Source organism: Bacillus sp. FJAT-27245, from assembly GCF_001273955.1.
In the GTDB taxonomy this organism is placed as follows: Bacteria; Bacillota; Bacilli; order Bacillales; family Cytobacillaceae; genus Bacillus_D.
This window is the reverse complement of the sequence record NZ_LIGI01000001.1, coordinates 2,082,515-2,140,185: the sequence shown is the minus strand read 5'-3', so window position 1 is coordinate 2,140,185 and position 57,671 is coordinate 2,082,515. Positions and strand designations below refer to the sequence as shown.

General features: G+C 40.5%; 50 protein-coding genes, 1 pseudogene and 1 riboswitch (2 of these 52 running past the window's edge). Of the genes and pseudogenes, 15 read left to right on the top strand and 36 right to left on the bottom strand.

Annotation, left to right across the window (positions count from 1 at the left end; genetic code table 11):
- Positions 1-508 carry the 5' portion of a zinc dependent phospholipase C family protein gene (locus tag ADU24_RS10320; RefSeq protein ID WP_053366552.1) on the bottom strand. It extends 116 nt beyond the left edge of the window, so 508 of the gene's 624 nt are visible here — the first part of the coding sequence; it begins with the start codon at positions 506-508; its stop codon lies off the left edge, out of view.
- A gap of 234 nt (positions 509-742) precedes the next feature.
- Positions 743-4,834 carry a S8 family serine peptidase gene (locus tag ADU24_RS10315; protein ID WP_053366551.1) on the bottom strand — a complete coding sequence of 1,364 codons (4,092 nt, stop codon included), beginning with the start codon at positions 4,832-4,834 and terminating at the stop codon, positions 743-745.
- Between the two features lie 644 nt (positions 4,835-5,478).
- Here ADU24_RS10315 and ADU24_RS10310 point away from each other — a divergent pair.
- The 5 genes from ADU24_RS10310 to ADU24_RS10290 all read left to right on the top strand — a co-directional run bounded on the left by ADU24_RS10310 (position 5,479) and on the right by ADU24_RS10290 (position 8,380).
- Positions 5,479-6,078 (top strand): CBS domain-containing protein, encoded by a 600-nt coding sequence (locus tag ADU24_RS10310; protein WP_053366550.1) that lies wholly within the window; start codon positions 5,479-5,481, stop codon positions 6,076-6,078.
- Positions 6,079-6,433: 355 nt separating this feature from the next.
- The gene (locus ADU24_RS10305) at positions 6,434-6,928 is read left to right on the top strand and encodes a DUF3995 domain-containing protein (protein WP_082306876.1); all 495 of its coding nucleotides are present in this window, start codon (positions 6,434-6,436) and stop codon (positions 6,926-6,928) included.
- Between the two features lie 394 nt (positions 6,929-7,322).
- Positions 7,323-7,685: a DUF2089 domain-containing protein gene (locus tag ADU24_RS10300; protein WP_053366548.1), complete on the top strand. Its 363-nt coding sequence runs from the start codon at positions 7,323-7,325 to the stop codon at positions 7,683-7,685.
- Between the two features lie 13 nt (positions 7,686-7,698).
- Positions 7,699-8,088: an SHOCT-like domain-containing protein gene (locus ADU24_RS10295; protein WP_053366547.1), complete on the top strand. Its 390-nt coding sequence runs from the start codon at positions 7,699-7,701 to the stop codon at positions 8,086-8,088.
- Positions 8,089-8,098: 10 nt separating this feature from the next.
- Positions 8,099-8,380, top strand: a complete 282-nt coding sequence (locus ADU24_RS10290; protein ID WP_053366546.1) for a hypothetical protein — start codon at positions 8,099-8,101, stop codon at positions 8,378-8,380.
- A 164-nt stretch (positions 8,381-8,544) separates the two neighbouring features.
- Here the strand turns inward: ADU24_RS10290 and queE are convergent, their stop codons facing one another.
- The 3 genes from queE to queC are packed head-to-tail and all read right to left on the bottom strand — an operon-like array spanning position 8,545 to position 10,404.
- A complete protein-coding gene (queE, locus tag ADU24_RS10285) occupies positions 8,545-9,270 on the bottom strand; it encodes a 7-carboxy-7-deazaguanine synthase QueE (protein ID WP_053366545.1) in 726 nt (241 codons plus the stop codon).
- Complete coding sequence (gene queD / locus ADU24_RS10280) at positions 9,263-9,739, bottom strand: 6-carboxytetrahydropterin synthase QueD (RefSeq protein ID WP_082307048.1); 477 nt, start codon at positions 9,737-9,739, stop codon at positions 9,263-9,265. The genes queE and queD overlap by 8 nt, the downstream gene beginning before the upstream one ends.
- A 2-nt stretch (positions 9,740-9,741) precedes the next feature.
- The gene (queC, locus tag ADU24_RS10275) at positions 9,742-10,404 is read right to left on the bottom strand and encodes a 7-cyano-7-deazaguanine synthase QueC (protein ID WP_053366543.1); all 663 of its coding nucleotides are present in this window, start codon (positions 10,402-10,404) and stop codon (positions 9,742-9,744) included.
- A gap of 50 nt (positions 10,405-10,454) precedes the next feature.
- A riboswitch (PreQ1 riboswitch) is annotated at positions 10,455-10,497 on the bottom strand.
- A gap of 224 nt (positions 10,498-10,721) precedes the next feature.
- On the opposite strand from queC, the gene ADU24_RS10270 reads away from it, so the two are divergent.
- Positions 10,722-10,997, top strand: a complete 276-nt coding sequence (locus tag ADU24_RS10270) for a hypothetical protein (RefSeq protein WP_053366542.1) — start codon at positions 10,722-10,724, stop codon at positions 10,995-10,997.
- Between the two features lie 252 nt (positions 10,998-11,249).
- Positions 11,250-12,041, top strand: coding sequence for a hypothetical protein (locus tag ADU24_RS10265; RefSeq protein WP_053366541.1), 792 nt, complete (start codon positions 11,250-11,252; stop codon positions 12,039-12,041).
- A 129-nt stretch (positions 12,042-12,170) separates the two neighbouring features.
- Here ADU24_RS10265 and ADU24_RS10260 read toward each other — a convergent pair whose 3' ends face one another.
- Positions 12,171-14,090 (bottom strand): 3'-5' exonuclease, encoded by a 1,920-nt coding sequence (locus ADU24_RS10260; protein WP_053366540.1) that lies wholly within the window; start codon positions 14,088-14,090, stop codon positions 12,171-12,173.
- A 195-nt stretch (positions 14,091-14,285) separates the two neighbouring features.
- Here ADU24_RS10260 and ADU24_RS10255 point away from each other — a divergent pair, with 195 nt between their 5' ends.
- Complete coding sequence (locus ADU24_RS10255) at positions 14,286-14,669, top strand: hypothetical protein (protein ID WP_053366539.1); 384 nt, start codon at positions 14,286-14,288, stop codon at positions 14,667-14,669.
- 450 nt (positions 14,670-15,119) lie between these two features.
- Here ADU24_RS10255 and ADU24_RS10250 read toward each other — a convergent pair whose 3' ends face one another.
- The 4 genes from ADU24_RS10250 to ADU24_RS10235 form a co-directional block, all read right to left on the bottom strand.
- Positions 15,120-17,639 (bottom strand): DEAD/DEAH box helicase, encoded by a 2,520-nt coding sequence (locus tag ADU24_RS10250; protein WP_053366538.1) that lies wholly within the window; start codon positions 17,637-17,639, stop codon positions 15,120-15,122.
- 5 nt (positions 17,640-17,644) lie between these two features.
- On the bottom strand, positions 17,645-19,318 hold the full coding sequence (locus tag ADU24_RS10245; protein ID WP_053366537.1) for a site-specific DNA-methyltransferase: 1,674 nt from the start codon (positions 19,316-19,318) through the stop codon (positions 17,645-17,647).
- An 816-nt stretch (positions 19,319-20,134) separates the two neighbouring features.
- Positions 20,135-20,377, bottom strand: coding sequence for a hypothetical protein (locus tag ADU24_RS10240; protein ID WP_053366536.1), 243 nt, complete (start codon positions 20,375-20,377; stop codon positions 20,135-20,137).
- 26 nt (positions 20,378-20,403) lie between these two features.
- The gene (locus tag ADU24_RS10235) at positions 20,404-20,628 is read right to left on the bottom strand and encodes a helix-turn-helix domain-containing protein (protein WP_053366535.1); all 225 of its coding nucleotides are present in this window, start codon (positions 20,626-20,628) and stop codon (positions 20,404-20,406) included.
- Between the two features lie 230 nt (positions 20,629-20,858).
- Between ADU24_RS10235 and ADU24_RS10230 the strand changes: the two genes are divergently transcribed.
- Entirely contained in the window at positions 20,859-21,188 is a 330-nt protein-coding gene (locus tag ADU24_RS10230; protein ID WP_053366534.1) for a hypothetical protein, read from the top strand.
- A 453-nt stretch (positions 21,189-21,641) separates the two neighbouring features.
- Here the strand turns inward: ADU24_RS10230 and ADU24_RS10225 are convergent, their stop codons facing one another.
- The 4 genes from ADU24_RS10225 to ADU24_RS10210 all read right to left on the bottom strand — a co-directional run bounded on the left by ADU24_RS10225 (position 21,642) and on the right by ADU24_RS10210 (position 26,312).
- Positions 21,642-21,887, bottom strand: coding sequence for a DUF3006 domain-containing protein (locus ADU24_RS10225; protein ID WP_053366533.1), 246 nt, complete (start codon positions 21,885-21,887; stop codon positions 21,642-21,644).
- Positions 21,874-23,352 (bottom strand): MBL fold metallo-hydrolase, encoded by a 1,479-nt coding sequence (locus tag ADU24_RS10220; protein ID WP_053366532.1) that lies wholly within the window; start codon positions 23,350-23,352, stop codon positions 21,874-21,876. The genes ADU24_RS10225 and ADU24_RS10220 overlap by 14 nt, the downstream gene beginning before the upstream one ends.
- A gap of 223 nt (positions 23,353-23,575) precedes the next feature.
- Positions 23,576-25,993, bottom strand: coding sequence for a DEAD/DEAH box helicase family protein (locus ADU24_RS10215; RefSeq protein WP_053366531.1), 2,418 nt, complete (start codon positions 25,991-25,993; stop codon positions 23,576-23,578).
- Complete coding sequence (locus ADU24_RS10210; RefSeq protein ID WP_053366530.1) at positions 25,986-26,312, bottom strand: nucleoside triphosphate pyrophosphohydrolase; 327 nt, start codon at positions 26,310-26,312, stop codon at positions 25,986-25,988. The genes ADU24_RS10215 and ADU24_RS10210 overlap by 8 nt, the downstream gene beginning before the upstream one ends.
- Before the next feature lie 756 nt (positions 26,313-27,068).
- On the opposite strand from ADU24_RS10210, the gene ADU24_RS10205 reads away from it, so the two are divergent.
- A complete protein-coding gene (locus tag ADU24_RS10205; protein WP_053366529.1) occupies positions 27,069-28,571 on the top strand; it encodes a reverse transcriptase domain-containing protein in 1,503 nt (500 codons plus the stop codon).
- Positions 28,572-28,769: 198 nt separating this feature from the next.
- On the opposite strand, the gene ADU24_RS10200 is transcribed toward ADU24_RS10205, so the two are convergent.
- Complete coding sequence (locus tag ADU24_RS10200; protein WP_053366528.1) at positions 28,770-28,976, bottom strand: hypothetical protein; 207 nt, start codon at positions 28,974-28,976, stop codon at positions 28,770-28,772.
- A gap of 190 nt (positions 28,977-29,166) precedes the next feature.
- Here ADU24_RS10200 and ADU24_RS10195 point away from each other — a divergent pair, with 190 nt between their 5' ends.
- The gene (locus ADU24_RS10195; protein WP_053366527.1) at positions 29,167-29,796 is read left to right on the top strand and encodes a metal-dependent hydrolase; all 630 of its coding nucleotides are present in this window, start codon (positions 29,167-29,169) and stop codon (positions 29,794-29,796) included.
- 277 nt (positions 29,797-30,073) lie between these two features.
- Here ADU24_RS10195 and ADU24_RS10190 read toward each other — a convergent pair whose 3' ends face one another.
- The 12 genes from ADU24_RS10190 to ADU24_RS10135 form a co-directional block, all read right to left on the bottom strand.
- Entirely contained in the window at positions 30,074-31,072 is a 999-nt protein-coding gene (locus ADU24_RS10190) for a zinc-binding alcohol dehydrogenase family protein (RefSeq protein ID WP_053366526.1), read from the bottom strand.
- Between the two features lie 192 nt (positions 31,073-31,264).
- Positions 31,265-32,209, bottom strand: coding sequence for an LLM class oxidoreductase (locus ADU24_RS10185; protein ID WP_053366525.1), 945 nt, complete (start codon positions 32,207-32,209; stop codon positions 31,265-31,267).
- Between the two features lie 396 nt (positions 32,210-32,605).
- Positions 32,606-32,869: an ArsR/SmtB family transcription factor gene (locus ADU24_RS10180; RefSeq protein ID WP_053366524.1), complete on the bottom strand. Its 264-nt coding sequence runs from the start codon at positions 32,867-32,869 to the stop codon at positions 32,606-32,608.
- 216 nt (positions 32,870-33,085) lie between these two features.
- The gene (locus ADU24_RS10175; protein ID WP_053366523.1) at positions 33,086-34,573 is read right to left on the bottom strand and encodes a hypothetical protein; all 1,488 of its coding nucleotides are present in this window, start codon (positions 34,571-34,573) and stop codon (positions 33,086-33,088) included.
- On the bottom strand, positions 34,545-35,087 hold the full coding sequence (locus ADU24_RS10170) for an RNA polymerase sigma factor (protein ID WP_053366522.1): 543 nt from the start codon (positions 35,085-35,087) through the stop codon (positions 34,545-34,547). The genes ADU24_RS10175 and ADU24_RS10170 overlap by 29 nt, the downstream gene beginning before the upstream one ends.
- A gap of 277 nt (positions 35,088-35,364) precedes the next feature.
- Positions 35,365-36,402, bottom strand: a complete 1,038-nt coding sequence (locus tag ADU24_RS10165) for a hypothetical protein (RefSeq protein WP_053366521.1) — start codon at positions 36,400-36,402, stop codon at positions 35,365-35,367.
- A gap of 965 nt (positions 36,403-37,367) precedes the next feature.
- Entirely contained in the window at positions 37,368-38,318 is a 951-nt protein-coding gene (gene arcC / locus ADU24_RS10160) for a carbamate kinase (RefSeq protein ID WP_053366520.1), read from the bottom strand.
- Positions 38,319-38,354: 36 nt separating this feature from the next.
- Positions 38,355-39,518 carry a tetratricopeptide repeat protein gene (locus ADU24_RS10155; protein WP_053366519.1) on the bottom strand — a complete coding sequence of 388 codons (1,164 nt, stop codon included), beginning with the start codon at positions 39,516-39,518 and terminating at the stop codon, positions 38,355-38,357.
- A 99-nt stretch (positions 39,519-39,617) separates the two neighbouring features.
- The gene (locus tag ADU24_RS23540; protein WP_053366518.1) at positions 39,618-41,150 is read right to left on the bottom strand and encodes a hypothetical protein; all 1,533 of its coding nucleotides are present in this window, start codon (positions 41,148-41,150) and stop codon (positions 39,618-39,620) included.
- A gap of 92 nt (positions 41,151-41,242) precedes the next feature.
- A complete protein-coding gene (locus tag ADU24_RS10145) occupies positions 41,243-42,670 on the bottom strand; it encodes a DUF1116 domain-containing protein (RefSeq protein ID WP_053366517.1) in 1,428 nt (475 codons plus the stop codon).
- Positions 42,671-42,672: 2 nt separating this feature from the next.
- Positions 42,673-44,220 (bottom strand): acyl-CoA synthetase FdrA, encoded by a 1,548-nt coding sequence (gene fdrA / locus ADU24_RS10140; RefSeq protein ID WP_053366516.1) that lies wholly within the window; start codon positions 44,218-44,220, stop codon positions 42,673-42,675.
- Entirely contained in the window at positions 44,217-45,101 is an 885-nt protein-coding gene (locus tag ADU24_RS10135) for a DUF2877 domain-containing protein (protein ID WP_053368878.1), read from the bottom strand. The genes fdrA and ADU24_RS10135 overlap by 4 nt, the downstream gene beginning before the upstream one ends.
- Before the next feature lie 232 nt (positions 45,102-45,333).
- Between ADU24_RS10135 and ADU24_RS10130 the strand changes: the two genes are divergently transcribed.
- The 4 genes from ADU24_RS10130 (at position 45,334) to ADU24_RS23320 (ending at position 49,188) form a co-directional block, all read left to right on the top strand.
- Entirely contained in the window at positions 45,334-47,052 is a 1,719-nt protein-coding gene (locus tag ADU24_RS10130) for a PucR family transcriptional regulator (RefSeq protein ID WP_053366515.1), read from the top strand.
- Positions 47,053-47,732: 680 nt separating this feature from the next.
- Complete coding sequence (locus ADU24_RS10125) at positions 47,733-48,290, top strand: GNAT family N-acetyltransferase (protein ID WP_053366514.1); 558 nt, start codon at positions 47,733-47,735, stop codon at positions 48,288-48,290.
- A gap of 42 nt (positions 48,291-48,332) precedes the next feature.
- Positions 48,333-48,674: a hypothetical protein gene (locus ADU24_RS10120; RefSeq protein WP_053366513.1), complete on the top strand. Its 342-nt coding sequence runs from the start codon at positions 48,333-48,335 to the stop codon at positions 48,672-48,674.
- A gap of 367 nt (positions 48,675-49,041) precedes the next feature.
- Positions 49,042-49,188, top strand: coding sequence for a hypothetical protein (locus ADU24_RS23320; RefSeq protein WP_197277497.1), 147 nt, complete (start codon positions 49,042-49,044; stop codon positions 49,186-49,188).
- 615 nt (positions 49,189-49,803) lie between these two features.
- On the opposite strand, the gene ADU24_RS10115 is transcribed toward ADU24_RS23320, so the two are convergent.
- From ADU24_RS10115 to ADU24_RS23315, 9 genes and pseudogenes are all read right to left on the bottom strand, one after another.
- A complete protein-coding gene (locus tag ADU24_RS10115; protein ID WP_053366512.1) occupies positions 49,804-51,147 on the bottom strand; it encodes an RNA-guided endonuclease TnpB family protein in 1,344 nt (447 codons plus the stop codon).
- A gap of 92 nt (positions 51,148-51,239) precedes the next feature.
- Complete coding sequence (locus tag ADU24_RS23535; RefSeq protein WP_231689687.1) at positions 51,240-51,455, bottom strand: TRIC cation channel family protein; 216 nt, start codon at positions 51,453-51,455, stop codon at positions 51,240-51,242.
- Entirely contained in the window at positions 51,407-51,802 is a 396-nt protein-coding gene (locus tag ADU24_RS10110; RefSeq protein WP_053366511.1) for a trimeric intracellular cation channel family protein, read from the bottom strand. Before ADU24_RS10110 ends, ADU24_RS23535 begins: the two co-directional genes overlap by 49 nt.
- A 156-nt stretch (positions 51,803-51,958) precedes the next feature.
- Positions 51,959-52,216 (bottom strand): annotated as a pseudogene (locus tag ADU24_RS10105) (amidohydrolase); the annotation flags it as partial.
- Between the two features lie 72 nt (positions 52,217-52,288).
- Positions 52,289-53,437 carry a toxic anion resistance protein gene (locus tag ADU24_RS10100; RefSeq protein ID WP_053366509.1) on the bottom strand — a complete coding sequence of 383 codons (1,149 nt, stop codon included), beginning with the start codon at positions 53,435-53,437 and terminating at the stop codon, positions 52,289-52,291.
- A 57-nt stretch (positions 53,438-53,494) separates the two neighbouring features.
- Positions 53,495-55,183 (bottom strand): VWA domain-containing protein, encoded by a 1,689-nt coding sequence (locus ADU24_RS10095; RefSeq protein ID WP_082306873.1) that lies wholly within the window; start codon positions 55,181-55,183, stop codon positions 53,495-53,497.
- Between the two features lie 12 nt (positions 55,184-55,195).
- Positions 55,196-55,930: a hypothetical protein gene (locus tag ADU24_RS10090; protein WP_053366507.1), complete on the bottom strand. Its 735-nt coding sequence runs from the start codon at positions 55,928-55,930 to the stop codon at positions 55,196-55,198.
- A gap of 451 nt (positions 55,931-56,381) precedes the next feature.
- A complete protein-coding gene (locus ADU24_RS10085) occupies positions 56,382-57,491 on the bottom strand; it encodes a tubulin-like doman-containing protein (protein WP_053366506.1) in 1,110 nt (369 codons plus the stop codon).
- Between the two features lie 134 nt (positions 57,492-57,625).
- On the bottom strand, positions 57,626-57,671 hold the 3' end of the coding sequence (locus ADU24_RS23315; RefSeq protein ID WP_197277496.1) for a hypothetical protein. It continues 107 nt past the right edge of the window; the window shows 46 of its 153 coding nt (coding positions 108-153); its start codon lies off the right edge, out of view — the gene reads right to left on this strand; it ends in the stop codon at positions 57,626-57,628.

Genomic DNA, 57,671 nt, shown 5'->3' with positions numbered 1-57,671 from the left:
ACTCCATATCACCCAAAACATAGGGTACAAATTTTTCGACGTCCTGAGCCTTAACCTCTTCCAGGTCCAAAATTGCTGGAAAGTGATTGAACGTTCGTTTCAGCTCATCCTTACAACCATAGTGTTCCAGCAGTTTGCCATTCAGCATCCGGAAATCATTATGGTAGTACTCATAAAACCCTTCATCGGCATCCATTCGATTCTTCAACCAGGATTGGTAAAAGCCTCTTAACCATATGTCATCTGCAATTAAATGTGTATAATAGCCCAATATGTAATCATTATTGTCTTCTATATGCAAACGATATTTCTGTAAAAACCCCCCATAATTCACCCGTCTTGAAAAATCCTTAACATCACCCACAAAGAAATGCGATGCATTTTTCTCTTCAACCGAAAAAACAGCATCCGGTGCAATGCTGCCCAACAAAAATGAAGTTCTATCTTGGATTGATAAAATCTCCGCAATTTTATTCCCAATAATTGAATGCATGATTCTTGATCCCATCTTCTCCCGCCCCATCCATTCGTTCTTCTGTTACTTTTTTTTCACTCCTCTTGTTTTATTCCATATTTCGACAGAATCTCCTTCATTGGCTCTCAAATTTCTTTTTGGGTGCCCTTGTGAGCCACCGGAACCGTCCCCTTGGCTTCTCAAATTTCCTATCTTTTTTGCTGGCCCTAAAAAAAGGTGCCTGGCCCCTTATTGTTAACGGGAGCCAGGCACCTTGGTTAAATTACTTTATTTCTTACCGATTGTGAACGAAGCCTGCTTTTCGGCGACTTGGACGCCTTTGTCATTGACGCCGCTGAAGATGACTTTGTACGTTCCTTTTGCAGCGTTTGCGGCAGGAGTGTACGTCTCATTGTACGCTTTTCCTGTCTGTTCCTTCAGGTTGATTGCTGAGCCGCTCGGCTGGACGATCTTGACAGACCATTTGATGGACTCGCTAGCCTCAGCTTTGATGGAAACCGGTGTCTTGTGGCTGACATCCGTGTTCGGAGTGACGCTAAAAGACGTGATTTCCGGTGCTGGAACTGGTTCAGRCTTTGGTTCTTCCGCCTTCGCCTCACGTTTAATCGTTACGGTCTTTGTCGTCGTTTGGCCGGACAAGTCAACCGCGCGAATCGTGAAAGTATTGTTGCCTTCTCTCAGGCTTACCTCGTGGTTGATTGTTTTTTCGTAAGGAACCGCCACAGTATACGAGCTAGGGCCGGAGTTGAACAGCACTTCATCGTCGTTCACGTACATGCGGATCGAGTCGAAATTATCCTTCACGGTAATCTCAAGGTTCGCCTTATTGACACTCAAATCAACAGTTTCAGGTGCTTTGACCTCCACTGTAGCCGCAGTCGTATCGACGAATACCGGACGCCTTACGATTTGCATTTCATTGCCGGCTGTATCAACAGCCTTAATTGTAAATTCATGTACGCCATCGTTCTCAACCGTTACGTTAGTAGAGAAGCGATACTGATCCCCTACCTTTGTAATGGCAACTGCATTGCCATCCACAAAGACTTCTTTAACGGCTGTATCGTCAGTGACATAACCGCTTACAGGAATCGTCCTGGTCGTATAAATCGAGGCGTTTCCAGGAGTTGTAAGATAAATTACAGGAGGCGTTGTATCGCCGCTTTCCTGGATTTTAGCTTCCTGGACAGTGATGTTGTTGGCATAGTCATGGGCTACAACTTCAACCTTCGCCCCTGCAGGCACCTCAACATTTGCTAGGCTATAGGATTTTGCTGTTGGCAAGATCAGCGTATTGGCTGGCAACACACTCTTGCCATTGACCATTACATTGATATGAGAAAGCCCGATTCCATTACCGTCCGTTGCTTCCCATGTCAGCTGCTTTTTAGCTGCATTGTAGACAGCACCCAGAACGACTGGCTTTGTCGTATCAAGGACAAACGGAATCCTCTTTGTTTGCCACTTTGCTTCCCTGTGCTGCATGTCGACACGTGCTTTGATTTCGTAGAAATACTTACCATCTTCTGCTAAAGAACCGTTGATTTTTCCATCCCATGCACGTGCTGTGGAGTAAGAATAACGAGTAACCAAGCTTCCATAATGCTTCCGGACATACGACTCATTCCGGAGTGTGCGAATCTTATTGCCGTTTTCATCCAGAATATTGAACTGCATGTCAACAGCATTACGCAAGAAGCTCATAATCGGCACAATCGTATCAAACTGGCCGTCGCCATTCGGAGAAAGAGCGAACTTGCTCATAGCATCCGCATATCCCGTTAGCGGGTCCCAACCAATATAAGTTGTACGGTTATCAATCATTCCCGCTACCGGAGCCCCACCAGCTCCATCCGTAAAGTAGAATTTGCTGTCGATATTGCGCATTCCATCAAGGATGCTTGGACGGTCCCACTCGCCGTAGAAACCGACATACGGAACGCCAAGGTTGACGTTTTTGCCATTCACATCCGTCAGGCGAACGAAGCCTTCAACGAAAATATCTTCCTTCAGGTCGAAGGTTGTCTTCGCTCCTGTAGCGGTGTAGCCTGGAATTTTAGCATTTGTAATGTCAATTGTGACAGGAATTTCAACGCTTCCGCCTGCTGGAACTGTTACCGTTGCCGGTGCGGTTACATTCGCTCCAGGCATTGGTTCTGCGCCTCTCAAATGCGGGTCTCCTGTGGCTGCCACTGCAGCAGACCAGTTGACGTCGCCGGCTGCTGTGCGCTGAATTGCGTCAGTCAAGACATCGACATTCACATTATAAGTTACAGCACTCTTCGAATCGTTGATTGCTTTTACCTTGAAATCAACAATCTTGCTTGTAAAATCCCTCAGCTCCACTTTCGCTTCATTCGTTGCCGGGTTGACAACTCGGACTGGAGTCAAAGTGGCATTGTGGATCTGCATCATTCCCGCACCCTGGAGGCGTGGAGAATATGGCTGGTCATTCGTGCCGATTGCAAGCTTCGCCGTGTTCATCAAGAGAACCTTCGCAAGGCGTGTTTGCTGGCTAAGCGGAAGATTTTTGTAAAGCGGGCTCTTCTTAATGTACTCCATGACAAGCGCTGATCCGCCAGCAACGTGTGGAGCTGCCATCGAAGTACCGCTCATCAAGCCATATTTGTTGTCATTTAGAGTTGAGTAAATGTTTCCGCCAGGTGCCATGATTTCAGGCTTGATGTCAAGGCTTGGCGTTGTTCCCCAGGACGAGAATTCTGTTGGACGTCCATTTTGCGGAGCTACCTGCGAATTGGCAAGAGAGAATGTCAGCTTCGTATTGCCAGCGTTGTACAGCTGGTTCAGCTGATCTCCTGTCGGTTTCGTAACGAGCATGATTGGAACATCAAAACCGCCAAGGTCTCTAAAAATAGTTCCGCCTTGACCTAAATCGATAACAATGATTCCGGCAGCGCCCTGCCTTGCAGCCTCAGCCGCTTTATCGATGAACGGACCAGGCGTGCCGCCGCGCATTGCGACAACAATTTTTCCTTTTACATCAAGCCCCGCATAATCGGCTGGAGCTCCAGGTTTGTTGCCAAGGGATACCAAATCATATTCCTTGTTGCCAGGTTTCTTCATCCAGTCATCTCCGGAATAGGCAACTCCGTTTAGTGCATTTCCAGACAAAGAAAGCGAGTAGTCATACCAAGTCTGCTTATTTCCAGAAGCCGCAACCTGAATCGAATTGTACGACAGTCCAGGTGCGCCGACAACACCGATATCCGGATTTTCGGCAAATGGCGTCTTGTAGCCGCGGCCGATGTGGCGGGAGTTTCCTGCGGATACAGAGCAGACAATTCCGTTATCAACAGCCCGCGTGATCGCCAGGTTGGCAGGATCATTATCAGAATAGAACGATGCGACCGAGCCAAGGCTCATATTCAATACATCAGCACCAAGTTTGATTGCTTCATCAATCGCGACAATATAAATATCGGAGAAAGTGGAAGCATAGTTCGGGTCGTTACTGAAAACCTTCATTGCAAGAAGCTGGGCTTCAGGAGCGACACCTTTTACGCCACCATTGTCAGGATTGCCGTTTGCAGCAACTGTTCCCCCAACGTGCATACCATGGTTGGAACCGCCAGGCACCAAATCCCGGATTTCCTGGTTCTTGTCGAAATAGTTGTAGCCGTAAGGGACTTTATCCGAGAAGAACTTGCCCGGAAGCTTATGCTCGGCAATTGCCGCATTTACTTTTGAAAGTGTCAGGTCGGCTTTGTTCCCTTTGCTCAAAATCATATCGCGGTGGGATGGATCGATTCCGGAGTCAATGATTGCGACGACCATGCCTTCGCCCTTGTACTTGCCGTCCGCCCAAGCGCTGTACGACTGGATGAACTCATGGCTTGTCGTCATGTCAGGCTCGACAACCGGCCGCTCATATTCATTGGCCAGGTAAACCTTATTGACTTCAGGCAGGCTTTCAATCTCCTTAATCTCACCGTATGTAACCTCGCCGCTAAAGCCGTTCATTACGGTAGTAAAATTATTTTTATAATTCATCTTAACCTTTTTATCGGCAAGTTTCTGTTTCACTTTTTGCTGCGCATTGGCAGCTTTGGTATTCAATGCTTTTTTGTCTTCATTTGAGAGACTTGAAAACTTAACTCCCTTTTTGGTCGCATACTCAATCGCGGATTCTTCCTTGAGTTCGACAACGACCCTTACCTTTTCATCATCAGAAAAAGCGGGTTCATTTCCATCCGTCGGCGTGACGGACTCTTCCTCACTCTGCACTGCCGCCAATGCAGGGACTTCTTCGGAGCCATTTTGTGGTGCCGCATACGCAAAGCTGGAAAATGAAAGTAGAAAAATAAGCAATAAACTAAAACTCTTTTTCATTCTTCGCATTAGGACTCTCCTCTTCTAATAATCTCTCGTTTTTAACCTGCCAAACCCCTTATCTGTTAAAAAATAACCACCCCCCTCAAATGGTCTCGGCTTTCCAACGTTTTAATTGTCAGAATAATCCGAATGTACCACGAACATGTAAAATTATGTAAGAGTCGTAGGCACTAGATGTCCTGTTTTCCATCTAAGACTATATACCTTTCTTTCTTCCTAATAATTCCACTATCGTTTAACCGGAATCGCTGCACCTCCAATTAAAGCAGCATGGCACCTGCCTCCTCTTACAAAATGCCTTATTTTAAAAAAGACCGTCCTTACAAAAATTCTTCTTCGAAACCATGCAAAATGATGCAACACTAGCAGCCTTCCAGAGCGAAATATGAAGAAATTCCTATTAACACTCATTATAGATAGTACGGCAGTCGAAGTATGTCTGTTCTTAATCGAGTATAAAAAAATCGATTGACAAGAAAGAACACGTTCACCTACCTTGTTGTCGATTAAAGTTGTTTTCAATTTTATAAAAATACGTCCCACCAATGGTCAGCCCTTCAAATGTTTGGTAAAAAAAGAGGTAATTTCGTATTGTTGGAGAATATATATACCGAGAAAGAGAAATCATATGGGAATTGAGGAGGAGTGGCATGAAGATTCAGCAGTTTGTTATTGATAAGGAAGAGGTTAGCAATCTTTCGGAAAAATCGACGATTGAAGAGGCGCTTGCATTCCTGGATGAAACTGGCTACCGCAGGGTACCGGTTATTGAGTCCGGCACAAACCGGTTTCTGGGGAATGTCGAAAAAATCGATATTTTTGAATATTCAGGCGATAGAAAAGACAGTGTCCTGAATATTATTAAGGAACAGGATGGCTTTGTTCGCGGTGGCGACTCCTTCAGGAAAATTTTTAAGAGCATCAAACGGCTTCCATATCTCGCAATCGTCGATGAGGAAGAGAAATTCGACGGCATCCTGACGCACGCGCAAATCATGGACCTCCTTGAGGATACATACAGCGATGGCATCTCACTGACGATCGGACTGTTCGAGCAAAACCATGCAATCGAGCGCATCTCGGCAATCGTCGGCAAACACACGAGCATCCTCTCGATGTTCACACTCGGCAGCAACCGCGCCGTCCGCCAAATCCATCTCTCCATCCCAAAGGACACGCCAAAAGAAACCGTCAACCAAATCCTCGAAGAACTCAGCAGCATCGGCGTCCGTGTAACACATATCGAATAAAGAAGGATGAGGCAGGGGACGTATCTCCTGCTTCATTTGTTGTGCAATAAAATGGAAAGTCCCCCTTCTTCAGTAATTAATGAGGCACTGGATCCCTCCCCTTCCTCATGCGTTCCAAGCATATAAATATTTCTCAACAACAGAAAAGACCGCAATTTTTATAAAATTCAAAAACTTTAAATTTAAAAGTGTTAAGATATACGAAAGATACAGTTACAAAAATAGCAGGATTGGAGGATACCATGGCGAATACGAAAATTAACAGACAAATTTCCTTAATCGGAAATTAGGACATCCACACAAACGGTCCTTGATCTGGTCTGGATATGCAGTTTTCATTTGGTCAATTCTCTATATGATCCCACACCTCTACTGGGCTTTGGGAGGCACGATCGGAGTGTCGCTGTTAAAGCCATCCATTTCTGAAATGCCGGAGTGGAAACTGATCAATGGAATGGCGTCTGTATTTCTTACAGGAGCAGGATTTCTTGGTATTGCGTTTATTTATTTGAGAAAGCCATTTGTTTTTAAGTGGTTGTTGCTTCCTATTACTTTGTTTGGATGCTCAATTGCGGCTTCACATGGAATCTATGGAATCGTATACCGAATTTTTCAGATTGTTGGGGTTGTGGAAATCGACTCAGTTCCATTCAATTATACTCAACATGCTTTTGTGTTGTGGGATATGCTTCTCTTCGAACCTTGGTTTTTAATTGAGGGAATTCTTTTAGGAATCGTTGGTTGGTGTTACTTAAACGATGAGCGAAAGAAAAAAATCTGGCTAATCCTTTGTTTAGTTGGAATAATGGTCGGTTTGGTTACCGGTCTCTTAGGCGTTCGTTTCGCATAATCATGGGACGGATTGGAATATCCGAATTAAAAGGCGAATTAGCTTCATTCAAGTGAGGCAGGGGACGGATCTCCTGCTTCACTTTTTGTAAATGCTCAGTTTATGTTGTGATGCACTGGTTGCCTCCCCTTCCTCCCCGTTCGCTTTCATCATATTTGAATTCCGCTCCATAACCGACAAGATTACCTAGTAGTTGAACATGCTCGTAAAAAAAGATGCGTGACAAGCAATCTCATGATGTTGAGAAAATTGGTTTCACAAAACCAAAAATTCTATAATGTTAATTCAGGAATTAATTATTTTAATGTTTTTTATTAAAAATGTTTATTTTTCTTATTTACAGTTTACAATTCTTAATATATAATCAAGTCAAATAAAGGAAAGGAATTTTATTATGGCCTACAAAGTAATCACAAATTGCCCTGTTTGCAGCCAAACAATGAAGATTACGAAGCTGCAGTGTTCTCATTGCCACACTACGATTGAAAATGAGTTTGAATTATCTAAGCTGGCATCATTATCGAAGGATCAACTTCATTTTGTAGAAGTGTTTTTAACATGCAGAGGGAATATCAAAGAAGTTGAAAAGGAACTGGGGATTTCATATCCAACAGTTCGTGGAAAGCTAACAGACATCATTTCATCCATTGGATATGTGCAGAAGAAAAATGAAATAGACGAGAAAAAGGTCGTCACAATGTTGGAAAATGGCGAAATCACTGCAGAGGAAGCCATTAAGCTTTTAAAATATGAGTAGGGAGGAATTTATCATGAAAGAGGAAATTTCACGAGTGTTAACAATGGTTCAAGAAGGGAAAATTGATGCAGATCAGGGATCAGAACTGATCCAAGTATTAAAAGAGAAAGATGAAACAGGAAGTACGCTAGTAGAAAAACCAACGAAATATTTAGATAAAACATTAAAAATCCGTGTTTTATCAGCTGAAGGTGATAATATCACGGCCAATCTGCCCATAAAACTTATCAAGGTAGTATTAATGGCTGGACACAGCATCGCTGCGAGTATTCCTCAATCAGAAAAATACGTAAAGGAAATTGACATAAACCTTATTATTGAAGCAATCGAAAACGAATTGGATGGCCAAATTCTTGATGTTAAGTCGGCAAACGGAGATACCGTTTCTGTCATCATTGAATAGTGGGTTTTCTATGCTACATTTAAAAGTGAAAGCAGAAGGCGTTCGGTTCACCCTACCAATTCCATTTGCCATTTTAAACATGGGTATTTCAATTCTATCTTCAAAATTTTTTCATCAACATGCAAGCAAATGGACAAAAAAGTATTTCGAAACAAAAAAACTGGACTATAGCTTTCCACTGATAGAAGAAAAAATGCTAAAGCCCATCGTTAAGGAACTGAAAAATCATAAGGGAATCGTGCTAGTAGATGTTAAAGCTAAGGACGGTACTGAGGTTAAGGTTTGGCGATAATTTTTTATAAAATTCAACGATTACTATCCTAATTTCTCGTTTACAATAACGAGAAATTAGGATTTTTATTATTTTTTATTGGCTGGACTATAATTCCTAAAAGTCCCCTACTGTCGTACTCATCAATTAGGCCACTTTGCCTCCTGCTTTCGTCCCGCGATCCCTTAAACCCCCCGCTTGTTCGACCAAACCAAGGCATGCAGCTGTGGCAAAGGACGGACATTGTTCATTTCAGGATCGTCCAGCACCTTCCCCCACAGCCAGTCCAGCGAATGAAGCAGCCGGCTTGAAATATCCCCATCCTCCCCGGGATTGTTATTTCCTACTGAAAGGAAGAATGGAACAGCATACTTCATGTAACGGTTATTTAACATCTTCGCATAGTCAAAATCGACATCATCAAATACAACAATTTTAAGTGAAAAATTCGACTTAAACGCACTTAATTTACCAACGATATCATCCAACAGCTCAAGATCCGGCTTCATCCCGCTGCTGGGTGGTTTAGGAGAAATCGTTAAGTCGTTGACAAGGTAAAACCAGTCCTGCCACTTGCTTCCCTGAGTCTCCAATCCTACTTCAATATTGGATTGATGAAGAAGCTCAATGAACTCCTTCATCGCCTCGCCAATCAAAGCCGGGTTTCCACCCGTAATCGTTACATGGTCAAAGTTAGTTCCACCAAGTTCCCTCAGCTCTTGAAAGACTTCCGTAGGTGCCATCATCCGAATGTTTTCTTTCTCCGACCCGTCCCATGTAAAAGCGGAGTCACACCAGGAGCACTTGTAATCACACCCCGCAGTCCGGACGAACATGCTTTTCCGGCCCATAACCATTCCCTCACCCTGGATGGTCGGCCCGAATATTTCCATAACGGGTATCTTACTCAACCTCCATCCACTCCCTTCTCGCTTCCGCATAGCTGGTCGGAGTTTCAAAGAGGCGAACGAATTCTACACGGGCGCCATCATATACATCCGCGCGATTCTTCAACGATTCAGCCATCTTTTCATAAATCCACACGACGATATTTTCAGCAGTAGTATTCATTGGCGGAAGTGTTTCATTCAAATACCGATGATCAAGGAAGATTTCGATTTCATTTTTCCAAATGTCCTTAATATCCCCGAAGTCAATCATCAACCCGCGCTGATCAACAAAACCGCTGATTCCGAAAACAACCTTGTACGTGTGGCCGTGAAGGTTTTTGCATTTGCCCTCATAATCATGTAAATGATGAGCCGAATCAAACGTGAATTCCTTGCTGACAAGCACCCGTTTCGAATGATACTTCAACTGGTCACGCCGAATATCCACATCAATTTTCTGCAATTTATCGACAATCCTGAATCCGTACATCATTACATCCCATTCCGTTCTGCCAGATAGTCATCCAGCCCTTTTTTCCTCAGCTTACAGGCAGGGCATTCGCCGCACCCGTCCGCGATAATTCCGTTATAGCACGTAAGCGTCTTCTCACGAACAAACTCGAACGCTCCAAGCTCATCCGCGAGTTTCCATGCTTCCGCCTTATTAAGCCACATGAGCGGTGTATGAATAACGAAATTTTGATCCATCGAAAGATTAAGGGTGACGTTAAGCGACTTCACAAAACTATCGCGGCAGTCGGGATACCCGCTGAAATCCGTTTCGCACACACCTGTAACGATGTGCTTCGCCCCAATCTGGCTCGCCAGCACCCCGGCAAATGACATGAACAGCAAATTCCTGCCCGGCACAAACGTATTAGGCAGGCCGCCCTCTTCCCCATCCTTCACTTCGATATCGTCCCTCGTCAACGCATTCGGTGCCAGCTGATTCAGCAGGCTCATATCGAGGATATAATGCTCAATGCCAAGTTCCTTCGCAATCGATTTCGCACATTCTATTTCTGCAATATGCCGTTGATTGTAGTCAAACGTTACAGCGGCAACCTCACCAAACTGCTCCATCGCCCAAAACAGGCAGGTCGTACTATCCTGTCCCCCGCTAAACACAACGAGCGCTTTTTCACTCTTTAACATTTCCTTTCTCCTTCCAACAAAAAAACAGCACGGCTAAAGAAAGCAGTACTGTTTCCTTAGTTTTTTAAAGAGGGTAGCTAGAACCTCTACCGCATAAAGCGGATTTTACTATTCACATTTCATTAGTATAAACGATTTCGCGAACTTTTGCATCGCATTCGAAATTATCCAGACAATTTGAAATCTTGTCTTTCGTCAAATGAGCTCTAAGGGCTTTTTTTGGAAAAAAACCACCCGTGTTGATTCACATGCCCATTTGGAACTTTATTGCTATATAGGTTGATATAAAAATTGGGTTCCAGATGTGAACGAGGTGGTTGATTTCCGCTCCGGGCATTTCGCTTTCCGCGGGGCTTCAGTGGAGCCTCCTCGGAGCAAAGCTCCTGCTTGTCGAGCTACAGCGCCTAGCCCCTCGAGGTCGCTTCGGTCCTTCAGGTGAAGTCAAAGAGCGACTTCTCCTTCAGGCCCTCCAGCGCTTGTCGGGGCTGACCAAGGCGCTTTCGCTTTTCCATGGGTCTCCCCTTGCCGCTCAATCCCGCAGGACACTGAATGGCATCAATCGAATTTGCCCGCGCACGAAGGAAACGCGGTAGCGCAAGGAAAGCTTCCTCGAATCTGCATCGCACGAAAATTATGCGATAGCATAATTGAGGATTTTCGAGGAGTCTACATGCCAGAGCTCCAATCAACCAGCTCCCCAAAATAAAGGGTGTAATTATTAAGTTCAACCTATATATCCACTATAAAAATTCACAGTTCACCATTCTGTCACGACTTCACAGCTACCACCATGTCCTTTTCCCCGCTTCCTCCCTATATAAGTGCTGAAGGGATGGTGCAGCCACATGAACTTGAAAACAGGGAAAATTGAATCGTTCGCACACTACTCGAAGTTTAGCAGCCTGAAGGAATTTAATAACCATTTCGAGCAATGGCTCCTGGAGCACAAGCACGATTTCACAAAAAGTGAATTGATAGGCCTAAAACACCTCGTTCGTTTCTGCGCCAAGGTCCCAGGCGTCTCCAATGCGAAAATTGGAACCATATTAAAAGCAATCAACGAAGACCTCGGCGAAAACGGAATTTCCCGCTCGACATTCAAGCGCATGACGCAAAAAGCCGTGAAAATCGGCATCCTGTCCATCCACGAAACCGAGCGCAAAAATGGCTCGCAAACAAGCAATCTGTACGTCTTTAACCGCTTTACAACAATTGAACCACCCAAACCCGAAATTCTGAACCACCCAGAAACCAGCAATCTTTCAAAACAAAAAAATCAAGAGATAAAAGAACGTCCAGCCGAACAAAAACAGCTGGATGAATCATTTACAAACGATAAAATCCCACAGGAATTCACAGAACTCGTGAACTGTTTCTTCCCGAACTCAAAAACAATCGAAGAATACTGGAGGATGGCCAACATAGCAGCCTATTCCAACTACCGTGACAACGAACCCGACACTGTTCTCGACATCGCCATCCACGCATTCAAGCAAATGATTGGCAAACTGAAATCAAGAACCGCAATCCGTAACCCAATCGCTTACTACTACGGAATCCTCAGCAAAAAATTCATCGGGCTGCACTTTTTGGAGATGGAGGAGGAACTGGTGATGTACGCCCATGCAGATAATTAGGAATGGCTAGTACTCTCATCATTTATTAAGCTTTCAAACATTTGACCTGCAAAAACTAAATCATTCTCTAGCTTTATCCCGAAAATAAAGAAAAAGCCCGATACAAATGTACGGGCAAGGTTTACATAATTATTTTATGTTAAATTTATCATTCTTTTGTTTCGTCCGTTCCTGTAAAACATTATCCAAGTATTGAGTGAACTCGGAAGCACCTGAATACGAAAGGCACAAAAATTCCTTTGCCCTTGTCATGCCGATGTAAAGCAGCGATACTTCCCTTTCCCGGTCATCCTCTAACGGGAACGGCATGGAATCCGTGTTGACGATGAATACCGCCCGGAAGTCGAGCCCTTTGCTGCTGTCGATTGTACTTATCTTGATCCGGCCGTCTTCTTTCTCAAAGGAACGCTTCGACTGCTCGTTTTCGGTTATCCAGAAATATGGCAACCCGGCATCCTTCAGTGACCGTTGAATAATATCAATGAATGGATACTTCGAGTTCCGCTTTACTCTGTAAAGGACGAGCATTTCATGATACGGTATCTTACGTTCGTCATGGAGCTTTTTCATCTGCCGTGCAACCAGCTTCATTTCCTCATAAAAGCTGGTTGCCCGAATGATTCCCGGCTCCGGACCTTTCCTTTTTGTACTTTGCGGGGCGATAATTTCCCCTTCAAGGTCCCTATTCACAACTTTATTCTTAAGCATGGAATGCTTTCTGTAAAATTCCCAGGCAAACTTGACAATTTGTGCTGTATTCCTGTAGTTAATGGACAGGATTTTCGATCTTCCCTGGAAACTGAGCCCCGTATCCTGGACATACGTGCGTTTTCGTTTGTAAATTTCCTGCGCCCTGTCTTCCACCAGCAACAGCGATTGTGTCTGCTCATTAAGGAGTGAGCTAACTAGACTAAGCCATTCCGCTTCAAAGTCCTGGCCTTCATCAATCAAAATGGCATCATACGTAGGAAGTATTGCTTCTTTTCGCTTAATTTTCTCAATAAAATTCGGGATTTGCCCTTCTTTAATCTTCAGATTATTTTTCAGCCAGGCATGGAAATTCCGAACAATAATATTATGGTTCTTCACCGCATTCGTGACTTCCCCGCCTGTAAAATCAAAGTCGAACAAATTCTCCGGCTCGTTCAGCATATGGGTAATCATCTGCTGTATAGAATTGGCCAGGGAGATATTATAGCAAAGGATAAGAATCTTCCAGTCAGGATGCTGCTTTGACAACATTTTTGCCCGACTTGCCAGAATAATCGTCTTCCCGCTTCCGGCAACACCGCGAATTAGCCTATTTTTATCCCCGAGCTGCTTGGCCAGGTTTTCCTGGTGGAGGTCCATCGTCTTAATGTCATGAAGCGATAACAGCAGCTGATCCTGATATGGAACTGGCGCTTTGAACTCCGCACTGATCCGCACTTCAGGAAAAAGATGATAGCGGATCGCATCGATATCCTCTTTCGAGAGCGGCTCCTTCAATCGGTAAGGCACGACAAACATATTCATGATTTTTTCCATTAAAATTTCTTCGGAAAACCCTTCCTTATCCGGATCGATCTCATCTCGGTTCAGGCAAAGCTCCGGCTCAATAACCGAATAGAGGCCCTCCTCGACAAAATCCTTCGCATAAAGACGTGTGAAAACAACCCCATACCCGTACGGAAACTTCAAATTGAACCGAAACTTACCTTCCGTGTGAATGAGGTTCTTGTCTTTTTTCAATACATCAACGACTTTAAAAACATTGTCGCGCGCCTGCTTAATCGGGCTTTTAATAACCGCCTGGTCCCCGGAAGTCGTAAGGATATGCCACTCATCTGGGTTCAAACGGAACAGTGTATTCTTCGTGTAATCCTTCACTTCCAAAACAACCAAACCCAAATCCGGCCCAATTATGACAAAATCAGGCCTCCGTCCATGGATTTCCGGCTCAAAATACACAATATAATCATCAGGCAAATACGTTTTCAAAGTCCGGAATACAAGCCGCTCCCCAGCTGTCGCACTGCTCCGAATCGTTTCAGGTACAGTAATCGCCATCGCAACCGCTCCAACTCTAGCATTTTCTTACATTATACTACATTTGGTTTGATGGTTGCCTAAATATTTACATAATTAACGTTTTCCCACTAAAAAACAAACAAATTTCTCCAAAAGGATTGTAATTTCCAGACAAAAATCTAAAATAAGAGTTAGCAAATCCTTACATTATTACAATGAAAGAGACGTGAAGAAATGCTTAAAGGTCTTTTCAATAAACTGTTCACCCCTACAGAAACTAAAAACGATCAACCAAAAAGCATCAGCCATGATGAAGTAGAAGCACTTGTAGAGGCGAAAATAAAAGAACATGCAGCCACTCTTGAAAAAAATACAGCACCCGTAACGCCGGCCGATCAAGAAGATTACTCCTTAACAGAAAAGCAAATCGAATTCGCTCTTTCCCTACTTAGCAAGATTAAAGGATATACTGTTGCTATAGATCCTGCCAACCTGACACTAAAAGATTTGAACAAATTAATTGCGTACAATAGATTTAAAAATAAAGGAATCCTAGTAAACTTAGAGAAAAAGGGAGTAATTAGAAGAAATTATAATCATTCTAACACCAATAAATAGAATAAGTAAAAGGGCTGTCACAATGGACAACCCTTTTCGTGTTGTTATTCAGTTAAAATTAGCAAGAGATCAGCTAAAAACTTCCTCTGCAATTAATTCATAAGACCTTCTCTTGTCCACCGGTGAGTGGCATATGGTTACAATCATAATTTCGTCTGCATGTACCTCACTTGCAGCTGTTTAAGTGCCGCCACTACTTCTTTGGGATTAAGTGAGGAAGTAACCCCTTAGTGACCAAGAAAAAGAGCACCGTTAATGTAGTTGGATGATTGATAATTAATTAGCTTAATATCAACGGTTTTATTAATCTTTAATGTAACTGTCTATTATGGTCTTATGTTACCCTTTTTAATATCTTAAGGCTAAGGGGGCTTTTCTTTATTCCCCCCCTCTTTAGAATTTTCGTTTTCATCACCTAAACATCGGAAAACTCCTTCTCCTATTGATCCTTTAATTACTACTTTCTTTTACGAACATCTCGTTAAATCGTCGTTTCCATTCATTTTCATAGACGACTTGGAATTCTATTGGTTTATTCCCTTCAAACTCTTGTCCTAATTCATCCCATGAGACTTTTTTTCCGAGATCGTTACATAAAGCGAATACATCTTCTTTGTATTTCGTGTCTTCATTTTTCAAGTGCAAGCCTTTCATTTCTACAACATGGACTTTGGAGTAGTCTTCCGCATAATCTTCTCGCTGTTCCGCTAAGATGATATCTGGATAGATTTTGTTTTTCTTCCAACCTTGAACAAAGTAATTGACCCTTGCCATGTTTCGATACCACCATAGCAATTTCTCCTGCTTGTCCAAATAAACTGCAACCAGTTTTTCCATCTCGTTGAAGTCATCCTCTGGAAAATATTCAAACAAGGAAAGTTGGATGGGTTCCCCGGTGTCACGCGTAAGTCTACGCTTCGTTTCAGATACCTTAATTCGTGTTGGCAATTTGTATCCTGAAGTCTCCTCAATGAAGAAGTGCATGATTTTATCTTCAATTAGCTGTCTGAAGATTCCTTCAGCAATTCGGTCTTTCTCTGCCTGAACTTGTTTTTCCAACTCTTCTACTATAAAGACCAGGTTCGAGGCTATAAGCTTATCATCATACCCTCTATCACGGAATGCAGTAATCACTTTTTCTGCCATGTCATAAGCTATCCAAGGATTAGGGACAATTGAAACTAAGTGTCTGGCAATGAACACATAGTCAATCGTTAGCCCCACAGCCTTTTCTTCGTATCCGGTGCGTTTTAGTATTTCTTGTTCTTCCTCACTCAAATTGACCTTGGTGCGTTCTTCTTTACGTATGGATGAGTTGAGCGTTACGCTCTTTACCGGCTCTAAATTGACTTCTGACCAGTCTATACGGGAAACTATATCCATTTCATACGAGAGTTCCCGCCATCTGCCTTCTTCTTGAATGACGAAACGTGGCAAGTAGATTTTCCCTTCGAAATGTTTAAATTTATCTCGGTATTTCACTTCAACAGTTTTAGATTCTGGACGTTCTTCGCTCTGTACTACTCTTCCAGCTAAATCCCCCATTCCTTCGTTTGTAAGCCCATTTCGGATCCCTTCAAGAATTCTTTGGGAGCTTTGCTGGAAGCAGTAAACATAACTTTCATCTAACTCTGGAACTCCTGTTTTCTTTGCATACGGTTGACGTAAGACTCGACCAACAAGTTGTGTCATCGCTGTTACAGCCGATGAATTCGTGAGGACCGCTAACACATATGCAAATGGACAGTCCCACCCTTCTTGTAAGGCTTGTTTTGTAATAATATACTTTATCGGACAATCACGGCTCAACAGGTCAATCCCCTCGATGTCGTCCGTATCACTTGACTTAATGGCGATTTCATAAGGTGAAATGCCGCACTCTTGAATGAGATAATCTTTTGCATCTTCAGCGTGAATATATCCTTGTCCTCTCTGAGTGCGACCAGTCCGTTCGACTTGCACCAACGCAATTGGACGAATGTAGCGTCCTGTTCGAGACTCATATTCTTCTGCCTTTTGCTGCAATTGATTTCGCATTTCTACAGTAGAAAGTAACGTATGCTTCCACTCCGTGCTTGCCTTATTGATGACATGCAAGTCCAGTTTAATCATTTCTTCTTTGTTCAAGTCTTGACCAGAAACAGACACTAGTATATTACTGCCTTCTGGCGGTGTTGCCGATAATTCTACAATAATTCGTGGATTAAAGCCCCTAATTGTCTCTTGCGCTCTAGCACTATACGCCCGTTGTCCCTCATCTACAACTATGATAGGTTTTAAGACTCGCAGCGTGTTTCCAAGTGAAGTTTTGATCTGTTTTCCAAAAAAGCCTTCTTCCCCTTTAAATACGTCCAAATTAGGAATCCGTTGGGCAAGCGCTTCATGTTTCGTCGGCTGGTCTTCAGGCGGGAAAAAAGACTCAAAACCAGACGCATCTTGAAACATCTTTAAAGTTTCTCTGTTTTGACGGTTCGCAGCTGGTAGCATTAACACCATAATACAGAGATTTTCTTCTATGTCCTGCGATGTGAACCGATCGGTTCTTTCCAAAATGAGGGTTCTCCCCCCACTGGATAGGTCTAATGCTTGACGGTAGGGATGCTCACGGTCACGCAATGCTCCGAGTGTCTGACGATAAATTTGATTCGTCGGCACAATCCATAACACAAATCCATTCTTTTCATTCGTGTAATGATTTTGGATATAATCTATGGTTTTGGTGGCAAGGATCGTCTTCCCTCCACCAGTTGGTACTTTTAAACAGAAATTTGGCAAGTATTCCCCAATGCCATTCCTTTTCGATGTAAATTCATTCTCGGTTACCTTCTCCCAGGCTTTTTTGGTGAAATCCGAATCATACTCTGGATCCATCTCGACAAAGCGGTCATACTTTTCCTTTTGTTCCGCAAGATTCTCCAAGTAGGTTTTGACTTGTTTTAATACTTCTTTTTGATAGTCTTTTAATTCCATGTCAATCAATCCTTCATACGGTAGATTTCAAACGGAAGTTGTGAAAATTCAATTTGGTAAGCGTGCAAATACTCTTGGTCTAGGTATTTCATCGGTGCAAACACAAGACGCTTCTTTCCGTTTGGATCTCCCAATTGTTTTGCTGTCTCCAGATTCAAAGAAGTAGACTTCAAGTATTCTATGTCTGGACGATAGAACAAGTATACCTCATATTCGCTCGATTCTCCGATGAAATTACGTTCTTGGTCAATATTGCCAGGGTCAAATTCTTCTCCCGTGGAGGTAAAGAAAACATATCTTGCTAAGTCTTCATACAATGGAAGGTTTTCCCCATGAAGGATCGCTTCCATCTCAATCGGTTCGCCTAACGTGAAATAAGAAAATGTACCGCCAGTTCCTGTTTGATAATCCTCTATATCCGAATCTTTTACACCTTGGATTCGTCTACGTACTCTTTCGGCTGTTACTTCATCTGCATAATTTTCCAATTCCACAAGAATAAATTGGCGATTTCCACCATCTTCCTTGTTCAATTCTAACACTGCTTGGGCGGTTGTCCCACTTCCTGCGAAACTGTCCAAGATGATGTCATCTTCTCTTGTCGCAAAATCTATGATATGTTTTAATAGACCAACCGGTTTTGGCTTGAAAAATCCTTCTTTTTCAAAGCCCAATCCAACAAACTGTTCCGTTCCTCGCTCAGAATTAAAATCTTTCTTAGTCCAAGCAGAAGTTGGTCGAATCCGTTCATCATCTGTTAGATAATCTTTCTCAAAGATGCCCCATATTTTGCGGTTCGGCATGAATTTTGGAATCAGCGTATCTAATTTTACTTTAGCCGTTTCAAATCCCCAGCGCCAGCGTCCTTCCGATCCGTCCGCACGAATTGGAACAATTTCAATGTAACCCTCTTTTTCTTCTTGCTCTTTTGATACATAGAAATCTTCTGTTTCTTCATTGAAGTAAAAATAGTAGAACATGTCCGGTCGATTTTCGCGTCTGTCTTCGTCTCCTGTTTTCCGCAAATCAATTTCTCGATACAAGCCTTGTTCATCTTCTTTTCGATATCGCCGTAACACATTTTCTCCAGGTTCCCAGCCATGAAAAATTGGGTCCTTATCCTTTTTATAGATTAAGAGGTACTCATGGGCTGTTGCAATGAACTTATCGTCAGAACGTCCTTTTGGATTGTTAACGTTGGCCACACAAGCAATAAAGTTTCGTTCACCAAACACTTCATCCATTAGTAGCTTTAAATTCGATTGTTCGTTGTCATCTATGCTGACAAAAATAGCCCCATCTTCTCGAAGAAGCTCACGCAATAATTTTAATCTCGGCATCATCATGCAGAGCCATTTGTCGTGACGAGATAAATCATCTTTATCAACTACCTCACCAAGCCAGTCCTTCATCATTGGAGAGTTGACGTTATCGTTGTAAGCCCATTTCTCGTTGCCCGTATTGTATGGGGGATCTATGTAGATACATTTCACCTTGCCGGCATAGGTTGGCAATAGTGCTTTTAAGGCTTTCAGATTGTCCCCATGGACAATCAAATTATCATGCAAACTTACTTTTTCGGTATAGCTTTTAATTTGATGCGGAATCAACTGATGATACTTGACCCCAAAATGATGGTTTTGAACGAAAGATTTTCCTTTAAATTGTAACGTGGGCAATCTACTCATCTCCTAATATCCATTCTATGTTCTATCACTTAGAAAATAGCATATTTTTACATGGATTCATAGCAAATTAAATGTGATATTACTTAAATCAGAAATTACAGCCGACCTTTCGTCAACTGTTATTTGTTGAAATTATTCAGGATGCAAAATACCTATTAAATTTAATACCGATTCCACTTAAAAATCTCAATACTTGATAATGTAATTCAGTAATAACTTTTTCCCTTAAAGCTAAAATTTTTGTTACTCCCTTTTCTTCACTCCATATGGAAGTACCCCAATCTTTCGTGGAGGGAAGCCTTCTACATCAAAACAAATTCTCATTTTATCAATCCTTTGCTAATTTTAAGCGAATTATTGGATTATATAAAGTTTGGTTAATTTCTCCTTTTTACATTTCCTCTTCCATTCTGCGATTATTGTGAACACCGGATTTGCATTATTGTCTTTCGGCTCAATGCCAGAATAATTCCATGCTGATGAAATAAGGTGATTCGTCTGAGGCTTAGAAAGGCAAAGACCCAGTGATATAGTACGGATTTGCCGATAGCTGAATAGAAAGATACCATGATTTTAGACATCTACACTTTTTTGGACTTTTGTGTGGTTTGGTAACCTACAAAATCCACTAAATTAAGAGATATCTTTCTTTTTTGGGGGTGATGTTAAAAAAAAGTTAAAAAGCGTTTGATAGACTCGAGTGAGTAAAATAAAAAAATGATCCCCAATTCAATAAGGAATCATCCATTAATCTCTTTTTATGTATTGTCCCTGAAATAGAATAAATTTGCCTATACTCTCTGGGTTTTAAGAGTATTTCTTAGGGTAAACCTGATGGTACAATTCATTAAGCGCCCTTTTCAATGCTTTACTTTTGTTTCTTATATCCTTACCTATCCCCGTGGAATCAATATAAGGGTGTTCATCCATACAAATATTTGCTGATGCCCTGTAACCATTTCCAAAATTGATTATTTCCACCTCAACTTCATCCCCGAAATTATTAATAAATCGAATGACTTCAAATGAATCATAGTGAATTGGTTCCATTTTACACCTCTTAATGGAAATCATTTTTAATTATCCTTTTTCATTTCAATATTAATAATTTCCCTAATATCTCTGATGTTAAGGGATTCGGCTATTCTTTTAATATGCCCAAGATTTATATTCTGTCTTTTATTATTTGCGAGTTCACTCAAAGCTGAATGCCTAATATCCGTTAGTCGAGATAGTTCCCTTAAAGAAATATTCCTCTTATCGATTAGTTCTTTTATTTTTATTTTAACAATCACTTCCATGGTTTCCTTTCTCCCGTATATTGGAATATAAAGAAAACCTAACAAAGTAAAATATGTTATGTGGTACGCTTTAACGTACCATTTATAAATACTGTAAATAATTCAATAGTAACTAGTAAGTTTAATCAATATTGTGCCAAAATTATGAATTATTTAGGTGGTTGAATAAATACATCACTCCTTATGTTATTGTTTAATCGTATATATTAGAGATTATTGGAGGGAGCAATTTGATAGGAAATGAAAACCTTATACCAATTGATTTTTCTAATCCAATTTTAAAAGAGATGAATTTTGAAAGTGCAATTATTAGCCCCGTCAACAATAACTTCTGCATAGGGTTTTTTTCCAAAGAAATGCCCGAAACAAATAATGTATTAATTAATCTTTTTTTACTTGAATACTCGTTAGAACACTTGTCTTATGAAATTATAAATGAGCTTCAATCCTTATCTTTTAGTGATATTTCAACAGCTCGACTTTTTATTCAAAATCTCCCTGATATGTCTGCAATGGATTTTATTATATCTATTAAACCTAACCTTCTCCCATTCAAATAGACTTTTGCTATTATGCAACCCCTTTATAATCAATTTTAATAACAATTTAGTGCTCATCGAGAAAATATAATAATCATTGATTTATAACATTTGGCAAAAAAAGGCTCCATGTCTTAATAGACATGGAGCCCAACAAATATACTAGATTCTCGCTTTTTTTACTCATTAGACCTATAAGGTCATACGTTTGGTATCTAAAAAAGCAGTGAATTAGCAGCTAGCTTTAGAATACCTAGCTCCTTTTGAACTAGGGCTTTTCCCTGACCTCCTGTTTGGCAAAACAACCAACTGACCAAACGGAGTACACCTAATTCATTGGCACATATCACCTAGGGTAACGAGAGTTATTTGTAATTCTAATCTTAACCAACCCAGCCAACTGTCCCGATCATGTTATTAAGAAAAATAATAAAACTTGAAAGGCCCTTGAGTTGAAGGACAATTTGAACTTACCTATTTTTTTAACTTGTTTAATAGTTCCAAGGCTCGAATTCTAGCCTTCTGTGTCTCAGCCTTTAAATGTTCCACCTTTGAAACTCTTCCATCTTCTTTTAAGGTAATAAGTAATATATCGCCTTCAACAACAGAACCAGGTAACATGGATTTTGATAGTATCAATTCGATATTTTCATCGTCCCTCTTCAGTAAAATAGCCTTATTCCCCTCAAATCGATCCACAGTGAATTTATTTGAATTCACTTATCATTACCCCCTCAGCATTGTAGAGTTGTGCTGGATCACTGCTAGTATTGTTCCAAATATAGGCTGTAGTCCATTTTAATTTTGCCGGAGGGTTGCTTACAGCATTAGGCCCGGAAGTGACTGAAACCGTTGAACCCGCCTTCAAGACATACCCCGATGGAAAAGCAAACGTTTGATTTCCCTCAACACTCACCAACTTCCACCCGGTTAAGTTTGTATCGGCAGTGCCGTTATTCTTGATCGTAACCACCTCAGCAACTTTATCGACACTCAAAATGTCAATTTTACTTGTTATAGGTGCGGGTGCAGGAGTAGGGAACCAAGGATTTGCAGAAACTGTGTAAGCAGTTTTGGTCAATGTAAATACAATATTGCCGCTATCAGCAGTTGAATAAAGCTTAGAGCCTATCTGGGTTAACTGTTCTACAACTTCTTTATGTGGATGTCCATAACTATTATTTTGACCATAACTTAACACAGTGGCCTTTGGGTTGACCTCTTTTAAAAATTCCAAGCTGTTACCTGTGTTTGAGCCATGATGTGCCGCTTTAAAAATTTCTGCTTCGACATTAAACTTTTCCATCATAATTTTTTCTTGATTGGCTTCTGCATCACCAGTCAATAATACATCCATGTTCCCATATGTCGTTTTCAAGGCGACAGAAGCCTCATTATTATCCCCTAAAGCTTCCCCACTATTTAATACAGTAATTTTCACATTGCTATCGAGATTCAAGACTTGTCCAACTTTAGCCACCGAAAAAGGAATTTTCTTCGAATCAATTAGACTTAAATACTCTAAATAAGTTTGAGTAGTATGTTCTTTACCGCTATCCAGTACCTGCTTTACAGGGAATGATTTAAGGACGCTTATTAAGCCCCCTATATGGTCTGCATCTGGATGAGTTGCCACTAGTAAATCAATTGTTTTTACTCCAACTTTGTTTAGGTACGCGACAACCGCATCCCCGTATTCCCTCTTCCCTCCATCAACCAATATGTTCTTCCCATTAGTCAAGGTGATCAGGATGCTGTCCCCTTGCCCTACATTAATGAAATGTGCCTTCACAACAGGAGTAGGAATTCCCCCGTTAATACACTGTACCGCTAGCAATTTGGCCTTGCTCGGGGTTTGGTAGGAGACTCTAGCATCACGGTCGACGAAATMCCCCCCGCCTACACTCAACATGCCAGGTTTGAAGGCGTATATGCGATAGAATTCGCCTTTTTTCAAAGTTCTTGAGAATACTTTTTTGTCTCCATCCAATTTGAATAACGAAGTGTCTTTCAATATAGTTAACCGTCCAATTTGACCAGGTTTTAATTCAATCCCGTCCCACCAGATTTTTGTGACACCCTTATATTGCTCACAAACACTGCTTTCAGCTGCGGTAGCATTTAAGGCTGGTGAAACAATCCCCAATAGCAAGACAAGAGATAACAAAACAGATAATTTCCTCATGATTGCTTTTCCTCTCCCTTACAAATTTTACATTCGAATCCAGTATAATAACAAATCCTGCTAATTAAAAGAACTTCTGGGTTAGTAAATTTAACCAGGTGGTTCTTCGTTATAAATCAAATCTGCAACCTTTATAGCAATAATCCTTGTCTATAAATTATTGATTAATAGTAAAGCGATTAAAAAGTGGAAACAGAAGAAACCCTTCAATCTTTTTGGGTTCTTATTTATCATTTCCTTTTTCAAAATGTAAATGTAACCTAAATTCACCAATATCCTTAGTCCAATCAAATAAAACCCGTTCGTCCCCTGGCCAAACATTAATATTAATGCGAAAAAGTCCATGTTTAAAACTGGTGAACCCATCCGGTCCCCTATCCCACATGGTCATGGGCATTTTTGCAATGAGGTTGCTTACCCCTTTTTCGTTGTACTTCCAAAGTTTCCTTGAAGATTTGTCACTGAAATCAATCCGTTTTCTAAATTCGGTTTCAGTTAAATAGCTATGAAAGATGGGCGCTACCTCTTCTGGAGCTATTGGCTTGTACCAGCCAGATGGCCCTCGCTCAAGCATGGCCAGAAGCAAAACCATTTTGTAACTTTTCGACATAGCTGTTTTTTCGACTTCTTCAAACCATTCCTTGTATCGATGATATACCTGCTCTTCCTGGTCCGAGAGTTCCTCTGCCCAATTCAAGAATCCTACATAAGATCCGAATTCCTGGCGGTATTGAATTGATTCCGCCGTGCCGTATAGGTGCAATTCAAGATAGGTTGGCCTTCTGCCCAGCTCCCTCTTTAAATCCTGATAGTCATGTAAAAGCTTTTCCTTCCGTGGCTGTCTTTTCCGGGACATCTCTTTTAACAGGTCAACGACTCTTAAATCCAGGTTGAGCTCGCATGTTTCTGGGACAACTGGGACTGTCCCCTTTTTCTTTGTATCACCTAGTTCCGTATCGAATATGCTTAGTTTAATGTCCGCATTTCTGTAGTTTCCAATAAGGTCAATGATGACACAGTGGTTCTTTCCTTCATGAATACGCAGTCCGCGCCCGATTTGCTGTGTAAAGACGGTTAAAGACTCCGTTGGCCGTACGAACAGCAATGTATCTACTGGCGGGATATCTACTCCCTCATTGAACAGGTCGACTGTAAAAATTGCATCCTGCGTGCCCTCACTTAATTCGGTTATCGCTAACGACCGGCTAACCCCAGTTTGCTGTGAATGCAAACTGACCGTTTTAAAACCATTTTTATTAAAATAATCCGAGAGGAAATCTGCCTGCTTAATTGAGGAACAAAAAACGATTGTTCGTGTTTGCTTTTTCTCTTTCCAGGACTCAAGTATTTTTTTAGCAAGACTCTCCCTCAATTGTGCACGTAAGAGCTCTTCCTCATCGTACCTTGTCCCTAGCCAAGCTATCTGGCTATAATCCGTATCGTCGTACACTCCATAATATTTGAAAGGAGCAAGCCAATTTCTCTTGATGGCTTCCAAAAATCCCAGTCTGAATGCAACGTTTCCGCCGCATATGGCATATACATCCCTGTTGTCATGCCGATCGGGGGTCGCTGTGATGCCCAGCAGGAACTTAGGCTCAAAATATTCCAAAACTCTTTTATAGGAATCCGCAGCGGCATGATGGAATTCATCTATTATAATAAGGTCAAATTCATCCGGCTGAAATTTTTCCAAATGTGCCTTGACACTCAATGTAAAAATGGAAGCAAAAATTGCATCGGCGTCAGCTTCTTTGGTTTTTCCATTAAAAATGCCATATTTCTTTTCGGGATTGATATCTGCAAAAGACTTTCTTGCCTGCAGCAGTATCTCTTCCCTATGGGCAATGAAGAGCACTTTGTTGAATCTCTCGGCAAAAAATCCTGCCAAATAGGTCTTTCCCAACCCTGTAGCCATGACTACAAGTGCTTTATCGTATTCTTCCTCTACTGTCTTCTCCAGTTCCTCCAGCGCTTCTATTTGAGCAAACCTAGGCTTGATTTTTCCGTATGGAGCCCCGGTTTCCAAAACCATTAATGCTTGTTCTTGCGTGTCATTTTTCAAAGGAAGCATTAAATCCTTCTCTTCGGACTCAGACCAGGCTTTGGATAGGTGATTGTTATGTTTATGGAACCCGTCATAATGATCTTCATAATCCTTCAAAGTGACCATATTTAACGGAAGTGTATGATCAGCAAAAAACACTTCCAAAAATTTCGAAAGCGCATCTTCAAATACTTCTTTTTCATTTGAAACTTCCAGGTTCCACTCTATTCCATTTCGAAGCGCGGACTTTGATAGATTGGAAGAGCCGATGTATAAACACTCCTGGTTTTCTGACTGGAAAAGGTATGCTTTCGGATGAAACGAAGTTCCGTTGCTCGGCCAGAGCCTCACTTGGATTCTATCGTCAATATCCAACAGAGCTCGGAGAGCTTCTGGCTGGGTAATATACAAATAATCCCCTGTGCAAATCTTGATATCAGCCCCCCGCTCTGTAGCAGCCTTCAATGACTCCCGTAAAAACTCAACTCCTGATTTCATAATAAATGAGGTTAAAATGCAAATCGTCGATGCTTTTTCCATTTGTTCCAACAACTGCTCACCTAGATTGCCAGTAATCAAACGGATATTACTCATCTTCCACCTCAATTAGAAAAATCCGTTCTTTAAAACCGCCTCTCTTCTCGGCCTTTTCCTTACGAACAGATTCAATTGTGTCGAATGTTGAATTATGTACATCCGCGAAGGCATGAATGATTTCAAGCAGATCGGCCAGCTCCTCGACTGCATCTGAATCGTTTTGGGTTTTCATGTATTCATCCAATTCTTCAAATGCCTTTTTCCGCAATTCAACTATGTATTCCTCTTTATCCATTATTCTAGTGGAGAATTTCTTCCCTGTTTTTTCAATAACTTCTGGGATACGGTCCCGGACTAGTTTGTTGTGTATTGGCATATGGAAATCACCTTTCTAATTTTGCTTCTCGAAGTTAAATAAAGCGTATTGCATTCTAATAAATTCTTAAACCCATCTCTCACTTTGTTGCTTTTCGCCAGGAGTTTTCCTTTGCAGAATTTAATCCACCTTCATTCGAAAGCATACGTAAGAATCTTGTCCATCTGTAAATGCATTGCTTAAGTGCTTCCCCATAAGGGCCAGCCACTACTTTATGGAACTCCATCACTAGGACAATCAAACTTTATTCTATTAATATCATAATTTCATAATTTCATAATATTTTACAAAACTTCATTACGTTTGACTAGCAAAAGCCCTATAAGAACTTATCATATACGAAAGGGCCCACCTATTGGTATGTAATGTATTTAAGTTTTTCCTCTATAGTCGAGATCGTTAAGACCCAAATCTTGATCTAAAGCTTAAATTAATAATTCTTCCATTTTAATATAAATTATTGGATATTAAAAATTATGTTTTTTCTCTTTAATTGGAATTTGTCTTATGAATAAAAAGAGGAAAAAGAAGTTTTTAATAAATATTCATTTCACAAACACATTTACTTTATTTTTCAAAAATGGTACATTTTAGATAGTCATAAGGTGACGAGCGGAGGCTATATTTTTGGTTTGCACCAAAATTGGAGAGTAATATTTACTCAGAATAATACTCGACGTGAGACCTACTTTTAATTATAGTTTCCGCGACTTTGCCTTGCCTATATCGGCAGGGCATTTATTTTAGGGGGTAGCTATGCTATTAAAAGAAATTCAAGATTGCATTAATGAGATTGCAGTAAGAAAAATCAACGAGCATCAGAATTATCAGAACAATCTTCATTTACAACATGAGAGAGAAAAAAGAAGAATTAAAAATCCAAGCAAAAAAATTATAAAAATACCCGAAGAATGGGGAGTAGATAAGAAGCATAATCCCTTCTACGTAAAAAAGAATCAAAAACAAATAGCAAACTCTATTTTTCAAAAAATAATTAAAGGGGAATATAAGCCATATTGCCCTTATTTAAAAGAAGTTCCTAAAAAAAATAGTAACAAAACGAGGCCAATAAATATTTTTCAAATTCCTGATGAAGCTGTTTCTAATTATTTCTATAAAAGATTATTAAACAAAAATAAACATCGGTTTAGCTCATTTTCATATGCATATAGAAATGACAGAAATGTACACTATGCTATACAAGACATTGCCATTGATATCAAAAAAAGCCCAAGAATGTTTATAGCTGAATTTGATTTTCGTGATTTTTTTGGGTCCATAAATCATAATTATTTAATTAACCAATTAAATGAAAATGGATTTTTAGTGAGTGAATTTGAGAAACAGATTATTAAATCTTTTTTAAGCCATTTTACCAAAGGGATTCCACAAGGTACCTCTTTGTCATTATTTTTAGCAAATCTAGTATGTTGGAAATTAGATAAGCGATTAGAAAAAGAAGGATTAAGATTTGCAAGATATGCTGATGATACTATAATTTGGTCTGAAGACTATGCGAAAATTTGTAAAGCCTTTGAAATAGTCCATAGTTTTTCGGTTGAAGCTGGTGTGGAGATAAATATTAGTAAATCTGAAGGAATAAGTCTTTTAACAAAGAAAGGGATGCCTACAGAATTAAAGGCTAAGGAAAATATTGAATTTTTAGGTTACCAAATTTCTGGTAGTAGTATAAGTATTAAACCATTAGCTGTAAGCAGGATAAAAGCTAATATAAGCTATATTTTATATAAAAATTTGATACAGCCCCTTTCGGGAAATACTTTACAATCTGTAGAAATACCTAGTAATGGAGAAGACAAAGATTTTGTCACTGCGATTATGCAAGTGAGGAGGTATTTATATGGGGATTTAAGTGAACATCTGTTAAAAAATTATCTTAATGGTTCATATAAACGCCTAACTTTTAAGGGGGTTATGAGTTTTTATCCACTAATTGACGATGAAGAACAACTTAAGCAACTTGATAGGTGGTTATTATCAACAATATTAAATAGCATAAAAAAAAGGGATAAACTTCTTAAAAAACATGGTCACTTTCGGTCAAAGCAGTTCCCTTTTAACCTGAATAATTCTACCGTTTTAAGAGAATGTAAAAATAAGAGAATAAATGAAAAAAAAGGAGTAATAGAAATACCAAGTTTTATGAGAATTTATACAGCTATTAAAGAAGCTATTGTAGTAAAAGGAATAGAAAAAGTTATGCACCCAAGTTCAAATTATTATGACTATTATGCGTGAAAGCAATTTCACTTGGTTTAGCTTTTAGTAATAAATTTTTGTCCTTAACATTAGTTAGTTTTTGATTTACAACTCCAAGATTGAGATAATCGCTCCATAAAGCTTAGCAAAATAATACCTGCGTATTCTTACTTCAAATATTAATGCCCCATTTTTTCTGTTGCTAAAATGGGGCTCCTCAAACAATATTTAAAATACTTAGATATACTCTTCTTCACTTTCATGATGTATTCTCCGTTTAACTTCCTCGACATCTGTATCACTATACATCGCAGTGCCGCTTCCCCCTGTTTTTGCTAGTAGTTCTTTTACTTCGTTATAGGATAAACCTGACTCTGCGTTTAGTCTTTTTACTTCCTCGATATCAGTTCCGACTGTTGTGAAATTCTTTTTGTTTTGTTCCATAATGCCACCTCCGATATAGATGGGATTATGTTCCTTCAACTTCACTGTTTTTATCCAAAAAAATGATTGGGGCAAAGCATAAAAAAGTTTTTTGTAATTAATTTTAGAATCAAACTCTACAGAACAAACGTTTTGGTGTACAATAGAATTTGTCGCTTTTTTCACATGAATTTTTAAAGGAGATATGACTATGAATGGCACATCGCACGCAGCAATTGGATCAGCAACAGGGTTTGTTGTCGCCAATTCATTTGCAGCCTCTCCGTCCGCAACACTTTTGCTTGTTGGATTAGGAGGTATTTCAGGCTTGATTCCTGATCTTGATATTGACGGGACGCTTCGCGGCAAAATTACCCTGTCGCCTAAGGTGATTAGATTAGCCGCCCAGTTAATTGGAATACTCATGATTTTGTACAGTTTTATTGAGAAATCATCTAATGAAAAGTGGTGGCTCGGACTCGGAATTGGAGTGATGATTAATGTGGTGGCATCGTTGATCAAGCAAAAACATATGCTCACGATTACCGGGGTTGCCGTTATTGCGGGAGGTTTGTCTTTGGACGAACTATGGTTAATCCTGCTGGGAGTCTACATAATTGTCGCGTCATTTTCTTCGCATCGCAGTTATACCCATTCTCTCTTGGGGGTTGTTTTCTTCGGGTTTATTGCTTCAAAGCTTGAGGCCTCCCTCGCAATCCCAGGTGTGTTCTATGCTTGTTTAGGAGGATATATCAGCCACCTTATAGCAGATTTAAAAATCCTGCCGATGAACAAACGGGGAATTAAGCTTTTCTTGCCAATTTCATCAAAGGAACTCTAATTCAAATAGGAAGCAGTCCAATTCAGTTGTGAAGTGGACTGCTTCTTTGGTAGAAATGCTTGGCTAATAACGCCTTTCCAAAATTAACATGTTAAGGCCGCTCCCACGGCTCCTCCGATGTTTGCATCCAAATGCACCAGGCACTGAAGCTGCCGTCGAATTGCAAAGTAAACTTTCTTCATTTCCAAGGGTTTTTGACAACTATGTATTCATCGCGATACCAACAAAGCTGCCACCAAGGATAGGGTAACGTGTTGGTAATTACACTTGCATATCTTCACTCAAATTTTTCTATCACAAGTTTACCAATCATAGTGCCGCTTTCAAGCTTTTCATGTGCTTGCTGGATAGTCTGGGCATTAATCGGCTCGTAGGTTTCCGTTAACGTGGTTCTTAGTTGGCCGCCGTCTAACATATCCGCGATTCGGTTTAGCAGTTGATGCTGTCTAACCATATCTTTTGTCTGGAAACTTGATCTGGTGAACATAAATTCCCATACAAAGGTTGCGCTCTTTGCTTGTAAATCGTCAAGAGGGAGTGAACCCTTCATTTCAACAATTGCACAGATTTTACCCTGAGGCGCAATGCATTCGACCATGTTTCCCCAATGCTCTTCAGTACTGCTTAAATTAAAAATATAGTCAACGTCCTTCAATCCTTGTTCTTCGAGTTGTGGTTTTAATGGGTGACGGTGATTTAGAATCATGTCTGCCCCTAGCTCCCTACACCAACGCTCCGTTTTTTCTCTTGAAGCAGTTGCGATGACGTTAAGGCCCGCTAATTTTGCAAGTTGAATGGCAATCGATCCAACTCCGCCTGCACCACCGATAATTAAAATCGAACGCTCTGAATTTCCTAGATCCCCCATGTCGATCATGAGTCGCTCAAAAAGCCCTTCCCAAGCAGTAAGGCCCGTCAATGGCATAGCCGCTGCTTCCGCAAAACTCAACTTTTTGGGCTTATGGCCAACAATGCGTTCGTCTACAAGGTGATACTGGCTATTCGTTCCTGGACGTGTAATATCACCGGCATAATAAACTTCATCACCCGGCTTAAACAGTTTACACTCCTCGCCGGTTTCAACAACAATACCACTCGCATCATATCCAAAAACTTTTGGTCCATCAGCGGGGTCTGTTGAAGCCCGGACTTTTGTGTCTACCGGATTCATAGAAACCGCCTTAATTTCTACAAGCAAATCCCTGCCTTCAGGTACCGGCTTCTCAATAGTTAAATCTTGAAAATGTTCTTTCTGATGTAATCCAACAGCTTTCATCTTCCATCCTCCTATTAAAATATATGGTTCTATCAAATAAGAAACAGACAAGTAATCTGTTTCAAATGAACCTCGAATCCATTTTTAAAAACCTTTCCGAATTTAAGTTTTTTATCTATCCTTTAAAAAGCAACAATCACCTCCATAAAGAACGTAAAATTCTTGGACGAACTTTTTTAGAGGTCACAACTGTTACAGTGCCGGAAAATACGGGACGACTTCTTCCGCTAATTCTTGTATGACCTCTTCCACAGGTCGACGACTAAATTTGACATTAATCGTCACATGGTTCACTCCGGCTTCTTGTAATGCATTCAGAAATTCAATTAAGAATTTATGGCCACTCCTAAATCCTAAGTGAATAGGTGTTGGACCCTCATCCGGATTGTCAGATAAATCAACGTAAAGCGATTGGGCAAATGGTTTAAATCGATCAGTTAATGATCGAAATTCTCTAATGAGATTCTGTTGCTGCGCTGGGTTACGTGGATAACTAAGCCATCCATCGCTATTTTCCGCAATCCATTCCAGCGATTGTCTCGAGAAACCTGTTACCAATGTAGGGATATCGCCTAGAACCGGTTTGGGGAGAATATCTGTTGATCCTGTCAGGTTTACTCTGTCTGTTTGAATCGTAGGAAATGATTTTGCCCAAGCTTCCTTTATTACATAGAAAGCTTCCTGAAAAAATTCGGACCTTTTTTCCCGATTCACATCAAAAGCGCTGAATTCAATCGGGCGATCCCCAGTTGCAAGGCCAAACAAAAGCCGTTCACCTGAAATTTTGTCAAATGAAGCCGCTGATTTAGCAAGGTTTAACGGATGTTGAAAGGATGTAATCGCGCTTGCTGTTCCTAAAGCGATTTCCTTTGTATGCGCCGCGATATAACTGAGGAATACCCACGGATCATACATTTGCCCTGCATCCCCGAAGGAAGGGTCATTTAGTGGAACATCCCGCACAAATAGAGCAGCAAAATTCCCCTCCTCGGCAAGTCTAGACAGTTTTATTTGCTCATCCAAGTCCATTATCGGAACATTTCCCTGATAGGCTTCAAGGGGAAAAGCCAAACCCAAAGTAAGTTTATTTTCTTGAAATGTCCTCGAATATCCATTATGTTTTTCAAATTTATTCATGAAATTATAGCCTTTCCTTTCAATAATCGAAACTTATTTAAAGATGCTTTTCTTTACCCTACATCTCTAAGCTGCCGGCCACTTCGGCTAATCATATCTTGTGTTCCCTCACCGAGGAAGTAATCACTTTTATTAAAGCAACCGCTTGGCCTTTACTACCTCTCATTCAATGCTTTTTCTAGTCAGCTACTTGTTTCTATATTTCTATAAATGCCGAAATAGAGAATAAAAATCGTCACATGGACGACTTATAACATGGGAGTTCCCCTTGTGAGCAACTTGGACATTAAGAAACCATTTTTTAAAACTTACCTATAAAATACTGCTTCAGGCGTTATTACGTTTATGTATTTCAGTAAATCCTGAAATAGAGAAAATAAGTATTCCGCTTTATTTTCAAAGTAAAGCGGGGGCGTACTTCTCGAGGACTGTACGTTTCAAACTATAGTAACGGAAAGTCCCTGCTTGGCGAACGGAAAGCAATCCACAATCAAGTAGTGGTTTTAAATGATATGTCAGTGTAGAGTTGGCGGCGATATGTAATTGATCGGCAATTTCTTGACAAGACAACTCTGGATGTTTCGCAAGAATTTCTACTATTTGTAGCCGTGTTGTTTCACCGAGCGCTTTGTAAAGCTTGACTTTGAAATCCTCAGTCACTGTACACTACTTCCTCTCAAATGCTATTCTCAATTTCAGTATTTAAAGAGATAGAGTATCTTAACGTGAGTATGAAATCAAGAGAAAGGAATTCCGTTCTTGCCACTCTCATCAAAGGAACTCTAATTCAAAAAAGAAGCAGTCCATTTCAGTTGTGAAGTGGACTGCTTCCTTTGTAGAAATGCTTGGCTAAGAACCGTTTCCAACATTAACACGTTACGGCCGCTCCCACGGCTCCTCCGATGTTTGCATCCAAATGCACCAGGCAGTGAAGCTTCCGTCGAATTGCAAATACACTGTCTGCACTTCCGGGAATTTTTGAAAAATCGCTCCATTTAATGCTTTTCCGATTTCGATTGCCTGTTGGCTGGATGGGCCACCGGCATTGAATTCCTTGAAATCGATCACGACTATTCCGGAGTCATCGATGGCAACGCCGTTTACGCTGTTTTCATCGCCGTATTGCGAGAAGATTGTGTCGGTGGTGAAAAGCTTTTTAATCTCCTGCTCGAGTTCCGGGAATGGCCTGCCGAAGGTTTTGTAATCGAACCCCTTTCTCTCCTCTTCAGCTTGTGCCTGGATGAAACTTTCGTATTTTTCCCCAAGGGTTAATTCATAAATGSCGATATGCTGCTTCTCAAGGGAGAGGAAATAGATCCGGTTTTTATCGACTTTGACCTTCGACACGATTGCTTGTGGCTCTTCAATCATGTTCTCAGTGGGCAGCCGGATTCCTCCAATGATCTCTCCTTGTTTGTTATAGGCRAAAACATGGGTTTCAGAAAGGGATTTATAGACCGCTGGCTGTTCAGTTTTTGTAAAGATGATTTGGCCTTCCCGAACCGATTCCACCGCGCTTATGCCTTTCCCTTCTAAATATGGAATAGTCAGCTGCGTCTGATTCCCATCCTCATTTATTGTTAGCATTACCTCTTTCCGGTTCGTGGTAGTGAGCTGATAGGGTAGTTCGTTTCCTTCCACCATTTCTCCGGTTTCAATGTTGTAGAAGCGTTCCTGGCTCTGGGTAGCCAAAACCCCGATATTTTTAACAAAAATGAGCTCACCCGGATGGAACAGGTCCGCCTTTATTTCATGGGTTTTAACGAGCTTGCCATCCTCCGTATATTGATACACAACGAACGGATCCCAGGTGTTCAAGATGTAAATTTGTTTATCTGGTGTTACAAGGATATCTTTTAGGGTGCCTTCCATTTGGTTGTTTCCCTTTATAGGAAACGAGCTTGTCTTGCCGTTTTTCCCGGCAATGAGGACTTGCCTCTTCGCTTCATCCAGTAAATAATATGTCCCGTCTTCTACATCAAAGCTGGTTACTGTGACGGGCAATGTTTCGTTTTCGCCCATAAACTTTAAGCCAGCCTTGCCTTCGCCGTCCCCGTACTCAATTGTCCGCAGTAGAGTTAAGGTGGATTCCTCATTGATGGCAAACGGTTTCTCCGTTTCCCCCGCAAGCTCTAAATCAAGTGCATCTTTATTGGAAAGAACGACTATTGTGAAAAGCAAAGCGGCGACACAAACTGCTGCAAGCGGCATTAGGTTGAATCGCTTCTTGTTAGTGGATTGGGCTTCCCGGATTTTTTGCTGCAATTCATTGACAAATTGCTGCCGTGGTTCCCGTGAAGGATGATTTTTTATTGGGCTCAGCAATTGTTTTACTTCACGAGTCAATTCGTCGTTTGTATTCATCCGTAACCACCTTCCTCTCCCTGTCCTGCATTTCTTTTTTCAAAATCTTGACGGCCCGATGGAAATCGACACGCACCTTCAATTCTGTGATTTGCAGTATTTCCGCGGTTTCACTTACCGTTAGTTCCTGGATTCCCCGTAATATCATGATCGCCCGGTAATGTGGCTTCATTTTTAATAAGGCATGGTGAACCTCTTCCCACTCTTCCTTGCGAAGGATATGGTCGTCCAATGATTTTTCGCCCGAGATGATTTTTTCAAAGAAATCAGGCAGAAGCTCCTTCATTTTTCTTTTTCGTAAATGGTCAATGGCTGTGTTCCTCGCGATTGCCAATAGCCAGTATTTCCCCCGGTCCGGATTCGTCAGCGTCCGTACATTCTTAATCGCTTTAATGAACGTTTCCTGCGTTATATCCTCAGCGTCCTGGACGGAATGCGTAAAATACAAACAAAACTGGTATATATCCCGATGGTAGTCCCTAAACAAGGTTTCAATATCCAATTGCGTCCCCACCAACTCCCCCCTTTATAGAACAAGTCGAATCAAATCGTTATTTGTTTCAATTATAGAGAAATATTGTCAAAAGAAATACCGTTAGTCCACAGGGAACAAAGTATTGGCCGGATGGCGACCACAAAAAAATGCCGCGTAATGATACGGGCATTTTTAGATGGCAACTTGGACTGTCAGATGCAAGTGAGTTTCTCTGCATGGGTTCACTGGTTATAAGTTGATATATCCTCATTTTAAAGCTTGCACTGCAATTATGTTTTTCAACATGATTTTACTATCATCTAACCGGAGGGACTTTTTCATAAATTCTCATTGTTGAAGGGGAAGAAATGAGTTGAGGCAATAAATCCGATCCAAGTTTTATAGTTTCATTTTTTATAATTACTCCGACATCTTTAGGGTCTTTTAAGGTATGAACATACGAAGTATTCACGTCAAAGAAGGAATGTTCCTTTGAGTTAAAATACACTTCTGCATAGCTGTATCCGAAATCCAAATAGGAACGATTATTTGTATGATGATAGTCATTCCCAATATTGATTGGTATTGAGTAACCAAAGCTAGATGATTGGTGAGCCTGATTTATCCAATCCATAAAAGAGCCTTGGTACTTTTTATTTTTATATTCTACACGTTCATATTTGCCAAAAATAGAATCATAGTCAATAACTGCTTTATCACTGCTTAAGGTAAGTCCTAGGTAATCCTTAAAACGCTCATCAGGTTCCACTAACCACTGAAAAGAACTAATAACTGCATAGGTGTTGCTGTCCAATAATTTAGCAACAGAGGTTGTAAGATATAACCATGGTGTTCCGTTGTTTTTTTGATTAATAGTAGAGTTAACACAAATAAGTTCTTTTGGACTGCAATTTTCATCAATAAAACCATTTTTAGCGTAAAAGTTATTTTCTTTTTGAAATTCTTCTTTTGTTCCCGAGTATAAAGCCCAGTTTCCATCTTCTTTCTCAATTATCTTGTAATATTGGGTTATTGTTTCGACGGGTTCAACTTTTTTTTGAGAAAAGAATTCATATTCTTTTTCAGTAAGATGTTGGATTATTGTTTTATTAAGTCCAAGTTCAATGAATTGTAAAAGTTCCCTATTTTTAAGGTTTTTATTCTTGCTATAAGGATTCAAAACCTCAATCTCAATAGGCTTATCCAAATTATTCTTTATTGTTTTAATTTCCGTGGATGTAAAACCCAATTTGAGATCAGATTCTTCTTTTTGAATCACATGCGTTAAGGAATTCTTATCACAACTTACTAATAAGAGAAAAACCATTATCAAGGAAAATCTAATCTTAAACATATTGTCTTCCCTTTCTTAAGGAAATGACTTAGAACGAAAAAATATTACTTCTAAGTCTTTTGTAATTATTTTAACCAAGGAATTGCTGCCCTAGGAGCTGCCTGGTATTTTGTTGTATTAGAGAAAGAAATTCCACCTGATAATGGATAGTTTAGTGAATAAGATGTTGACCAAGCAGTAGTCATATGAGTGTAGTTAGCATACGCTTCGTGATAAGACCCTTAAACTATCCATATTTTTACAATAACAGTACCATCGATAGGTCAACAATAGGTATATATTCCCAAAACGAAAAAATTAGCTGCTTGTTTGTTGGGAAATATATACGACTTTATCTGTATTTGACCGTTTATTAATATTAACATGACATATAAAAATCCTTTTTTCGGTGGATAGATTAGAAACTCCTAACTTTAAAAAGTTCTTTACTAAGTACGAGTATAAATTTGAACAAATCAGCTGTTTTAAATAGTAATTTACTGATTAAGATTTTTTAGATTATGCCTAAAGTTGCTTTGAAGCTTTACCTTTTGCCGTGAGAGCCAATTAGCGTTTTTTCGTCGGAATTTCTGAGGTTAGTCGAAGGCTATTAATTAACCCTGGGTATACTCTTTCATCATTTTCAAAAACCTTTAGTTAGAGTACAAAAGAAGGTTCTTTAAAGAGCCCTTGTTATTCCTAAAATTGTTGACCATAAGTAGTCAATCTTTTTTCCAGATTTGAGATGCGCAACATTGGGAAACTAATTTAGAAAATAGATTCCTTTCAATAAATCCAAACTTTGAAAATCCTGCAATGAACAAACATGGGATTAAACTTTTCATTCTACTCTCATCGAAGGAACTTTAATGCTTCTAAATAATATGAATCCACCCTACTAGAGGAGGAAAATAAAAAAGTCGTAGTTGTGAAATAGAACAACTACGACTTTTTTTTATAATAAGCCACGGACAAACATCCACCTATCACTTAATGATATGAGTACCGGCTTTCTCATTAATCGCATCTTTTAAGCTTTCAGGATTTGTAATAATGACTCTAACCCCATCTTTCTCTAAGAACCTTAAACTTGCTTCTATTTTTGGCAGCATGCTTCCTGCCGGGAAGTGGCCGTCCGCAACATATTGTTTTGTTTCTTCCACAGTTATCTTTTCAAGTGCGAATTGATTTGGTTTGCCAAAATTAATACATACCCTGGAAACTCCAGTAGTAATAATTAAAGTTTCTGCATGGATTTGTTCAGCTAATAGACTGGTTGCAAGATCTTTATCAATGACTGCGTCGATTCCTTGATACGTGCCTTGATCTGTTTTAATGACCGGGATTCCGCCGCCACCGACAGCAATTACGACAAAGCCAGCTTGAATCAAGGTTTTGATGGCTTCTTTTTCAACAATATCCATCGGCTTTGGTGAAGGCACAACACGCCTGTAGCCACGGCCGGAATCTTCTACGAATAGCCAATCCGGATGATTCTTTTTCATTTCTTCAGTTGGCGCTAGGGTAAAGAATGAACCAACAGGCTTCGTTGGATTTTTAAAATTGGGGTCTTCCTTGCTCACTTCAACTTGGGTAACAATTGTGGCAACATTCTTCTTAATACCTCTTTGGGCAAATTCATTTGTTAAAGCTTGTTGGATTTGATAGCCAATCCCCCCTTGGGTATCAGCGCCACAGTTCACTAACGGAACTTCAGGCATGCCAGCAACCTCATTGGCAATTTCAGACCTTCTTAGCCCAAAACCTACTTGTGGCCCGTTCCCGTGTGTAACGACAACATTATAGCCTTGCTCCACCAAATCGGCGATATTGGCTGCCGTTTCAACTACGGCTTCATATTGATCATGAACGGAATCACGGCCATTTTCCTTTACTAATGAGTTGCCCCCGATAGCAACAATAGCTACTTTCCCCACTTTTGAACCTCCTAGTTAATCCGTTGTTTCCAGGCTTTATTTCCCCAGTAACTCCAGCGATTTTTGCTTATGAGTATGATATAAAGGATTGGTTGGGTCATTTTTTATTGCATTCTCAATGGCCTCGACCGCTTCTTCATGCCTTCCTAAAGATCTCAAGCTATTAGCTTTATGGAATGAGAAATCATAACGGTTTGGCTGCAATTCCAATAATTGATTCATTGCCCGTACAGCCTCCTCATGTCTTCCAAGCTCTCTTAAATAGTTTGATTTATGATATAAATAGAATGTTTCATTCGGATCTAAAGCAACCGCTTTATCGTATTCTGCCAAAGCTTCCTCGGGCTTTTTCATTAAACGCAGGCAATTGGCTGTGTAAAAATAGAAATCCAGGTCATTCGAATCGATGGCCAATGCCTTTTGATACTGTTCCAGCGCTTCTTCATATCTCTTTAATTCCTGGAGGAAATGGCCTTTATAGTAAAGTAAATCAAGGTTTTCCGGATCACTTTCAAGAGCTTGATTGATTAACCCGATGGCTTCCTCATATTGATCAGCATGTGCCAACGTTTTTGCCTGCTTGATTGTTTCATTGTCTTCAACAAATTCTTTTTTTAAAATTTGCACGACCTTCTCTTGCTTTAGTTCAATTGCATGCTGTAGCGAAGACTTCCCGTCCCGGTCTGGCAAGTTAACATCCGCTCCTGCTTCTACTAGCAATCCAATTAGGTCGGAATACAAGCGTCCGCCATTTCCTAAAATAACCGCTTCCAGTAACGCAGACCATCCTAAATCATTGGCGTGGTTGACCGGAATTCCGGCGTCTAAACATCGTTGAACTGTTTTTAGGTATCCTTTTTCACTCGAAGGCAGTAAAGCTGTCCCCCCGAACCTATTCACACTCTTAAGATCAGCTCCGTAGTCCAACATCAGGGTTAAAATTTCGTGAAAACCGTTTGCACCAGAACAAATAAATGGTGTCAATAGAGTAATGTCTCTCGTGTTCACATCACTTCCAGCATCTAACAGCACCTTAGCGATCTCGATTTGATTTTTTTGTGTCGCTGCCATTAGTGCCGTACGGCCGTCAGCATCTTTATATTCGACGCTAGCACCATCTTTTAAAAGCTGATTGACTGCCCCTACATTACCCTGTTCACTGGCAAGAATAAGTTCTTGGTTCAAGGATTGTTGTTCCATCTACTTTCTCTCCTTTTTTCTTAATTTGAACTAAAGAAAGTCACTAAAAATCCCTTCGCCCTCGACGATGCGTGGACGAAGGGATTTTTTCGAGATAATTTAAGCAGCTTCCTCTACCTTAGGTTTGTTGCGTTCAGCAATATGTTTGTAGACGAACAAAGCCGCTATCATTAGGTAGGCATATACAAACGGCATTAACGGTTCGGCTGCAAATTGCACGGTCGGCGAGTGTATGATGCCAAAAAGAGATAGTATAGCAGCAATAACAGCTGTAATAGCTCCACCAATTGCATTATTGCGAATTGAGAATATTGTCAAACATCCCCACATTAAACTACTAATTGGCGCTCCGCTACCTAAATGAACTAAACCGTTATAATATACCCCTTTGGCAGACAATACATCGATACCAATATCTTTTGCCGCCGTTCCCGCAGCGGATAAGACGTTATTGGCAAGTGATAAAGCCCAGTTGGCAATCCAAGGGAACATTGCAATAAAGATAACCGGCACTTCAGGTCTAGGTGTCTCACGAACCACTTGGTTAGCTGTAACAACCCCTACGTAAACCAGAATCGGTACAATTGCTGTAACAGGAATGACTGCCAATAATAAGCCGCCAATTCCTAATAAAGAAATAATTAACATTGAAACCCCTGTTGCGAGCGTATAACCAAGCCCTGCCCCCATTGCTTTCCATCCTGCATGTCCAATATAAACAGTCACAGGATACGGGTTACCCAACAAAGCACCAAGTGAAGAGGCAAATCCATTCGCTAACATAACTCGGCGGGTTTTATATGAGTCTCCGGCGGCATCCGCACTCTCAATGTTTTCTAAGTCAAAAATATAATTTGCAAGTCCTAGAGGCACAGCAGAAGCTAAATATGGAAGTGAATGCTGAATACCATCTAACATCGTACCAATTTGGACAGTAGGAGGATTAAAACCTAAGTTAGCAAGAGCAGCTGAGATTGCTGCTGGGTCTTGTAGGCCAAAAATCCAGGCTAGTGCTGTACCTGCAAATAATAGTAGGAAACCAGTTGGGATTTTTGCGAATATTGGTGATTTCCCAAACCAGTTTAAGAAGATGATAATTAAAACGATAAATGCTACTAATGGTTTTTCAAAGGATTGTAACATTGGGTTCATTGCAAGTAATAATAAACCTAGACCAGATAAACATGATAATAAAACTGTTTTAGGAATAACTTTACGAAGTAAATCTCCTAAAAATGCACCTGCAATCAGGATCGCTGCTTCAAACAGACACCAGACTAACGCGATTCCATAAGCAAAATAAGCATCACCAGTTGTTTTATACACAGGTAGAATAACTAAAAACGTAACCGTGAAAATGGACGGGGCACTAGGTCCGGACGGCAATGCCGTTACATCCAATCTTCCTGTTTCTTTTGCAAGCATCCGTCCAAACAAAAAGTAACAGCAACTTGCGACAAAAATAGCCAATCCGAAACTTGGAACAATCTTTCCATATACCAATTCTTTTGGAAAGCCAACAACAAATATCAATAAAGAGATCATTGTCAAAAGATTAGTCAAGTTGTTGGCAAGGAGACCGAAATAAGCTGCCCAGTCACCTTTCATCCATAATTTTAATTTGTGCTCCATGTTCATCACACCCTTTATTTTTTGGGGATTCCATTTTAAAACACTCTAGGGAAGTCCAGTATCGTTCAACTTCCCTATATGTTTTTTAAAACCTAATGAATGTTTTCGCTTAAAGCAAGCAATGCTTTTTCAAACGCTTCAACTGGCGGATACGTAATACCGGCACCGATCATGCCAATTCCTGGTTCCTTGTGTGCAATGGCCGTATTGATAACCGGCTTAATGCCTGTTTGAAGAACCTTTCGAACATCGATTCCAGTTGGAAGACCCATGAAGTTCAATAACGGAATTGTTACATTTGGATTTTCTGTGGTTGTTATTTCTTTCATTTGTGTTGAAAAGCCGATTGCTTCATCAACCGTTCCACCTACAAGCGAAACGATTGCGGGAGCGGTGGCCATTGCAAATCCGCCAAAACCATATGTTTCTGTAATCGCACTGTCGCCGATATCCAATCCGGAATCCTCCGGTTTGTAACCTGCAAACATAGGTCCAACAACCTTTTGTGCCGGGCCAGTAAACCAGGTACTGCCAGCCATTCCACTCACGCGAATGCCGAATTCTACGCCATTACGTGCCATTGTCGTCACAACTGTACTATTTGGAATTCCATGTGCAGCATCAAGGGCACATTTGGCCATAGCCATCCAGGTTGGACCCGAGAAGTAATCGCTGCTTGCTACGAATTCAAATACTTCACGCTTTTGCTCCGTTGTAAAATCCGTTTGTATGATGTAAGGAGTCATTGCCTGGATTAACAGAGTTGTTCCGGCAACATTCCGGTTATGGCACTCATCTCCCATGTGAAGAGCTTGTGCAAGCATGAGGCGTAGATCAATTCCTGTTGGATGTAGTTCCATCGCTGCTTTCAGAATTGGGCCAAATACATCCCTCATCCAGACCAAACGATTGATGACGCTCTCGTCATTGGCACCCATTCGTAAAATCTTTGATAACTGCTCACTTAAGTTTGTATAGGCGATGTTTCCATACGTTTTATTTTCAACGATATGCATGTACATGGAGGCTGAAGTAACCCCAGCCATGGAACCAACGCAGTTATGCTCATGGCATGGAGCGAATGTAATTTCTCCTGATGCCGCGACTTTGAAAGCATCCTCGATATCTTTGGCCAATCCTTCGAAAACCAGCGCTCCTGTTACTGCACCTTTCATTGGGCCACTCATATCTTCAAATGCAATTGGCGGGCCCGCATGAAGAATAGTCGTTTTTGTCATGCCTGGAACACAATTAATCGCCTGGTCAAACCCAATTAATACTGGCTGGGATTTTACAATTCTCTCAACTGCAAGTCGATTGGCTTCCTCAATTTTTTCCGTAACAGACGGATTTTCAAGCTTATCCAATGCTGCAATGATTTCCGGTTTCCCTCCGCCAGGCGGTTGCCATTCCAGATGGGTTGCATTTGCTTTTTGTTTTAAAATATCGTCTTTGAAAAATTCGATTCCAACGTTAATTACATTAAGGTCAGATTGAAAAAGTTCATTAATTTTACTCACGATTATTCTCCTTTCACTACGAATTCTCGAGCTAATAATCCGGCGTTTTGGCTACTCGATGCATGAGTTGCCCCTGAAGCTATTAATTTATCAATTTGTTCCTGATAGTTTTGTTGGTCCAATTCGGTTCCAAGAATGTAACCGAGAATTTCCAAGTGCCTTCCTTCTTGTTCTGCTTGTTGTTTTGCTTCGATAATGTGTGGAACCATCACGCCAACTGGATCTTCATTTGCACCAAAACCTAAAACAAAATCCATCACGATTACGCCAACAGACGGATCCTTCGCTTCCTGCTTAAATCGTTCTATCCTGGTAGATGGATCAATCATCGGATGTGGCTTTCCCTTTGTAAATTCATCATCACCAAAGTCAATGAAGGTATGCTCCTGGCTGACAGTTAGATCCTTTAAGAGATAATCCGGGTTCTTTTGAATGTTGCTATAGACGTTATCAAACTTTTCCATTGCAGCGTACATGGCTTCGTCACATAACGTTCCACCGCAGAATAATCCGCGAATGTATTTTTGTTCAGGTGTTAACTTAGCGCGAACTTCATTAATCAATGGAATGTTCAATGCTTTTTTATTAATCTTGCTTTCATCGGCTCCTGTTAATAAAACAGCCTTTAGCGCCGCCTCTTTGGACATTTTTGCAAAATGGCCGCCCGCTTGTGTGACCTTTTCTTCGTTCCCGCCAATAAACCACACAACCACCGGCTTCGAGCATTGTTTGATTTGTTCACAAATTTTGTCTTCGACGCTTGGTGCAGGCGGCTTTGATACTAAAACGATGGCCTTGGTTGCTTCGTCGGCTTCCAAAGCCCGAATACCATCAAGCATCATCAATCCGCCAACTTCCTCGCTTAAGTCACGGCCTCCAGTGCCGATTAATTGGGAGATTCCTCCGCCAAACTCATGAATGCGTACACTCACTTCCTGGCTGCCTGTTCCAGATGCGCCAACAATACCAATGCTTCCCTTTCTTACCGTATTGGCAAATGCCAACCCAACATTGTTGATTATTGCCGTTCCACAGTCCGGCCCCATCATCAGAAGTCCTTTATCATGTGCAAGCTTCTTTAGCTCGATTTCTTCTTCAATGCTTACGTTGTCGCTGAAAAGCATAACGTGAAGGCCATTGTCGAGTGCCTTTTTCGCTTCCCTGGCTGCATAAGCCCCATTAACTGAAATGAGAGCAAAATTCGCCTCTGGAATATTCATTGCAGCTGATGAAATCGTTGAATATTTTACTTCTCCTTTTCCGCTTGTTGATGGTTCTTTTTTCGTAAGTAAATCATCAATTTCCACGAAAGCGCTTTCGCATAGTTCATCCGTTTCTGCCTTTACGACAATCATCAGGTCACTTGTTTTTGCTTCCTCAACCTCCGGCGTCATTAATCCAACGTTACGGATTACTTCTTTATTCATTTCCGTTCCCATTGCGATGATTGCTTGGTCAATGCCTTCAACTTGATTAGCCTTCGTTGATAAGGACATTAATGAAACGGAATCAAAATATGTGTTTGGTTTGATTAATACTTTTATAGTCATGCTTGGCCTCCTATTTTTCTATTGGCTTCTAAACCGTAGTAAATACCTAATGCGATATCTGTTCCGGAAGTAGAGCCGATGGATAAAACTTTATTTAAAGAGAGAATTAACTCCTCATCTCCACCAGTGAAAATAGACTTTACTAAATGGTTGATTGATTCTCGGACATGGCCTTGTGATGCTTTTTTAAGAGCCATAAAGCTGATATCATTTGTTAGGGATTTGGCGTCCCGTACCACTTGACCGGCTAGTTCTCGATTTTCAAAAATCGGACTATTGGGAATATTCATGGCGGTAAATAGCCCTACCAGAAAGTCATCCCCCGACGGTGTTAAACCGGGTCCCAGACCTATTAATCGAATCGCGCTCGCCGTTGCCTTGGAGAATTCTTTTTTCAATATCGCTTCGTAAAGGATGAATATCCTTTCCTCTAGCATTTTGGATAATTCCGCTTCAAAAGGGCTTTGTGGCTGAACTCTTTTTTGGACTCCCCCACCCTTGCCATGAAGGTCAATATACTTTTTCATTTTCGACATATTTTGAAATAATTTCTCGAGGTTGGCAGGGAAATCAGGTAATGAACTTTCCCACAAGCTTGCCTGTTCAATCGAGACAACGAGTTGATTGCCAATCGTTAACCTTTCATTTTCAGCATTTACAGGGGCATTGATGGCTAAATAGATATCATTCAATCGTTCCTCTTCAATCACAAGCGTATTGGGTCCATTGTCTATTTGGCTGCATGCAATTGTATAAAGTTCTTCATTTTCAAGGCATTTAATATTTACCGTCCGATGAAAAGTGCTATGTACAAACCCGCTAAACTTTGAAGCTTGAATTAGCTTGATAAACCCAAGATCACCAGATCGTGCATTTCTCATTCGTGTCACTTTCTTAAATAAATCTCCCTCCAATATTTAAAGTTTTCCTTGTTAATCTTGCACATTTCATAAGAAATCTTCTAAATAAATTGTTGAACGATTTGCCTTACAACTGCTATTTTAGATGGGATGCATTAAGATAGCATTGTGTAACAAATCCAAAAAGCTTGGATTTTATTTAGGCAACATGCACAATGATATGTGAGCAAGTTTTGAATAGGAAGTGAGAAAATTGTTAACCGTTAAAGAATTGTTTGAGATTGAGGCAATCGATGGAATAAAAATTGTTGCGGGGGATAAGGGAATTAATAATGAAATTTCAATTGTGAATATCATTGAAAACCCTGAGTCATTTGACTGGCTCTCTCCAAATGAATTACTTTTATCGACAGGGTATATTTTTAAAGATAATAAAGATTTACAGAATCAAATTATTAAAGAATTATCAGAAGTGAATTGTGCGGGATTAATTGTTAAAATGAAACGTTACTTCCAAAAGCTCCCGCAGAATATGATTGATGAGGCGAATAGGCTTGGATTCCCTCTTATTGAATTACCATTTGAATATACTCTCTCAAGGGTTATTTCAATTATTAATGAAAAAGCTTCCGGAAGATATGATTTGTTGAATCGAAAAACCCTGGATATGCATAATCTGTTTTTTAGAATTACTCTTGAAGGTGGAGGAATTGAAAGAATTTCTTCATTATTAGCAGAAACGATAGGGAATCCAATTGTTTTAGTCGATCGGGATTGGAAGCTGTTACATTTCACGGAACACCGGGATAACAAGGTTCCGTTAGCTTATTGCCTTGATTTAGTGAAGAATCGGAAGGTCTTCAACAATTCTTTCCTTGAGGGGATTCCGGACAATATCAGCAAGATGAAAAGATCAATAAAACGTATTTATCACCTGGAAGGCATGGAAATTAAGTGCCGAATTCTTCCTGTCGCGGTAGCCAATCATCTTTACGGCTATATTGTCGTTTGGGAAACGATTCGTGAACTCACTGAATTTGATTATATTATTTTGGAGCAGGTGTCCACCATCATGGCACTTGATAGAATTAAGGCAAGGGAAATTGAAGAAGTAAAGTTGAAAATCAGGCAGGACTTCTTTGATGATTTATTAACCGGAAAAATAACTTCAAGTGAATCGATACAGACATTAAGCGAATTACATGGATTAAATTTTCATTATAAGTATTTTTGTATGGTAGTGAATATTGAATCGCTAGAGCCTAATGATGGCAAGGATTTCATCACGAGAAAAGTGAATTTGGAAAACAAAGCGCGGAAATGTGTGGAGATTGTGTATGAGCATTCTAACTTGGTTTTTGGGGAGATTACTTGTTTCCACAGAAATAATCGGATCATCATTTTAATAGGCCAGCACGAAAACAGGCCGCCTATTTCCGTGCATGAAACGAAAAAATACGGACAGGACCTTTTCGAAATCCTTACTAAGCATGTGCCGCAAACAACGTTCTTGGTTGGGATCGGCAGTCAATACGATACTATTCATTCACTTCACAAAAGTTTTTCAGAAGCGAATGAATCAATCAGGCTTATGAAAAAGCTTGATAATAAAGGCGGCATCTCCCATTTTGAGGATCACTCAGTCTATTATTTCTTGGATTCCAACATCAAGGATTTGGAATTAAAAGGGTTTTTCCTTAAAAGCCTTGGCACGCTTTATGAACATGACCGTACACATGATACAACCTACATTGTCACATTAGAAAACTTTTTCAACAATAATCTCAACTTAAGCGAAACGGCTAAAGCGATGTATGTGCACCGAAATACCATGATATACCGGATTGAAAAGATTAAAGAGATATTAGGTAGTGATTTAAAAAACCCGGATGAACTTCTGCAACTCCAATTAGCATTAAAAATCTTTAGAATGCTAAGCAAAAATATACAAATTGATGATTTGCATCAATAACCTCCGCCAAATTGGATGTTTATCCGCCCAATTAATTGGTTGAAGTAAAAGTTGGATGCCTCCCTCGGACTCCAAGGGGTTATCTATACTTGTTTGGGTGGCCTATATAAGCCTATAAGATTTAATAATCCTGCAAAAGAACAAACGGGAATTCAGTTTATCTTCCCTCTTTCATCGAAGGAAATATAGTTGTCAAAAACCATGAATTCGCTCTCTAGAGGAGGAAAATAAAAAGTCGCAGTTGTGAAATAAAACAACTACGACTTTTTTATGATGAGCCAGGAGCAAACAAACCTTCTCTCACGATAAAGCGCCTTACCTATTCCGTATACTGACACTTTCGGCAACTAATTATCAATAGTCAACCGGGAATTTGCTATATAGATAGAAATAAACTTTTAGCAGTGGCTTTGTCGCCCAGCTGAAAGCGTCTGCCTGTAGCGGAAATCAACACATTCGTTAAACCACTTTTGTGGATGAAGAACCTTCATAAAAGTGAAATTGAGTTATGCATACAGTGAAGTTAGCGGCGGGTGGTATAATAAGGAAAACCTTGCCCGCAATAGGGCTAGAATAAAATCAGGGATACGGTCCTAGCGATACAGCAAGAATTATTCTTTGACTAGGTACTGGAAGGTTTAATAAAGTCAATTTTCCAACTTAATATGGAGGTATTGTCCATGGGCTTTGATATAGAACTATTAAACTTTAGAAAGCTGAATAGTAAAGACTTGGATATCATGCATAAATGGTTAAATAATGGCTTCGCTGCCAAGTGGTATGGCAAAAAGCAAATGACCATTGAAGATGTCAAAGAAAAGTATTTGCCTTACATAAACAATGAAAAGCCTACACAGAGTTATATCTTTTCATACGAAAATAAACCTATTGGCTATATACAAACTTATAAAATAAACGACTACCCTGATTATGAAAAACAGGTAGCAATAGATGAAAATGCATCAGGTCTGGATCTATTTATTGGCGAAGATGAGTTCATACATAAAGGATTAGGCAAATACATCATTCGCAAATTCTTAAAAGAGATTGTATTTTCTTTAAGTGGTGCAGTTAGTTGTATATTAGGGCCTGAACCAGATAATGTAATCGCGATAAAAACATATGAAAAAGTTGGATTCAAATATGTAAAGACAATAAGGACTGATGATGGAGAGGAATACATCATGAGAATTGGGAAAGATGAATTCATAAATAATAGAAAAATAAAAAGAAACTAATATAAAGTATGTTCGTCACATATGGAAAGGAGATAGATTGTATTGAAAAAATTAGTGCTTATTCCAATGATAATTGTTTTACTTTCAACTATGGTGGGTTGCAATTTAATTAAACCCAAAGGAAAATTACCAATTGAAATGATCGCATTCAATAGTCTTACTGAGGAAGAACAAGACTTAATTCCTGTAAGCCCGAAAGATTCAATCGTAGAGAAAATAACAGTTAGTGATGAAAACAAATCTTACATTGATAAGGCGTATGACAAAACCCAAGTTTATTCTGTTACTTTTAATCATACTGAGACGGATTCTTTGGGAAAACTTACGGTTTTTGTTGATTTGGACAAAGAAACAGTTGTAGGGAAAGGCTTTACGAGGAGATAATCAATATTGAATAGAGGAACAATACAATTGGGTAACCTTCCCTAAAGATATACCCAATTTATAACAGGCCCTTTTAAAAGAAAAACCCCATTCCGGATCAGCATCTAATCCGAAAGGGGGTTTCCTCATAGATTTATTCCTTACTACCTTAATGTATTTTATTTTTTACTTTCTCGACATCAGTATCGCTAAACTTCACTGTGCCATTCCAGCTAGCTTTTTCCAGTCCTTTACCTCGTTAAAAGAAAATCCTGATTCGGCGTTCAGCCGTTTCAACTCCCCTATTTTAAGAAGAAGACCAGGGACATACAATGTACGATTTTGCGAATACTAATGGGTAACCGAATTTAGAGGAGGTATTGCATCAATGAAGCAGAATCAACAGCAAAACAGAAACAATGTTATAAAATCTTCTGGCACCAACCCCGGGAAAGTGAAACAGGATATACAGCAAGATGTAAACGCGGGCCAAGGATCAATGACATCCCGTGAAGCAGGAGCAATGAGGGATTAAGAATTTTTGACTTGTAAAGACCGACATGTAATTTTGTCGGTCAATTTTATTTTGTTATTTGTTAACCTGTTTCTATTAATATGTACTAAAAAGCACTCGTCTTTACTAAAGACGAGTGCCCGGTATTTTCTTTGACTCAACCACCCAAATTCCTCTTATTCTCATAAGGAATATTGTGGGGCAAAATTCCACTTAAAACGGACGGAAAAAATCCTTAAGAATACAATAAGAATCAACAGGATCGCTGTCATGTAAGGCCCGCGTACCAATCCTAAACCGATTGCGAAACCAGCAAGCGCCGCCCATAAAGCGTCAACCACCCCCACTGAGATAATGCGTTTCAGTGGGGGCTTGAGTTTGAACTCTAGGTCTTTTCGTCTACCACTAGACAGAGTGACGCTCTAGAATTCATGTCACGTTTCGGTGACACCCCAAGTAATTTTTAGGTCGGTACTGGCAATGGACGATTGTTTTCCCACTTGCACCCTCCCTGCTGTGAGTTAAGGTTCTCCGAATGGATACGGAGAAGTCATAGCCTTGCGAACTATGTACTACAAGCCCCGGCACTAATGCGCCCGATACCCTGGATGGCTGACACACCCACTAAGCCATGCACTAAGCAACAGCTTTACGTTTTCGTACGTTTAACACAGTTGGAGTTTTCACTTTGATAGTTTCGTGAAATTCTGCAACTTCCGATTTCCTCAACGTATTCAGCGCACCATTGATGTCTGCATGGATACAGTGGCCAGCTTTGGAACGATACAGTCCACGAGTAAGGCGTCTGCCACTGAATGTGTAGGAGGATTTATCATTTTCCGACCAAACAGGAATCCTATCTTTATCCAAGAAGCTGGCTTTGGACGTATAGCTTTCTTCCTGCTTCTTGAACCGGATGCCCTCTTTCATACATTTGTTTTCGATGGCAGAAATCAACTTTTTGAATGGAATTTGTACAAACGTCTGGTTGTTTCTTTTCCCCATATCACATTCCTGTTTCCAACCGGCATTATACCCGACGACAATCGTATCGATATTCAATTCTTTCACCTTTTTGAATAACAGGCCGACAGTTTGTGAGAAGTATCCGCTGATTTGATGTTCCCGTTTGTTCCAGAGTTCCGCGATTTGGTTCGTCACAACCCGTTTTGAAATCCCGTTTCCGATATTTTTTTGCTGCAGATTGCTTATCTTTTTGTTGAAATATTGGTTGATGGACTTTAGCTCCTTGCCATCTATTAGAAAAGTTTCGCCATGATTTGTTGCACAACTTACCAATCGGTCTACACCTAAATCGCAACTCAAAGCACGTACAGTGGTCGTTGGTTGTCTTTTCATTTGAGCGATTTGCACTTCATACGTGTAATGCACCTCAAAGAACCGACCTTTTTGCTTGGGCACAATTTCAATGTAGGAGATTTTCTTGTGTAACAAGTTTTTTGGCATACGAATCTTGATCGAACCGTAACGTTTTCTGAATTCATTGTTCATCGGAATCACCCAATACCCGTTTTTATCCACCTTAGGGACTTGATAGATTTCGATTACACGCTTTTCTGTGGAACGGGAGTAGTTCGGGAATTTAGGGCGGCCAGTGAATTTCTCAGGGTTTTCCTTCCACTTTTTAAACGCCTCGAAAAAGCTTTTTACTTCCGCATACAAAGTCCTTCGAATAGCCTGAACGGAGTTCGATTGAATACCCCAATAATTCACATCAGCCTGCATGGCAGCGTCTACTTCTTTTACCGTCGCCATCCTGTTTTGGTTTAAGTAACATTGTTTTATTGTATATAATCCAACATTTCGCAATGCTTTTGAACTATGGGTCATGCGTCGAAGGAGACGGAATTCCTTGGCAGTAAGACTGGTTCGTCCGATATTCTGTTTTTGAGTTAACCGTTGAATTGTTTCGGTTTTCTTTCGTTTACGTAATACCTTGACGGGTTTCTTTTTAGCCATTTTATTCACCTCCTTTTCTTCCAAAATAGGAATATTTCCCTATATATAATTATAGCAGTTGGTTGAACGAAAAGCGAATGTTTGTTCCTCTTTTAGCCTAAAATTTTTGGACCAGCTTCAGCCCGCGGCTGACGGCAATTCATCTCCACCTGAATTGTCGGACTGCCCCCGTAACACAAATCAGATGGAGTCTTCTTCCAAATATGATAAATTTCAGAATGAAAAATCATTGGCTTTCGGCCCGCAAAGACTTCACGTATCATCCCTCCGCCAGCACCGGTAATCGTCGAGGCGATAATGACGGCAATGAAAGGCGTGCCAATCGAAACTGCATAATTTGCCCCTGAATAGCAAATGCTGCCAGTCCAATCGCATCAAACAAGACAATCCAATTTTTAATTTGGTCAAGCCATTTATTGGGCAACAGAAAAACAAGCGTAATCGCGAAAAAGGCTATTTGAAATAAGTTCCCTTGCATCCACGTGTTTTCAATCGGAATTCCAATTAATAAGTTTCGGACAAGGCCTCCCCCGAAGGCAGTCGTAAATCCTAGAACGTAAATTCCAAGGATATCATAATCCTCTTCCCTGGCTATAAGGGCACCACTGATTGCGAAAGCAAGGGTACCAATGATATTTAGAATGTCCCATGTCAATGCGTACCCCTCCTTTCATCGATATTATCCGTAATAGATGTAACTAAAAATCAGTGGAGGGAAACAAACCTCCACTGATTGAAATTTCACCTTTTCGTCACAAAACGACAACTCATTATTACCCAAGGAGGAAAAGGTTATCCAGACCTATTTTTCCTAGTCTAACCCATTAAAGCTACATACAACATGTTCAACTGCCTTGGCAGCGACAAGCAGCGATTCTTCATCAATATCAAATTTAGGGTTATGGTTAAAATAAGGCTTCTCCACCCCTTTTGGAGTACAAGCAATGTAAAAGAAGCAGGAAGGGAATTTTTCCGCATAGTACGCAAAATCTTCTGATTGCGGCAAGGCTGGGAATTCCTTTACTTCATTAATATTTTTATCATTCGCATTTTGGAGAATCTCAGCAACGCAGGATCAATGTGTTCCGGATCAGATTGAAACGATTAATTTAGCTGAGGGGAATTATTATTTCTTATAATTTTAATTACTTAGGAGGTTTACTTCATTGCCTTTTTCGAGACGCTGAATCTGTTTTTCGCCTGTTTCAGCCAACTCTTTGAATTGGTTGATGGTTTCACGCATTTTCGGCAATGCTTGCTGTTTGTACGTACTGATTGAGTCCATCGCCTCGATTACATCAGCAAACGCGACTTTCAATGTCTCAACAGAAACGCTTGATTCCATTGCCTGCTTTTGAATTTCCACACCTTGCACTTTCAGCATTTTGCTAGTTCCTGCAATCAAATCGTTCGTTGTTGCGTTAAGGGCTTCGATCTTTTTTAAGACAATCTTCTGATTGTACAAAGCACTTGCTACGGTAACAGCAATTTTCAATGCAGAAATGGTCACGGTTTTTGCACGTTCAACCCCACGGATCAACTCCCTGTTGTTCCGGATGACTACTTCATATGCAATAATGCCTTGCTGGTTAACTGTGAGCATTTGCTGCAAATCCATCACTCGCTGACGAAGCGGAAATAACAATTCTTCGGTGATGAATTGAATTTTATCCGGGTCTTCACCTCTTGTTTTAGCCTGTTCGATTTGAGCTTCGATCGCTTCATCCATCAAAGTTCCCAGTTCAATTTCCTTCCGAAGGATTTTCGTCAAATCCCGAAGTCCCTGCTGTTCGATTTCAAGCGTTGTATTGTCATTTTTCAAGGTCACTTTCCCTTTTTCAAGGCTTGTGACGATATCCGAAATGACGCTGTCCGCTTTTTCGTACTTTTGGAAGTAGGCCCGAAGTGGGTTGAACAGTTTTCCAAGAAAGCCCGTTTTTGCAAAATCGATCACACTTGGATCGAGGTCCTTCAGTTGGGTTTGAAGTTCAGACAGCCCTTTTGCGACCCGGCTGCCTTCATCGCCCTGTTTCGCCAGGTTCCCGACCGACACTTGAAGAAGTGAATTCTTGTTGGACGAAGCCTTCATCGTGTTTAACCCGAAACTTTCAATGCTTTTCAATACTTCATTTCGCTGATCAAGTGATTCGACATCCAATCCCATAATCGTGGAAACATTCTGATTGGCTGCCTTTTGCAGTTCTGAAATTTCCTCTGGAACAGGTTTGACTTGTTCTTCGATAAGGGCCTTTACTTCTTCAGGACTTGCAACAGTCATTGAAAACGACATAGATTATCCCCCGTTTTAGTGTATTTTACAGGCTCATGCTTTTAATTGGCGTGAAAATTACAATTGTACGTTGAACAGGTTTTTAATCTTATAGACGACGTCATCTGAATCAGCATTGATACTCGCTGCTTCATTGATCGATGAAATGGTCTGAAGAGCCTTGAGGTTAGCGTTATATCCGATTGTATAGATTGGAACCTTATAAGCCTGAATTAATCCGCGGATTTCGTCCAATGAGTGTCCCCGATTCGTTTCCCCGTCGCTCAATACGAAAATGAGAGGGGTCACATCAGGGTTCTTCTTCATTTCATCCTTCAGCAATTTCATCGCGACGACAATCCCATCATACGTCGCGGTTCCCCCGTTTGCCTGCAGGCCTTCGACAGCTCCGACAAAGTATGATTGCTGGTTCGTATCGAATGGAGCAATCGGCAAATTGATCGTCACGTCATCAGAGTAAGTAACCAATCCGATACTGTTGTTTTTGCCAAGATATTTCTGGCCTTTAAGCAAGCTTTCTTTCATTCGGTTCATTGGTTCTCCATTCATGCTTCCAGAAACATCTGCAACAAACACTGCTACAATCGGCTTATTGGCGTTTTTCTTTTCTTTCCATAGCTTTTGAGCAGCCGAAAGAGTGGCGCCGTCAACCGTTTGCATTTCCGATGCGTAAGATTCAAGGCCGTTAAATCCATTTTTCTTGCCGAGTTCTTGATACTTTTTCTCCTGGGCGAATTGGGCAAATTGTTGAATGATTTGCTTTTTCTCATCAGAGATATTGCCAATGGCATACAATGGGCTGTCATGGCGGACGCCAAACGGAGTGAATATATATGAATCTTTCAAATCAGGTGAATTAATGAATGTTTGATACTCAAGCACGAATCCATCCAACGCACCCGATTTGGCCGCTTCCCTCATCTGCAATGTCGTAGATGCTGTGAATGGCACATTCGATTGGAATTGCTCAAAGCCCTGTACTGCTTTATCCCCCAGAAGGTTGGATTTGTCAAAGGTGTTTAAAGCGGTCAAAAGAAGGTTAAGGCCTGTCGAACTTGCGAACGGATCGGTATAACCCATGGCAAATTCATTTTTCGCCATCGCATCCGTAACGGTTTTCACATTTACCGAGCCATATTTGTCAACTAACTGATCATGCTTCTTTTTCTTGATGACAAGGCCAGGCACGTTGCCGACCATCCTTTTTGAAATCAGTTCAGCTGTTACCCCGCTATCTTTCACCATCTCTCCCCAAAACTCATTAGAAGGGGTAAAGGCGTCGGGAACATATTTTCCTGATTTGATATAGTCTGTTGCTGTACCAGAGGCAATGCTTCGGATCTTCACACTGACGACCTTTCCATCCACTTGGAACTTTGCGGCGTTGTAGTCTTTTCCTACTTCGTTTAGCCATGAATCATTCCCTTTGCCCGTTTTTTCAGGCGACGAGAAGATTTCAACAAATGATTCGGTTGAATTTTCGACGGTTACAGGAAACTTATTGATATCAGGCAGTTCTTCAGCCAGATCAGCTGGATTTAAGTCAATCTGCCCTTTGGCAGGCTTTCCTTTTGCCACATCGATCTTGGAATACATTTTATCCAGCTGTGCTTCGGCATTTTCAGCCGTAATCTGTTTTTTAGATTTTCCTAGATTCGAAGTAAGCGAGATGCCAGCATAGACAACCCCAAAAAATACAACAACAGCAATTAGTGAGACGATCAGAAATTTACCTTTATTCATCAGCCAGTGCTCCTTCTAGTATTTATAGTGTTTTGTTTGTTTGATCAATGCATCCATTTCCTGCATTGCAGCCATATTGTCAATGTCGTCAATATCAATGGTGTTCAGCTTTGAAATTTCCAAGACGAGTTTATCGATATACAAAAGAATCTCTTCGTTAATATTCACTGCATTTTTGACAAAAGAAAGGTATTCATTATAAAGTTCCCTTTTTTCCTGAAGAATTTCTTTAGAGAAACGGCTCGTATTTTTTCCACTCACGCTTTCGTACTCTGTTTCATCGAACGTACTGACTTTGTTGAGGATGTTGCGGATATTCAAATAAAAGAGCTTTTCTACTTCGGCTACGACATTGGCGAACTTTTGATAACTTAATTCGGTTTTGTCGAATCGTTCATCCAGAAGGGTCAGCAGCCCGCCTTTTTTCTTTTTCAAGCGAAGCTCCTGTCCTAAAGCGAACACAATATCTTCCCTTAATGCTTTAATATTTTGATAAGATTGAAGGGCTCTTACATAATCCTCATTTGTTTTTAGCTCCCTCAAATGTACGGCTGGAATCTTTTTGAACAGGACCCCATAAATACTGAAAAGAATAATAATGAGACTGACAAACAGCACAGTCACCCCAAAGGATGTCTCAAGAGCACTTCCGCCAACAATCCTTACCCCCAGAAAACCAGGGGAAAGAAGAATCACATTAGCAAGGGTTATCCCGAATAGTAGCGTAATCAATTTCCAAATTTTCGACATCCTTCACTCCCCCTAAACTATTTATAATATCAACTTTTCCGCATGTGGAAAAATCCAAAAAACCAACCGGTTGAATATCCAAAATCATTGATGTAAGATTTTGAAATAATATGTATTTTCTTTATACGGATTAGTTATTAATAGGTTTCTACTTTCTTTCAAATATTTCTAAATTTACAAAATATATCGAATTTTGTTTGTTTAAAGGATATTATACTATTTTTTGGTGAGTGAATGATAGGGAAAAATGGATGGAAAGCTTTGAGGAGAGGACATGAAGGATTATATTGGATACTTTTCAATACATACACGATATGCGCCGCAACATTCATTGGTTCATGAGCTTTAGAAACATAAAATAGGATTGCCCCATAAGCTCAGGTTCAATGCATAAACAGTACTTGCGAGAAAGCCCACAAAAAAAAGACATTGGGAAAACCCAGTGTCTAATTTAGCTATTTGGTTTTGTCGGTTTTTGATTGACTGACCGTGTTGGCCTGTAGTTGTTTCTGGCTTTTAAATTGGATGCCCAGCTGATTTTGGACTCATATCTTTGTGTGTATTCCTTTTGGACAAGCTCATGGAGCCGGTCTCTGTTTTTGGTCAACATTTCTTCCATCACTTGAAGCCGGCGCGTTGGGAAACTCAGTCCGGCGAGAATGGTGGTGATGGATGGGTCTGTTTCTGAAATATAGGTTCCTTCGTACAGCTCAAGGGGTTCCCCTACCCTCTCGAAAATCGATGGGATGTTAATCAGCTTTGACACATTCTCAGGTCCTTCATAAATCAATCCGGCACGTATGACGCCAGGCGATTCAACCGGGCAGAAAACCGAATTCGCCCATGATTGCTGGATTTTAAGGGATACTTCCGCAGTCGTTTTGGCATCTGTCACCGTGCTTGTGGAAATGACAGTCACACCTCGTGTGCTAAGGATATTCATCAAGTCAGTCTCATCAAAGTTCCCGTAAAGGGAGCTTTTCAAGGTTATTTGCAGGACATGGTTGATTGCTTCCACAACCTTGTGGTTTGAAGCCCGATAAATTTGTTGCTTGCTGGATTGGGGATTGGTCCGGCGCAACTGGTCATTGTCGACCAGGAAGGTGGACGAAATCCCTTCAATCTTGGACAATTCCTCAAGGCATTCCGCTGCATTGATCCGGTTGCCGGCAAGGACATTCCGTTCAGGCACAACAGCAATCGCTCCTACCTTCAGCTTTGGCAGCTGGTTCAGCAGGATTTCAATCAGGAGCGGGCTCATCCCCGAGCCGGTCCCACCGTCAGTGGAGAATGCCACAAACAGGAACTTTACTTTTTTGAATGACTTTTCAACAAATTCAACGATCTCCCTGTAATGATCGTGTACTGCCCGGGCACCGATCGACCGATCCTGTCCGGCCCCGTTATACCCTGGAACAAAATACTTGTTTTCAACCCTCGTATTGACGAGCCCGTCACGCTGGTTCGTATTGATAAGTGCGGTTGGAAAGCCCATGGCCGATGCCGCCTCAGCAATATTGCCACCTGCCTGGCCAACGCCTAAGAATCCAATTGGTTTCACCAAACCCACCTCCTTATCTCTAATAAAATAATACTCATTTGTTCAGAATTTAGACTAATATTCCGGACTGTCAACACTTCCGGCACTGAAATAATGCGTTTCAGTGGGGCTTGAGTTAGAGCTCTTAATTTTTATCAACTCATTAAGAATAAACGAATGAATTGCCAACCTGAAACAACA

Bases quoted from the DNA above. Each gene is read 5' to 3' on its own strand.
- ADU24_RS10260 (WP_053366540.1), bottom strand. From the start codon at position 14,090: ATGGCGATTACTGTACCTGAAACGATTCGGAGCAGTGCGACAGCTGGG.
- fdrA (WP_053366516.1), bottom strand. From the start codon at position 44,220: ATGACTATAAAAGTATTAATCAAACCAAACACATATTTTGATTCCGTT.
- ADU24_RS10135 (WP_053368878.1), bottom strand. From the start codon at position 45,101: ATGAGAAATGCACGATCTGGTGATCTTGGGTTTATCAAGCTAATTCAA.
- ADU24_RS10215 (WP_053366531.1), bottom strand. From the start codon at position 25,993: ATGAGTAATATCCGTTTGATTACTGGCAATCTAGGTGAGCAGTTGTTG.
- ADU24_RS10235 (WP_053366535.1), bottom strand. From the start codon at position 20,628: ATGGAAGTGATTGTTAAAATAAAAATAAAAGAACTAATCGATAAGAGG.
- ADU24_RS10300 (WP_053366548.1), top strand. From the start codon at position 7,323: ATGGCCTACAAAGTAATCACAAATTGCCCTGTTTGCAGCCAAACAATG.
- ADU24_RS10240 (WP_053366536.1), bottom strand. From the start codon at position 20,377: ATGGAACCAATTCACTATGATTCATTTGAAGTCATTCGATTTATTAAT.
- queD (WP_082307048.1), bottom strand. From the start codon at position 9,739: ATGTACGGATTCAGGATTGTCGATAAATTGCAGAAAATTGATGTGGAT.
- ADU24_RS10290 (WP_053366546.1), top strand. From the start codon at position 8,099: ATGCTACATTTAAAAGTGAAAGCAGAAGGCGTTCGGTTCACCCTACCA.
- ADU24_RS10200 (WP_053366528.1), bottom strand. From the start codon at position 28,976: ATGGAACAAAACAAAAAGAATTTCACAACAGTCGGAACTGATATCGAG.
- queC (WP_053366543.1), bottom strand. From the start codon at position 10,404: ATGTTAAAGAGTGAAAAAGCGCTCGTTGTGTTTAGCGGGGGACAGGAT.
- ADU24_RS10185 (WP_053366525.1), bottom strand. From the start codon at position 32,209: ATGAATAAATTTGAAAAACATAATGGATATTCGAGGACATTTCAAGAA.
- ADU24_RS10100 (WP_053366509.1), bottom strand. From the start codon at position 53,437: ATGTCGTTTTCAATGACTGTTGCAAGTCCTGAAGAAGTAAAGGCCCTT.
- ADU24_RS10205 (WP_053366529.1), top strand. From the start codon at position 27,069: ATGCTATTAAAAGAAATTCAAGATTGCATTAATGAGATTGCAGTAAGA.
- ADU24_RS23320 (WP_197277497.1), top strand. From the start codon at position 49,042: ATGAAGCAGAATCAACAGCAAAACAGAAACAATGTTATAAAATCTTCT.
- ADU24_RS10155 (WP_053366519.1), bottom strand. From the start codon at position 39,518: ATGGAACAACAATCCTTGAACCAAGAACTTATTCTTGCCAGTGAACAG.
- ADU24_RS10210 (WP_053366530.1), bottom strand. From the start codon at position 26,312: ATGCCAATACACAACAAACTAGTCCGGGACCGTATCCCAGAAGTTATT.
- ADU24_RS10250 (WP_053366538.1), bottom strand. From the start codon at position 17,639: ATGGAATTAAAAGACTATCAAAAAGAAGTATTAAAACAAGTCAAAACC.
- ADU24_RS10305 (WP_082306876.1), top strand. From the start codon at position 6,434: ATGATCCCACACCTCTACTGGGCTTTGGGAGGCACGATCGGAGTGTCG.
- ADU24_RS10310 (WP_053366550.1), top strand. From the start codon at position 5,479: ATGAAGATTCAGCAGTTTGTTATTGATAAGGAAGAGGTTAGCAATCTT.
- ADU24_RS10255 (WP_053366539.1), top strand. From the start codon at position 14,286: ATGCTTAAAGGTCTTTTCAATAAACTGTTCACCCCTACAGAAACTAAA.
- ADU24_RS10165 (WP_053366521.1), bottom strand. From the start codon at position 36,402: ATGTTTAAGATTAGATTTTCCTTGATAATGGTTTTTCTCTTATTAGTA.
- ADU24_RS10190 (WP_053366526.1), bottom strand. From the start codon at position 31,072: ATGAAAGCTGTTGGATTACATCAGAAAGAACATTTTCAAGATTTAACT.
- ADU24_RS10265 (WP_053366541.1), top strand. From the start codon at position 11,250: ATGAACTTGAAAACAGGGAAAATTGAATCGTTCGCACACTACTCGAAG.
- ADU24_RS10295 (WP_053366547.1), top strand. From the start codon at position 7,699: ATGAAAGAGGAAATTTCACGAGTGTTAACAATGGTTCAAGAAGGGAAA.
- ADU24_RS10115 (WP_053366512.1), bottom strand. From the start codon at position 51,147: ATGGCTAAAAAGAAACCCGTCAAGGTATTACGTAAACGAAAGAAAACC.
- ADU24_RS10090 (WP_053366507.1), bottom strand. From the start codon at position 55,930: ATGTCGAAAATTTGGAAATTGATTACGCTACTATTCGGGATAACCCTT.
- ADU24_RS10195 (WP_053366527.1), top strand. From the start codon at position 29,167: ATGAATGGCACATCGCACGCAGCAATTGGATCAGCAACAGGGTTTGTT.
- ADU24_RS10125 (WP_053366514.1), top strand. From the start codon at position 47,733: ATGGGCTTTGATATAGAACTATTAAACTTTAGAAAGCTGAATAGTAAA.
- ADU24_RS23540 (WP_053366518.1), bottom strand. From the start codon at position 41,150: ATGGAGCACAAATTAAAATTATGGATGAAAGGTGACTGGGCAGCTTAT.